This is a genomic window from Nisaea nitritireducens (assembly GCF_014904795.1).
GTDB lineage: Bacteria > Pseudomonadota > Alphaproteobacteria > Thalassobaculales > Thalassobaculaceae > Nisaea > Nisaea nitritireducens.
This window is the reverse complement of sequence record NZ_JACZFS010000038.1, coordinates 57,672-114,627: the sequence shown is the minus strand read 5'-3', so window position 1 is coordinate 114,627 and position 56,956 is coordinate 57,672. Positions and strand designations below refer to the sequence as shown.

Sequence of the window (56,956 nt, the reverse complement as noted above, 5' to 3'; positions counted from 1 at the left end):
TGTCGTGGTTGCTGGCTTGACCGGCAACCTCTGGAACGACCTGGTCTAGTTCAGCGTGTGCGGCCGACAGCACCTGTCGGCCGCAGCACCCTTCTCCATCATCCGCCTGGATTATCGCTGAGCCGCATGCCGCGGCGTTCAGGGCGCCACATAATGGCTGATGAGAGCCACGCTGCCGCTCAGCAGCAGCACACTCAAAACCAGCCTTGCCGCGTCCCGGATCGACAGAACGCGGCTACGCCTGAGCAGCACCGACTGGCCGCCCAGCATGACAAATGAGGCAAGGATAACCCCGATACCGACCCCCTCAAGGCCGGCCTCGCGGTATCCAATGACGGTTCCGCCCCAGAGCGTGCCGATGGCCAGGAAATAAACCGCGACGATTTCCCGGATTGGCCGGGTTCGTGCCGACATGGCGATCGGCATCAGCCACGAGGCGCTGATCATCGGAATCCCAGCGACCAGAAAGATCTTCAAGGCTGGAATGGCGGCCGCGTAGGCCACGTAAACGAGGGGCACCACCAGCTTCACCAGCATCACGCCAATGGTGGAGAGCACCGAAATAACCGCAGCCAGCTTCAGGGCATCGCCAACCACCCGGCGCGACAGGGCAAATGGCTCGGCCGCATAGGCTTCAGCCGAAAGCTTCGGATAATAAGCCTGCGCGATGGTACCGAAGGTCCCGGCATAGAGGCCAAGCACCGCCGCCGCGAAGGAGAACTGCCCGTAGGTCTCGGGGTCGGCGAGATCGGCGACGAACCAGCGGTTCGCCATCATGAAAACGCTCCAGAGCGAGACTGACACGAACAACGGGAAAGCGGCAGAAACGGTCCGGCGCATGCGGTTCAGACTGGGATGATACCGGATGCTCGGCGGGTCCCGGCGCAGCATGTTGACGGCAACACCGCCAAACCAGAGGATAAGCACCGAGAAACAACCGGAAAGCCCGCCGAAATAAAGGCCGAGCACGCGCGGCGCCGTCAACCCGACCTGCACGATCGAATTGTTCGCAGTAAACAGCCCGAAAGTCGAAAGCCCGCGATAAAGGGCGAGATGCCCCATCAGAATAAACTGCATGCCGCCAGCCAGAATTGCGAGCAGAGTCGCCGGCATTGGCAGCGGTACCTTGAAGGAATCCCGAAACGCAAAGGCAAGCGCGAGAGCCGTCACGGTGGCAATGACCGCAAGGTAGAAACGGGTCCAGAGAATGCCTTGCACCCGGACACCTGCCGGGCTGCTGAGGCCGGCCTGCTTCATCCGCGCCGATGTCCGGGTGATGAGCTGCGATGTCCCAAGGTCGAGCAGCCAGAGATACTGCACAAACGTAGAAATCAGAATGAACTGGCCGAACGAAACCGGCTCCATGAACCATGGAATGAACAGTCCCGTGGCGGCGACGCAGGCATTGACCGTCGGCACCACCAGCGCGTAACTGCGCGGGCTCTCCAGAAACCGCTTAAGCGCGCCGGGCGTCTCTTTGCCCGGCGGCGGTTTGGCACTCGGCGGCTCCGCACTTGGCGGTGCGGTTTCGCTCGTCATATGCTGCTCTCCATTGCGGCACCGGCCAAACGGGAATGCGTGTGACGGACTTCATCGAGTGCGACTGGGAATACGGTGTACCGGCCGCGATCCGCTGTGGCGGTATGCACGGGATCGATTTTGGAATTGAAACTGCCGACCGTCACTCTTTCTTCACCCTTGCGCCTGAACGTCATGGTGCCCGCATTATAGAGGATCGCGCACTCCAGAACGGTCCCGAGGCAGGCGAGCGGAACCTGACCGTCGCCATGGCCGAGGGCCGGTGGAGTGCAGTCATCACGTCGAAGCTCCACGAGCGTGGACTTGCTCTCGGCGCCTCGCTTACCACGCTTTCGCCCTCGCTCTTCCAGGATTTTGTTGTCCGGGTAGTTTTTTCGACCGAGTCCTTTACCGCGGCGTCAATCGGTGGCGAGCATTTCGAGCATACCGGCAGCAATATCTATCACCAGCATCCGGTACGCCAGGCCGCGCTTTCCGGTCCGGCCGGCGCGGTTGAAATCCGGGTCAGCGAAACTGTCGCGGGACCGGCGTTCCAGCAGGTTCTTTATGTCCGGGATGCGCCGGAAGGCTGGGTCGTGCATGCAAGGCTGATCCCTAAACCGCCCTATGCGCTTCTCTGGGTCCGCTGGTTCAACCGCTTCGCCCGGATGTCCCTGCCCGATTGGGCAAGCCGCGCCCTGTTATCCGTTCCGGGTCTGAAACCCCGTCTCTGGTACGCGGCTGAGCGCGGCGGACGGGACGCCTTGCAACTACAGGCCAGTGGACTCGCCCACCTGAATTCCGAAGAGCGCATTGCGCTATCGATGGAGATGACTTTTGAGCGTTCCTGAAGGCACCGTCGGTGCGCGGTTTGACCGGATATCTGAACAGATCGCCGGAGCGCTGGCTGCTCAATGCGATCCCGAGAAAGGTTTCGCAGAGACGGAATTCTACGGCACTGCTTTCGCCGCCATGCTCTGGGGACGATGGTCCGAGCGCTTTGGAGACGACATCGCCGCCGCGCTCGAACGCTTGAAGCGGCAAGACAAGCAGGCACGGATCGGTGCCTGGGAAAACCGTTTTCACTGGGAATTCGTGCGGTTCGCCCTTGTCGAGTTGTTCCGGTCGGGCCCTGTCGCCGGCTATCGGGAACCCGGAGATGTGCTCGGCGAACAGTCCTTTATCCGCAACCGTGTCGCCAACTGGACCCTGCTGCGCAGCACCGTCAGGCTTTCCGGCACAGGTCAGTTCGACAGGATTGTCGGCCGGATAGAGCGCTGGCTGGCCCTTGCCGTCTACCAGAAACCGGACGGATTTATCGAGGATCAGCGCGGCGCCCCGACCCAGCAATATCATGCCTTCGCGACCGCGTTGCTGGGCTACCAGATCGCGGTACTTGAAGAGCCTTCCGCCGATCTGCATGAGCGGTTTCGCAAGGCCCTGCACGCTCTTGTCAGGACCGCGCTGCATGATGGCGAGGTGAACGCCATCGGACGCGGGCGGTTTCAGAGCTTCGGGTATGCTGCCGCGGCGCTGGCCCTTGCTATCGGGCTCCGGCTTGGCTGCGCACCGGAAGGCACAATCGCCCTGCTGCGCGCCATCGCCGACAGGCTGGAGGCGGCAGTCGGGTCCGATGGCACCCTGCCCCTGATGATCACCCGGATCGACGAGACGGAGGAGGTCACGCCACCGCCACATCATCCCCATCAACGCCGGATCGGCTGGCATTCCTACAATAACGCACCGGATTATCTTGCCTTCTCCGGCGCGATTCTGAAGCTTGCGGCGGAACAGCTCGCCGCCTCGCCCGAGCCCGGCACTCCCCTGCCGCTTCCGGCGGAAGACAGCCTCGCGGACGGCATCCGGGTCATCCGCAATGCGACCTATTCCGCGATTACCACTCTGCCGCGCCGTACCATCACCGCGGCACAGCCCCTGCCCTACATCGTCACAGCCGACGGCGCGCGGCCCTTGCCGTCCTATGGCGACGAGACCTTGCCGAACAGCATCTATACCGCCCCCTCACTTCCGCTTCCGGTCTTTGAGCAGCATGACGGCACGTTCCGCGCCCTGCTTTCCGGCACTGATTTCCGCTGGTCCGGGCCAGATAAAATCGTCGGCGAGACCGCCACATTCCGTTTCGAGCGGCGATTTCGCTTCGAGGCTGGGTCAATAGATATCGAGGATGCCCTGACACTGACCGAGGCACCTGATGACGCACTTCTGCATCTGCCCTGGCTAACGTTGCCTGCTTCGGTGGTACCGGTGCCCCGGGCAGAAGGAGGCACCGCCTTTGCGCTCGACGGAGCCCGGCTGGAAAGCGATCTTCCGCTGACTGAAGTCACCGCTGCCGAGCCTCAATACGGCGTCAGCGGGCGGCTCCGGGTCTGGTCCAATGCCGCGCCACCGCCACCGCCAGGCGAGATCACGACGGCGCGCTACCGAATCCTGTTCATGGCTTGATACCGTCAACCAGCAGCGAGAGATGCGAGGAGGAAAAGCTCTTGTCCGGCGTGCCGTGCCGCTTGCAGCGGTAGATATTCCCCCGCTCCTCGCTCCAGGGCTCTTCGTGGAACTGCCCGTCGCTATCGAACCACTCCCCGGGCTCAACCCGGAACCCGGCGGCCTCAAGAGCGGCACTCAGGCTCTCTATTGTAAAAAGCTGCTTGTGATCGTCCGCCCCGGGCCCGATCCCACCGGGCTCGACATGGCGGATATAGTCCGGGTTGGGATTATGTCCGTCCGGGACCGCAATCCGGATGGTGCCGCCCGGCTTCAGATAACGGAAAGCATTCTCCAGTACCGCCGGGATCAGATCCGGCGGAATATGCTCGAACACATGCTCCGCAAGCAGCCGGTCGACCGCTTCCTCGCGGCCGACAAGCGCGTCCCAAGCAGCCGCGCGCGTCGCATCGAAAAAGCCGATATCGGAGCCAAACCAGTCCGGCGCCGAAGCCGAGCCGCCGAGCACGATCTTAAGAGGTACACCCGCAGCCACCGCGTGCTTCAACGCGCGTTCCTGATACCAGTCCCGCAGGGGACGCCTGAAATACTGGAAAAATAATCTGCGAAGAGTCATGACGCACACGATCTATTAACCAAACTGCACAAAACTGCGGCACAACCGGTTGCGAAAGCACGAAAACCCGTGGTCCGGCACGATATACGACAGGGTAGCGATCTGATAGGTTAATTGCCCCTGCCCGCGTTTTAACCAGAGGACACATGGTGGCGGCCGACCCCCCTCTCGTCTCCGTTGTCATCACCGCTTTTCAGGCGGAGACGCATGTGGCACGGGCCCTCCGCTCGGCAACCATGCTGGAAGCGGACGGACCGGTGGAAATCATCCTGTTCGACGATGGGTCAACGGACGGTACGCTGGCGGCAGCACGCGCCGAGGCTGCAGCCGATCCACGAATCCATGTTATCGAGGGCGGCCGCCAGGGCCGGGCACGCGCGCTCAATCAGGCGATCTCCGCAGCCGGGGGCCGCTATATCGCTATCCTCGATGCGGACGACATCGCCCTTCCGCACCGCCTGCGGGCCACCCTTCCGATGCTTGAAGCAAACCCCGAACTGGCAATGGCCTGCACGGAAGCGATCATGTTCGAGGGTGCCATACCTGAACGACCAGCCGGAATGGAGCCAGAAGCGCGCATGAGCCGGATCACCCCCGCCTTGCTGTACGCCTCCAACCGAATCACTCATTCCACCGTGCTGTTCCGCCGCGCGGCGTGGGAGCAGGCTGGCGGGTACGATGAGCAGTTCGATATCTGCATCGACTATGCATTCTATTTCCGGCTTCTCCGGGTCGGCGGAATTGGCCATACGGACACCGTGACCTGTCTCCGTGAGCGCCGGGCCGACAGCTATTTCGCAGCCCAGCGCCAGCAAGACTATGCCGATGCCCTGTCCCGGATACGGGCCGAGGCGCGCAGCACCATGGCGATTCCACTGTGGGCGCAGCTCGCCGCTGCCGCCCGGTCCATCCGGCTCGGCATGAAAAACCTGGGTGGCCAACTGCACGCACCATCGGGAACAGCCTGACCATGGCGCGATACCCTCGCATACCCGGAGAGCCGGACGGAGCCAACCCCGACAGAGCCCGCGCCGCCTTTTACCGCAGCGCCAGCGGCACCCGGCAGCTCGGGCATGCGGCGCCGCTCAGCGTGTCGCTGCTGATGGTCATCATCTTCACCCAGGCCCTTGTCACCATTCCGGCCCAGTTCAGGATCATTCCGCAGATCTCGCTCGGCGGCTTTCTCACTCTGTTTTTCGTCGTGCTGCTGATCATGCATTTCCTGATGCGGCCCTACGTCGTGCGCGAGATTCGCTGGCCGATCTTCATGTTCGTCCTGTTCACCGCCTGGATCGCCTACGGGTTCATCTTCTACCGGCTGACGGTACAGGGCATTCAGAACACAGTTGTTATCATCTCAAGCATCCTCGCCTTCATAATTGCGGCACAGGTAGCGAAGAGTATCCGCGCGCCGACCCGCTCCATTGTCCGGGCGATATTGATAGCGATCTGGATTCCGGCGGTGATCTACGTGCTGGCGATCCCGGTGCTCGGTTTTGGCCATCTGGAAATTTTCGCGCCGCGGTCCCTCGCCGGCTTCCTGCTGATCGGTATCGCCATCCATTGCGGCTACTGGCGGCACGGCTCGCGCACCGATCTCTGGCTCGCCCTGTTCCTCTATGCCGTGGTGGTGCTGTCCCTCTCGCGTGCCGCGATGGGCATGGGGCTCGGCGTCTTCATTCTGTCCCAGCTCCGGCTGAACAGTTTTGCCGGCTGGTTCCGGATGATCGCCATTCTCACGGTCGCCGTCGGGGTCGCCGCTTTCATGCTGCTGAATTTCGAACCGCTGAAGCAGCGTTTCTTCACCGGCGATCTGTCGGCGGCGGTCGGCGGCGTGAAGATCAATACGATGGGCCGGATTCTGGCCTGGACCACGGTCATCAACTCCGCCATCGAAGCGCCGTTCGTCGGCAAGGGCCCTGCCTCCAGCTCGGAAGCCCTGTCGGTTCTGCATGCCGGGATCGAACAACCGCATAACGACTATCTGCGGATCTGGCACGATTACGGGATTATTGGCATCATGCTCTGGTTCGGCGCCTTCGGCACCATGATGGCGGCCTGCCGCCGGCAATATACCCGGTTCCGGAAATGGGGCGCCCGTGAAACCTCTATCGGTGCCTCGACGCTGCTGGCGCAGGTCACGCTGCTTGCCCTGATGTTGACCGACAATGTGCTGATCTATTTCTACAACATGGTCCCGATTTTCATCCTCTCCGGCCTCGTATTGGGATCGATCCCGCATGCCCCGCTGCTCCGTCGCCCTGCTTCTTAACATCGTGCCGCCCTACCGCGTCGCGCTGTTACAGGCGCTGGAGCGGGAGGTGCGCCGGCTGACCGTGCTTGTCTCCACCGGCATGGAAGCGGACCGCTCCTGGAAGACGGACTGGCGCGGTCTCGATGTCCGCGTCTCCCGCTCCCTCACCCTGCCCTATCGGCGGCGCCACCCGGACGGGTTCGGTGAAGACCTGTCCACGCATCTGAGCATCGACATGCTCCCGCGCCTCTGCGCGCTGGCCCCGGATATTGTCATCAGCTCCGAGTTCGGTGCCCGCACCCTGCAGGCGTGCCTTTATCGCTGTCTGGCACCGCTTCTTGGCCGGCGCACCAGGCTGCTGGTCTGGGCCACATTGTCCGAGCACAGCGAGCGCGGCCGCGGGTGGGCGCGTTCGGCCCTCCGGCGGGTGATGGCGAAGTTTTCGGACGGGGCCATGACGAATGGCGCCTCCGGTGCCAGCTATCTGGAGAGCATCGGCTTCGCGCCCGAGCGGATTTTCCGCATTCACCAGTCGACCGATCTTGACCGGTTCGCGGATCTCGACACAACCACCCGGCCTGCAGCAGACGACGACGAGCGCCCCTTCCGACTGGTCACGGTCGGCAGTTTGATTCAGCGCAAGGGGCTCCGGCCTTTCCTGTTGCACCTGATTGCCTGGTGCGAGGCCCATCCGGACCGGGCCTTGGACTGGCGCCTGATCGGCGACGGGCCGGAAAGGGCGGCGCTGGAAGCATTGGTGCTGCCGGCCAACCTCAGACTGACCCTGCTAGGCGACGTGGCCTACGAAGATGTCCCCGCCCTGATGGCCGATGCCGACCTGTTGGCTTTCCCCACCCTGGCCGACGAATGGGGTCTGGTCGTCAACGAAGCCATGGCGACGGGCTTGCCGGTGCTGGCGAGCTGCCGGGCCCAGGCGGCCGAGGAAATGGTCACGGACGGGGAAGATGGCTGGCTTTTCGATCCAGCCGACCCGGCAGCGACCGACGCCACGCTCAGCCGCGCGCTCGATACTCCGGCAGATGCCCGGATCGCCATGGGAGAAGCCGCTCGCCTGAAAGCCGCGCGCTTCTCGCACGCAAACACGGTCCGGCGCATAATGCAGGCCATCGAGACGGTATGGGACACATGAAGATCCTATTCGCTCATTGCCGCTACCAACAGACGGGGGGAGAGGACCGGGCCGTCGAGGCCGAGATGGCCGCATTGCGCGAGGCAGGTCACGACGTTTCAATTCTCGAACGAGACAACGCAGTCATCTCGACGATCTGGGACAAGGCGAAAACAGCCTGGTCGCTGCCGGGCACGGACGCGCTCCGGGCGGAGCTTCGCGCGGAGATCGCGGAGCATGCACCCGACATAATCCATGCCCACAACATATTCCCGCTGATCACCGCTTCGCTGTATGACGCCGCGCGCGACCTCGGCGTGCCCGTCGTGCAGACACTGCATAATTACCGGAACATCTGCGCCTCGGCCCTGCTTATGCGCGACGGCCGGATCTGCGAGGATTGTGTCGGCGCCAGCCCTTATCAAGCCGTGCTGCACCGCTGTTATCGCAACTCCGCCCTCGGGTCTTTCGCCCTCGCACGCATGATCGCGCACCACCGTGACAAAGGCACCTGGAGCCGGTCGGTCGACCGCTTCATCGCCCTCTCGGAATTCTCGAAGAGCCGTTTTGTCGCCGCCGGGTTTCCCTCAGGCCGGATCACCGTGAAACCGAACAGCCCGGGCGCGCTCTTTGCCGCAAGACCGGAAGAGCGGGAAAGATCCGGCGCTCTCTATGTCGGACGCCTTTCGCCGGAAAAGGGGATCGCGCCGCTGCTCCGCCTCTGGAAAAAAGACTGGCCGCCCCTGCGCGTGATCGGCGACGGCCCCGACGCACCGGTTCTGGACGAAGCCGTGCGGGATGGCCGCGCTGTCGCGCTTGGGTCCCTCGGATCCGAGGCTATCAACGACGAGATGCGCCGGGCTGCGGTTTGCATCATCCCATCCCGCTGCTACGAGAATTTTCCGATGGTCATCGCGGAAGCCTTTGCCTCCTCCTTGCCGGTGCTGGCCTCCAATATCGGTGCGCTTGGCGAGCTGGTGCAGGAAGACCGGACCGGCGCCCACTTTGATCCGTTCGATCCGGAAAGCATGACCGGCACCATCGACGCCGCCTTCGCCGATCCGCAACGTTTGCGGCGATGGGGTGCAGAGGCGCGGGAACATTACGAGAAGCATCTGACCACGGCAGGGACGACGGCACAGCAAACTGCGATCTACGAGAGCCTGATGACCGGCGACGGAGCGCGCGTGTGATCGAAGATAGTAACGATATCGAAACGGTAACGGTGCTGGGCCGCAGGATCGCCGCGGGACGTTTTGCTCAGATCGGGGAGGCCATCCTTGCACGCGCACGGTCTGCAAAGCCGGCCTATATCTGCGTCTCCGGGGCCCACCCTCTCTCGCTCGCCAAGGCCGACCCGGATTTCGCGTCAGCGCTGGACGGCGCCGCCCTGATCGTGCCGGACGGCATGCCGGTGAAATGGACGCTCGCTCTGAAAGGGCACCGCGACAGCGAGCGGGTGGCCGGGCCGGATCTTGCGGCCTGGCTGATCAGCCGGGCGGAAGGCGAAGGCCTGCCGGTTTATTTCTATGGCGGCATGCCGGATGAGCTCGATGACCTGCGCCGTGCCCTCGCAGTGACCCACCCGAAACTGAACGTCGTGGGCTGGGAGAGCCCGCCCCTGCTGCCTCACCGTCCGGAGTTTGACGCGGAGACGGCCAAACGCATCGATGCCAGCAGCGCCAGACTGGTCTTCATCGGCCTCGGCTGCCCGCGCCAGGAATTCTGGATGTCCCGGCACAGCGCTGCCGTTAACGGCACAATGGTCGGCATCGGCGCCGCCTTCAATTTCCTGTCGGGCCGGTTGGAACGGGCGCCACGCGCGATGCAGTCTCTCGGCCTCGAATGGCTTTACCGCCTGATCCAGGAGCCACGCCGTCTGCTCGGCCGCTACCTCCTGCACAATACCCGCTTCATCTGGTTCGCCCTGCTCGATCTGATCTCCCACTGGTGCAAGCGGAGCAAAGGCTGATGGCCCGCTATCTCATCACCGGCGGGTGCGGCTTTATCGGCCTGCACCTTACCGCCGCCTTGCTGCAGGCCGGACACAGCGCCACCGTGTTGGACGATCTGTCTTCCGGCAATCCGGCGAAATTGCCGGCGGCTGCGCGCCTTGAAGAAGGTTGCGTTACCGATGCGGGCACACTCGCCAGGTTGGCAGAAGGCGTAGACGGCGTGATCCATTTGGCGGCGATAGCATCCATCGCTGCGGCCGAGGCGAACCCGGAGCGGGCTCATGCCGTAAATGCGGGTGGTGCGGCCAATGCCGTTGCCGCCGCAACGCGCAGCCGCATTCCGCTCGTACTCATCTCCTCCGCAGCGGTTTATGGCGACGCGGGACCCGGGGCTGTTTCCGAGGCCTATCCTTGCCGACCGCTGTCCGCCTATGGCGCCGACAAGCTGCAGGGCGAGCAATATGCCCTGAAAGCTGCGGAGAACGGTTTGTCAGCCACCATCGTCCGGCCTTTCAACGTCTATGGCCCGGGGCAGGATGCAAGCTCACCCTATGCCGGTGTGATCTCGCGCTTTATCGCCGCCGCGCTCTCGGGAGACCCGCTTCGGGTGAATGGCGACGGAAGCCAGAGCCGGGATTTCATCTACATCGACGATCTCGTCCGATTGCTGATCGCCGCCATCTCGCAACCTCGACCCGGCGCCGTGATCGTCAATGGATGCACCGGCATCGCCACCAGTGTGAGGGAGCTCGCCCTAAAGATCAGGCACCTTTGCGGCGGCGATATCCGGATCGAGCCCGGTCCCGGCCGGTCCAGTGGCGTGGCCCATTCACTGGGGGATCCCCGGCGAGCGGCCGAGCAATTCGGCTTTCGCGCTGAAGTGGCGCTGGCGGACGGCTTGCAGCGCACCCTCGCCTGGCAGCGCGGCACAGATCTTCAATAGGCCGAGCGACCGGTCCCGACCTCAATCACCGTCAGGGCAAGTATCTTCAGGTCGAAGCCGAGAGACCAGTTTTCGATGTAATGCAGGTCAAGCTCGACCCGGTGGCGCATCTTGTCGAGCGTATCGGTCTCTCCGCGCAAACCGTTCACCTGAGCCCAGCCGGTGATACCGGGCTTGACCCTATGGCGGCCGAGATAGCCGTCAATCAGGCCCGCATAATGCTTGTTGTGGGAGACCGCGTGCGGGCGCGGCCCGACCAGCGACATGCTGCCACCCAGCACATTCAGAAGTTGAGGCAGTTCATCCAGGCTGGTCCGACGCAAAAAACGGCCCAGCGCGGTGATTCGCGGGTCATCCCGCGTCGCTTGCCGAAGACGCAGCCCCGTTTCGGGATCGCTGGCATCGCCCTCGCCATCTTCCCGCCGCATGCTGCGGAATTTCAGCATCATGAATTCGTTATTGTTAAAACCGTATCGCTTCTGCCGGAACAGCACAGGGCGGCCCATCGTGATCAGGATGGCAAGCGCGATGATCAGCATGATCGGCGCCAGCATAACGAGCAGGGTTCCGCCAAGAAACAGATCGACGCAACGCTTCTGCACACCCGCCCAACCGCCGATGGGAAGATCCGCCAGAATCAGACCGGCCTGTCCCGCGACACGGTCTATCCCTAACGCCGGCACGCCATGCAGATAGGACGGCAGCCGCAAGCGGATATTCACCGGCTCGTTCCTCAGGGTGCCAAGCGCGGCGCGAAACGCGACTTCCTCGTCGGGCTCATAACACAGCAGAACATCATCGACCCGTCCGGCGGCGATGATCCGGCGGAGGCTCTCCTCACTACCTAGCAAAGGCACGTTTTGCAGGGTCTCGTTGCCAAGCCCGTCACTGACGAAGCCGCCGACCAGGCGAGGCCCACCGCGAAAGCTCAGTAATGTCTCAACAGCTTCTTTTACCAACCGCGGCGAGCCTAGCACGGCAACCCGGCTCGCGAACCGGCCACTACGGCGCACCTTGGCGACCCAGGCCAGCACAGCGGTCCGCACCACGATAAGGGCAACGCTCCCACCCAGGACCATTTCGAGCAACCAGAGGCGCGAGAAATCTTCAGATATCTTGAAGGCATAGAGCGCGACCACAAAGATGATCATCGTGCCGATCCAGCAGCGCAAAGCCTGCATGACATGGATCCGTCCCGCATCGCTGCGGTGAAAGGCATAGCTGCTCTGGCTGATCCCGCAGACCAGATAAAGCGCACAGATGAATAGCCCGCCGAGCAGATATCCTTCAGGCAGATCGAAGCTTCTGTTGCGGATCGCATAGGCGACGATATTGATCGCGAAGAGCGCCAACGCCTCTAGCACGGCCAACCAGACCGCAAGCCATATAAGTGTTTTGTTACGCATGACTCAATGCGCCCGGCTCAGACACCGCATCATCTCGCGCGGGCCCAATCCGACTCGTCATCCTCATCAAGCGGCGCCGATTCGACCCCGTAATACTGCCCGTCATAGGCCTCCGCCCCGCCGTCGATCGACTGAATCCGGAGATTGTTTTTCGACATCACGATCCCGGCCAGATTTTCGCCGACCTCATAGACCTCGCGAATGGTCTGCTCCGCCGTCTCCCGGCGCGTACGCTCCCACTCAACCACGAAAACGGTCGCATCGACCTGGGGCACCAGTACCAGCGTGTCGGAAACCACCGAGGCTGGGCCGCTGTCCAGTACCGTGAAATCGAAACTCTCTGCACTGTAGCGGAGCAATTCGGCCATGCGCCGGGAGCCGAAAAGGTCGTCCGAGTTCGACAGCACGCCACCGGTTGCGACGTAATGGATACCGGTCGCCATATCGAACTCGATAGCGTCCTCGACCTCCCCGTCGCCATTCAGAAACTGCTTGAGGCCGCGGTTGGTCGCGCCATCGATGTGTTTGGTGACCGTACCGTTCACAGTATCGCAATCGATGATCAGCGTCCGTAGACCGGCCGAAACGGCATTCGCTACCAGAGCAAGGGCGATTGAGGATTTACCTTCACCGGCGATAGACGACGTGATCAGCACAGTGCGAATAGGCCTGCCTTCGCCCAGCAGGTTGAGTGCCGTGCGCAACTTCCGGATACCCTGACCGACCGCCGAACCCGGTCGGCGCCGAACCAATTCAAACAGAGGTGTCCCTGTATCCGTCACCTGTAGCGACAGCGGGATGCTGGCAATCACCGGCAGACCGGTCGCCTGCTCGACCTGCTTCGCGTTCTTGAAGCCGCGGATCAGGAAATCCATCAGCAACGCCAGCAAGGCCGCAATGATCATCGCGGCGATCAGCGAGGCGAGCACTGCCAGTTTTTTCTTCGGCGAGACCGGCACCCGGGGCATCACGGCGCGGGAAATCACCTCGGCACCAACCTGATCCGGCTCGCGGCCCTCAAGATCGACTGCGGCGAGGCGGTTCAGCATGACCTCGTAAAGGTTCTGATTTGCCGCGACCTCGGCCTGAATGGCGCGCAGCTCGATCTCGGCATCCGCCTGGGATTCCATGACCGCTTGCAACTCGCCAACCGCATTCGCGACATTGGCTTCGCGCACCCTGGCAATCTCGGTCTCGTTGCGCATGGACTGCACGATCTTGCGCACCTCGCCGGAGATCGTGGCGCGCACATCCTCCAGCTCCCGGCGGGTCTTGATGACGTCCGGATGGCCATTGCGCAGAGTTGTGAGCTGCTCGGCAAGACGTTGCTGGATCTGGGCTTCCTGAAGACGCAGGTTATTGATCAGCTGAGAGGCGAGAACGGGAGCCAGGCTGGCCGTCCCGTCCGGCTGGTCGATCAGCAGTTGCACCTGGCGCAACCGCGCCTCACGCTCGGCCCGCTCGGTGCTGACCTGGATCAGCTGGTCGTTCATCTTGATAAGCTGCTGCTGCATCAGCTCGGTGCCGCGGATATCGAGCAGACCTTCCTCGCGGCGGAACCGTTCGAACTTCTGTTCGGAATCGAGGACCCGCTCCTGCAACGTCGCAACCTGATCTGTCAGCCACTGGCTGGATTGGCGGATCGCACGGTCCCGCTGGTTTCGCTTCTGCTCCAGAAAGAGCTCCGCGATGGTATTCGGGACGCGGGCGGCCAGGGCTGGATCGTTACTCCGGAACTCAATGGTTATGACCCGCGAGAGCTGCTCGCCATCGACCGTCAGCCGTTCGAGGAAATTGTCGGTGACATCTGCACGCAGCGCTTCCGGAGTGAGGTGTTCAGGTTTGTCATCGCCTGCCAGAAAAGCATCGGCATCAAAACCGAAATTCTCCTGCAGCCAGTGATCCCCGGTCTCGATCCAGCCGGATATCCACTCACGGAGATGCAGGATTTCCAGGAGTTCGCTCGCCGTCTGACGCCAGCCCACCTCACCTTCCGTCTTCAGGGACGGATTGAACTCCGGCACGTCATCAAGGCCGAGCCGGTCGATCAGCTTCGTGGCGAAAGCGCGGGATTTCAGATAGGCGGTTTCCGTCGGCAGGTTCGTGCCGGCAGATGAGAGCGCCTGCGGCAAGGTAAAACCCTGAATGGTGGCAGCCCCATTGGCCTCCACCATCTGCAGCTTTGTGTAACCCGAATAGACCGGTTTCATCGCGTAGACGATCAGCCCGGTCACAAAGGGTATCAGCAGCATCACGAACAGGATCAGGAAGAAGCGCCGGCGCATGACCGACACGAGCCGCCAGAGATCGAATGTCTCACCCGTATCCAGCGGATCGGAGAACAGGGCGGAGGGCGGCTCGGCGGAGCGCCTGGATCTCGGAAATGCGGTAACGTTCGCCATGCCCGTCCCCTAGAACCAGCGCCGTTTGATCTCGATCACGTCGCCCGGATAGATCGATGTATCCAGACTGACATCGCGGACGGTCTGGCCGTGCTCGGTGCGCCGTGTCAGCAAGGCCTGGGACTTTGCCGCCCGTCGCGTGAAGCCGCCGGCTTCAGCCACTGCCTTGCGCAGGTTGAGTCCGAGGACGAAGTCGAAACTGCCCGGCGTGTTCACCTCGCCCAGGACGTAGAAGGGCTGATAGCGGGCAATGACGATATCGACCTTCGGGTCGATCACATAATTGAGGTCAACGATTCCGGTCACCAAGGCGCGCAGTTCCAGCGCGGTCTTGCCCCGCGCATCGATCTTCCCGACCAGCGGCAGTTCCATCTGTCCGTCGTCGGAGATATCGACAATCGCGGACAGCTCCGGATGGCCAAAGACCGTCACCGCGACGCGATCACCGGCAACCAGCCTGTATTCCGCGATGGTCGGGGTCGATGGCGGCGGCAACTCGTCAATATCGTTTGTGCCGCACGCGGAGAGCCCTAGGCAGAGAACGAGTCCCAGCACGGTGACGACGGCAAGACGGGCCGATGAGAGATTGAAGACCGATCGCATCTATCTCTCCTAAAACCGGCCGAGATTGAAAGGATTGACGGTACCGTCATCTGCCTGGCAGCAGAATTTCGCGCCGATCCTGAACATCACCGTTGTGGCGTCAAAGTCCCGCGCCGGATCGGTCGAATCCGAAATCTCGTGTTCAAAGCTCAGTCCGGCGAACAGATGCTCATTGATCAGATAGGTCGCGTTTGCTCCGACGAGCAAATCATCGTCTTCCCGGTCAATCTGCTGATATTCGTCATTTGCCACGGACAGGTAACCACCGATTATCAACTGTTCGAACGGATCATAGTCGAGGCCCGTACGAAAGGACCGCGAAAGTTTCGTGCCGGCGGTCGGATCGTCCGACTGCTGGTTCTCGATATCCGCGCGGGCGGTAAGGGTCATGACCGGCGTCAGGTTCCAGAGCATGCCGCCGGACAATACGAAATCCGTCTGTGCCGAACGATCGCTCTCGTCGAACACCCGGTGCGAGACGCCGACCCGCCCGTTGAAAGAGCTCACTCCAGTAATGTCGCGCACGGCCCCGACAGAAAGCGTGAGACGCGTCGAGTTCTGAACCTCAGAAACCTCTTCGGTATAGACGTCACGCAACAGGCTGGGAGAAATGAAGATATCGTATTCACCGCCTGGGGAATATCCGACAAAGCCGCGCAAATTGAACGTCGTGCGGTCCAGCGAATCACGATTTACGCTGTCCGTCGGATTATAGTCCCGGTGCACGGCTTCCCCGACGACACGCGTAAACACCCGGTCGTCCCGCCGGTCATCGTGAACACCACCGATGAGATACTGACTGAAGGTCAGCGGCTCGAACCCGGCTCCGGGATCCGCATCGTCCCCGCGCCGGATATGACCGCGCTTCGCTTCGGCAAAGCCGCGCGCAAAGATACCGTCATCGATATCGACCCGCACCGCCCCAGCCAGCCGGGCATCTGTCGTATTCTCGCGGCTCAACTCCGCAACCCGCCGGTGGGACAGGTCGACAATCAGCAATGTTTCGTGATTCGACCAGTTTGAGCGCAGCGCCGCTTCCACCTTCGCATCGGTAACAGCTGAGGAAATGGCGCCGCTCTTCACCCGGGTGGCATTACTGTCATGCCCGGCTTCAACAGTGGCCCGGGTGAAGAGATCGAAGCTTCCGGCAAGCCGTCCGGCATCCGAACGGTCGTCGGGCCGGCTGAGCAAATCCAGCGACAAACCATAGCTTTCGAAATCGAGACGCGGGCGGCCACGCACTGATTCCTTGTATGCCTCCTGCGAGAGCGCAGTTTCGGCATAAATCCCTATTAAAATAGAGGATAAAGCGAGACCTAAGGTCACGGACACCAAATCGATCCGGCATTTACGCCACCAAATACAAAGGTCCATGCGAGAGGCCAGTTGATTCAAATCCCGAGCTAGATCTGCGATTCGCTTATGCAGGGCTTTAAAATAGGCTAATTATCCATTGAAATAAAACATTTTTATGAGCATAATTTTTGAAAGCGCGGCTAGATTCGGTCCAATGCGCAAAATTTTGGTGGCCTTTTATGCAAATTTCAGCATTTTCGGGCATGATTACCAATTGGTCATTCTTCCGCTTCTACGCTGTCCGGTCCGTGCAGAGAGTGGCACCCGGGTAAATATCGGGTGCCTGCGTCGCGGGCCACATGGTATGAAGAAGGTCAGGAAACGGCCCTCAGGAGTTTAGACGGAGGACCACATGGCGCTCAGCCAAGTCCAGAGCCGAAATCGGGGCCCGAGCCAGGAATACCTGCTGCTCGACTATCTTCAGCGCCTTGGGCGCAACGTGGAAGGCCGCATGGCCGTCCATATCCATCTTTCCCGGCTGCGCCCGCAGAACCGTCAGGACCACCATATCCGGATCGCGGCGGCCACCTTCGAAGGTATGGTCCAGAACTACGAGGGCCAGATCTTCATCCTGAGCAACTCGGATCTGTTCTTCGTCTGCAAGGATGCCACCGTCGAGGATATCGACGCGGCCATCATGAAGGTCCGCTATCTGTTCTCCGAAGACCCGCTGTCGCAGGGCGATGAGGAAGAGGACCTGGCCCGTTTCTGCTCCTGGTTCAACGTCGCGACCCAGTACGAGGACCTTCTGGAGCTAGTCAAGCAGATGCACCGGGAGCGCGAACGCAAATCGCGCATGTCCGTCAATTCAGAACAGAAAGTCGATCCGCGAGCCAAGGGTTCGCGCAAGCCGCTCGACCCCGAACAGCTTGGCAAACTGGAATCCTTCCTGCAGCGGGCCGACCTTTCGAACCTGATGCGCCGCCAGCCGGTCTGCGCGTTGACCCCGAACAACCCGAACCCGCAGCCGGTGTTCCGGGAGCTGTTCATCTCGATCCACGATCTGCAGCAGACCGTGCTACCGGAATTCGATCTGGCCTCCAATCTCTGGCTGTTCCAGCATCTGACGCAGACGCTGGACGCACGGATGCTGTCCCTGCTGATCCGGAATGATGACACCTCGATCGCCAGCTCCTTCAGCGTCAATCTGAACGTACAGACGATCCTGTCTCCGCCCTTCCTGAACTTCGATGCCAGCCTGAAGGCCGTTGCCCGCGGCACGGTCGTGATCGAATTGCAGAAGATCGATATTTTCGGCGATATGGGTGCCTACATGTTCGCCCGCGATTTCATGCGCGAACGCGGCTACCGGATCTGCCTCGACGGGCTGAACCACCTGACGCTTCAATTCATCGACCGCGAACGGCTCGGCCTTGATCTGTTGAAACTGATCTGGACCCCGGACATGGCGGACGACATGTCCGGTAACCGGACCGCCGAGTTGAAAGAGCATGTGGATCGGTGCGGCCGCGCCCGGATTATCCTGACCCGCTGCGATTCGGACGAAGCCGTCCGGTTCGGTCAGTCCCTGGGCATCACCATGTTCCAGGGCCGCTATATCGACAAGCAGCTGAGCGCGGACGCCCGCATCGTTTAGCGACTGAAAACTCTCCAGGCAGCGCCATCCTTCACGTGACAAGACCGCCGGTCCTGCTGGTGATCTCGTGAGCGGATTCGCCAAGGTGCCTTTCGATTGAGTCGATCGAACGGCGTTGAGCCAAATCGATCCGCTCTGCAAAGGGGACTGTCAGCGCCGCGATTGCATGACCGCTTGTATCGCCGATCGGAAATGCCACCGCATAGAGGCCGCGCACCTGAACGCTCGGGGAAGATTCGAAACCACGTTCCCGAATGGTATCGAGAACAATTTCGATCTGCGGGTCGGCCTGTTCCGGCTGGCGCGCCTCAGATTCAGCGATACGCTGACGCTGCGTGACCTGATCCTGAAAGGCCAGCAGCACGCGGCCGGACGCCGACACCAGTACATCAAGCTCGGCACCGACACGGACGCTGAACCCCATACCGCTCGGACTGTCGACCTTGGCGACAACCATCTGTCGGCCCGTGGCATAAACGCTGAGATGGCATGACTGATCGAGTTCCGCCGACAGCTTCTGCATGACCGGCATTGCCTCTGTGAGCAGCCGATGCGTCGGCGGGTTGATGTGCGCCAGCTCGAACAGCTTGGTCGAGAGATGATATTTGTCATCCACATTGACCAGATACCCTCGCTCGACGAGGCAGCTGACCATTCTGTACAACTCTCCCACGCTGCGTCCGAGAACCTGTGCAATCGTCTTGATCGAAAGCGCGGACTCCGAACGGCAGAGCAACTCAAGCACATCCAGTCCCTTCTCGAGCGCCGGCGCCGCATAGGCCGGACCCTCGGAAGCTTCCCGTTTCCTGGTCAGTTTCGAAACGTCATTCATCGCACGCGTCCATTCGGGGTCTCTCACTTTCCAGTCTGATGGACTTCAATAATATTGCCGTCCGGATCGTGGAAGAAAATCTGATACCAACCGGCCATCGCCCAGGTTCCATAGTCCGAATAAGGTATCTTCTTCTCTTCAAGACGGCGCTTGAACGCCTCGATATCGTTGGTCCGGAAGCAGAAATGCCCGCGGTCGAGCGGATTGATCACATGGTTCATCCGGAACCCGAGATCAATGTCGCGGCGGGCCAGATGAAACTCGACGGCTCCGTCGGTCACAAAGTCCACATTACCGCCATAACCGGCATCGTCACTGGCATTGACCCGCTGGTAGTTCACCGAATCGAGTCCGAAGACCGACCGGTAGAATTCCGACGACCGCTGCACGTTCTCGGTGCACAGATTCATGTGATGGAACTGGATCTTCATCGCGCATCTCCTGCCCTAGAGATTTTGAGCGGCCTGCAAAACATGCCGCCTGTGACCACCGATATATCGGCTTACATAAATCTCATTTGTGAATTTTAGTTTCCGTATTTGAAACATCCACGGAGACTTTAGCCCAAAATGGCGGAAATTCGCAATTCAACTAAATCATATTTGCAGCAATACAATTAAATATGATTTATTAAGCTTCCCATCATGACGGAAGGCTCCCATGTCCGGTACGGAAGAATTTCAGCCTATCCGGCGCACGGAGGTCTGCGCTCTGGGCACGGCGCGCCGGATTGCGGCGATGCTGGATCTCGACCCGGACCGGTTCAGAGAAGGTGATACCCTGCCCCGCGGATGGCATTTCCCCATGCTGGCGGGAGAGACGCGGAGATCCGAATTGCGGGGCGACGGTTTCCCCGGCCTCGGTGTGGCCATCCCGGACATGGGTCTGAGCCGACTGGTTCTCGGCGGGCGGCGCGTCACGTTTCTCGCGGACATTCCGATCGGCGCGGCTCTGCAGCGGACGAGCAAGGTCGCATCCCTGACGCGGAAGGAAGCCGCCTCAGGCCCGATGGCATTCGTCACCGTCGAGCATAGTTTGGCCGTCGCGCCGCATGGCACTCCGTCCATCGTTGAGGAAGCGACCTATATCCTGATGGAAGCGGCCCCGACCGGCAGAGCAAAGACGGTCGCGGCTGAGGTCACCGATGCCGATATCCCCGGCGGCGACCGAAACACAATCGTCATCCCGGACGAGACCCTTCTGTTCCAGTACTCCGCCCTCGGCTTCAATTCGCACAAGATCCACATCGACAAGGCCTACGCCCGTGATGTGGAGGGATATCCGGATCTCGTCGTCAACGGTGGGCTTACGACCCTGTTGCTCAGCGAATTCATCAGAAACGATCTGAAACTGATTCCCCGAAAACTGTCCATGAAACACACCGCGCCTTTGTTCTGCGGGAACCCGGTCACACTCACGGCGAACCACGAAACCGATGGCTGGCACCTGGGCGCTTTTGCCGCCAATGGTCTCAGAGCCGCCGAAATGAAGCTGGAATGCCAATGACATTCGCTCCTCTCGAAGGCGTTCGGATCCTCGACCTGACGACCGTCGTCGTCGGTCCGGTGACAACCTGGCGGCTCGCTCAATACGGCGCTGAAATCATAAAGGTGGAAAGCCCCGGAGGCGACCTGATGCGCGGGCTCGGCGGGCCATCGCCGACCGGTCAGCATTCGGGGGCCTACCTTCACCTGAACCGGGGCAAGCGCAACATCTGCCTCGATCTCAAGAACCCGGACAGCCGGGAGATCATGAATCGGTTGGTCCAGGCGTCCGACGTGATCATCGCCAATATCCGTCCGGACGCCCTTGAGCGGCTCGGCCTCGACGCCGCGACCGTCCGGGACATGTATCCCGACAAGATCCACTGCATTATCTCCGGATACGGAACCGACGGCCCGTATGCGGGCCTGCCGACCTATGACAGTGTCGTCCAGGGAGCGACCGGCATGGCCGGACTGGCCTATGCCCGTGATGGTGCACCTGCCTACGTCCCGATGCTGATCTGCGATCATGTTGTTGGAGAAATCGCCGCCGGCACCATCATGGCCGCCCTTATCGAGCGCCGTGCAAGCGGAGCAGGCCGCAGTATCGAAATCCCGATGTTCGAGACGATGGCGTCATTCGTCCTGCAGGAGCATCTGGCACAAGCGAGTTTCGATCCACCTGTCGGGCCGCCGGGCGACCTCCGCCTGCTGAGCCCGCACAACAAGCCCGTTCAGACTGCGGACGGCTGGATCTCGTTCACCATCAACACCGATCCTCAGGTGCGTGCATTCCTCGCGGCCGTCGGACGAGAGGACTTGCTCGACGACCCCAGATTCTCGTCCGTGGCTGCACGCGCCACACATGTTGCCGAGTGGTTTGAAGTGCGCGGCGCGCCGTTGACGCACAAGACAACCGACGAATGGCTCAGGATATTCCGCAAAGCCGATATCGCAGTCATGCCCTGTCACACGCTCGAAAGCCTGCAGGCCGACCCGCACCTGAACGCTGTCGGTCTCGTCAAGTGGGAGCAGCATCCGGCTGAAGGAAAATCCGCTGCCCTGCGCTCCACGATACGGGTCGACGGCACCTATCCGTCCAACCGTTCATCTGCCCAGCCGCGCGGCTACGAGACCCGCGCAATCCTTGATGACCTCGGTTTCAAGGATGAGGAGACAGAAACCCTGATTGCGTCAGGCGCCGCACATGCCGCGCCCGGAGCACAATCGAAGTGAATATCCACGACCGGCCGTGCCGATACCGGGAGGAAGAACCATGCTGCTGAAAGACAAGGTCTGCGTGATTACCGGCGCCGCATCACCGAGAAGCATCGGCTACGCAACCGCGGAGCTGTTCGCCGCTCATGGCGCCAGGCTGGCCGTTCCCGACATCGCCATGAACGACGATGCGCTGGCCGAAATCAGTGCGCGTATCTCCGCGCGCATCGGATCTCCCGCACGCATCTGGGGCGCCCGATGCGACATCCGCAGCGCCGAAGAATGCAAGCAGGCCGTCGAAAGCATCGTGACGCATTTCGGAACCATCGATTGCCTGGTGAATTGCGCCGGTATCGTGAAATCCCAGTCTATGAAATCGATCACCGAGGCTGACTATGATGACATTCTGAACGTCAACCTGAAGGGCACCTTCAACATCTGCAGCAGTGTTCTGGAGGTTCTGGCGGATCGGGGAAGCGGATCGATCGTCAACCTAGCCTCAGTGGCGGCGCAGCGTGGCGGCGGGCTGGTTGGGGGTGCGCACTATGCCGCGTCCAAGGGAGGCGTGATCAGTCTGACAAAATCCATCGCCCGGGAATTCGGCCCCTCGGGCATCCGGGCCAATGTTGTCTGTCCGTCCATGGTCGAAACCGGAATGCTCGACGGGAACGTCACACCGGAGATGTTCAAAGAGATCGTCTCGGCAATCCCCCTGAAGCGCGCCGGGCAGCCATCCGACATAGCCGGCGCCTGCCTATACCTGGCGTCCGATCTGTCAGCCTATGTGACCGGCGCCACCCTCGACGTTAACGGCGGCAGCCACATTCACTGACGTCACATTACCCGGCGCCTAACCGCGCGGCGCGTGCTTGTTCAGAATGCGCTGCAGGGTCCGTCGGTGCATGCGCAGGCGGCGCGCGGTTTCCGAGACATTCCGGCCGCATTGCTCGAAGACCCGCTGGATATGCTCCCAGCGCACCCGGTCGGCCGACATCGGATTGTCCGGCGGCGGCGGCAGGGCCTCTTCGTGATCCAGCAGCGCGGCGGCGATGGCATCGGCATCGGCCGGTTTCGGCAGATAATCCACCGCGCCCGCTTTCACGGCGGCGACGGCGGTGGCGATATTGCCATAGCCGGTCAGCATGATGATGCGGGCATCCGGATTGGCGTCTCGGAGAGCAGCGACCACATCGAGCCCACTGCCATCCGTCAGCCGCATGTCGAGCACAGCGTGGGACGGTACGTCATCGCGGACCGCTTGCAGGCCTTCGGCCACCGAACTTGCACTGGTCACCGCAAAGCCGCGCTTTTCCATCGCCCGGACAAGCCGGTTGCGGAACGGCTCGTCGTCGTCGAGCACCAGCAGCTTAGGGGTCTCGTCGCCTGAAATCTGATCGTCTGTCACCAAGTACCTCCACCTTCCGGGGCCGGTCTGTAGCCAGCTGGCTTATGCTGGGAAATCTGCTTTCGGTCAAGTTGCGGTCATACAGCTTCCAGGTCGCTGCGCCGCCATTCCACCGTGACCCGCGCGCCCCCTTCGGCACGATTGGAGAAAGAGAGCGATGCCCCGCCCCGCTCCAGCAAGGTCTTCGCGATGAAGATGCCGAGGCCCATATGACCGTCCTTGCCGGCCCGGCTTGAGACATAGGGCTCGCCCAGCCGGTCCAGCACCAGAGAGGCAAATCCGGGCCCATCATCCTCAATGATGACCGAGGCTGTCTGCTCATCCCAATAGACCGTGATTTCCACGGTTTCCGCGGCAAACTGGACCGCGTTCTGGACCAGCGTGCCGATGCCCTGATTCATCTCCGGTGTCAGCACGACCCGCGGCTGATCCACCACGAAGGCGCCCTCATCAGCCGCCAGATCGAACGCACCCTCCGGTCCGTGCTGCTCGATGATAACCACGACCTCGTCCCGCTGATGCGGCGCGGCCGCGGCTTCGACCATGGCGCTGAAGGGCATGGACTTGAACGGTCCGGCAGCTTCCTGGTCCGGCTGGCGTGAAAGCTGGGTCAGGATGTCGCGGCACCGCGCGGTCTCGCTCAGCAGAAGGTCGACATCCTCGCCCCACTCGCTGCCGTCCGGCAGATCCTTGCGCAATTCGCGCGCCACAACGGCGATGGTACTGAGCGGCGTGCCGAGCTCGTGGGCCGCCGCCGCCGCCAGACCGCCAAGCGCCGAGAGCTGCTGTTCGCGCGACAGGGCCAGCCGCGTCGCCCCCAGCGCGTCCGACATGCGCCGCGCATCCCGACTGACCCGGTAGGTATATCCGGCGATAAACAAGGTGGTGATGACAATCGCCATCCACAGTCCGAACACGTAGATGTTCGGCAATTCGAGTCCGTCCCGAGGCCAGGGAAGCGGCTGATGCACTACGGCCAGCACCGAAGCGGATACAAGTGCGAGGAAACTCAGCCAGATCGTCGCCGCGCCGGAGAGAATGGTGGCGGAGACGGTGACCGGAGCGATCAGCATCAGTGCGAACGGATTTTCAAGACCGCCGGTCCAGTACAGCAGATAGGCGAGCTGGGCGATGTCGAAGGCAAGTCCGAAGGCCGCCGCGCGGGTCGTTTGCGCCCGGCCAGCCTGCCGTATCGCCTCAATGACAAGGTTGTAGAGCGCTCCCGACGCCACGATCCCGAGGGTGATTTCCAGCGGCAGCGGAAAGCCGAGACCGTAATGCACGACGAGCAGACTGATGAGCTGCCCCATCAGTGCTACCCAACGGATCGTCGTCAGGGTCCGCGCGCCGGCCGGACCGAGCCCGAAGCGATCGGCGAAATCTCCGGCGCTGTTTCGCTGTTCAGCCACCTGATGCCACCTTCGTCGTTTCCTGTACCACGCCCTCTGGGGCCCAAACTCTTGATTGCATCATTGTCCAGTAGCACGGCTCGGGCTAAGGTCGCGACGCCGATTTAGGCACATCCGACCAGCCCCCACGAGTACGGTTCCATGAGCAAGACGGTCATCGAGGTCCACGACCTGGAGAAACGCTACGGCGACGTTCACGCCGTGCGCGGGGTCAGCTTTTCGGTCCCTGCCGGGATCACGGTCGGCCTGCTCGGCGGCAACGGGGCCGGGAAGACGACCACGATCACGATGATGCTTGGGCTACTTGAGCCGAGCGGCGGCAGCGTCTCGATCCTCGGCTGCGACATGGCGACGGACCGCTACCGGGCCCTGCCCTACATGAATTTCTCGTCGCCCTATGTCGACCTGCCGCACCGGCTGAGCGTGCGCGAGAATTTGCGGATCTATGCCGGGCTCTATTCGGTTCCGAACCCAAAGGCCCGCATCGCCGAGCTGGCCGAACAACTCCATATGACGGAGTTCATGACCCGGCCCTCGGGCAAACTCTCGGCCGGTCAGAAGACCCGCGTGGCTCTCGCCAAGGCACTGATCAACAAGCCGCGCGTTTTGCTGCTGGACGAGCCGACCGCCTCGCTCGACCCGGATACCGCGGACTGGATACGGGGATATCTGGAAAAGTATCAGCGCGACACAGGCGCCACCGTCCTGCTCGCCTCCCACAACATGCAGGAGGTGGAGCGGCTCTGCAGCGATGTGCTGATGATGCGCCAAGGCACCATTGTCGACCGGGGCAGCCCGTCGGATCTGCTCTCGAAATACGGACGCCGGACCATGGATGAGGTCTTCCTCGACGTCGCGCGCCAGACCGGCGCGGCAGCGAATGGCGGTGACGCGGGCAGGGGAGCGGCATGAGCGCGGACCTCGACTTCACTCCACCGCCCGCGTCCCTGTTCAACGCCGGCCGCATCTGGGCCATGGTGCTGCGCTATTTCTACCTGATGCGCGGATCCTGGCCGCGCCTGCTGGAAATGGCCTATTGGCCGACCATGCAGATGATCCAGTGGGGCTTCGTCACGAAATTCTTCCTCGACCAGTCGAGCTGGGTCGCCAGCGCCGCCGGCGTTCTGCTTGCCGGGGTGCTGCTCTGGGACATCCTGTTCCGCGGCCAGATGGGTTTCTCGCTCTGCTTCCTGGAAGAGATGTGGTCGCGCAATCTCGGCCATCTGTTCGTCAGCCCGCTCCGGCCGCATGAATTCGTCATCACGCTGATGGTGATGAGCCTGGTACGCACACTGATTGGTGCCCTCCCGCCGGCGCTGCTGGCCATCGTTTTCTACGATTTCTCGATTTTCTCGATCGGCCCGGCGCTGTTTGCCTTCATGGCCTGCCTGTTCTTCATGGCGTGGGGCATCGCACTGGCGGTGATCGGCATCATCCTGCGTTTCGGGCTCGGTGCCGAAAGCCTTGCCTGGGTCCTGGTCTTCGCCTTCGCCCCGATCTCGGCCGTCTATTATCCGGTCTCGGTGATGCCCGAATGGCTGCAGATGGTCGCCTGGGCGACACCGTCCGCCTATGTCTTCGAAGGCATGCGCGCGGTGCTGTTCGACGGCACGTTCCGGCTTGACCTGCTGGCCGGCGCCATGATGCTGAATGTGGTCTATTTCATCATCGGGGCCGGGGTTTTCTGGCTGGCCTACCGCAGTGCCCGCAAGGAAGGCCGCCTGCTTCAGGTTGGCGAGTAGAGCGGCACCAGCTTCTCGCGCAGGCCCGCCACCAGCGGATCGCCCGAGGTCAGGATGTAGAGCCCGGATTCGTGCAGGTTGACCAGATGCATTGCCGTCATGGTCAACTCGCGGGCCAGCAGCCGTCGATAGAGGTCCTCGATCGGCACCGGAACGGTCTCGATATCCTCGGCATCATCGAAGCTGGTCTCACCGGTCACTCGGGCACCAACTGCAAGGAAGCTGAAACAGGTATTGGTCATCACGGCCGCGTTCGGATACATCCGGCCCGTTCGCACCCAGTGCGGCGCCTCGGCACCGGTCTCCTCGCGCAGCTCCCGCTGCGCCGTCACCATCGGTTCTGTTTCGCCCGGATCGACGGTCCCGCTCGGCAGGCCGAACACCACCTCACCGATACCGTGCCGGTATTCCCGCACCATCAGCACCTGATGATCATCGGTCACGGCAACCATGTTCACCCAGTTGGGCAGCTCGATCACATGGTAGGGATCGACGATCTGACCGTGCGGCGTCTCGCATTTGTCCATGCGATGGGCCAGGAACCGGTCGCTATATTCGATCCGGCTGTCGAGCACGCGCCAGGGTTTCGGCATGGGAGCTCCGGGAATGTCAGGCCGGGCCGCTGACGCCGGCGTCGGCGAAGGTCGCCATGCCGGTGTGGCAGGCCACTGCCGATTTCAGAATACCGATGGCCAGCGCCGCGCCGGAGCCTTCGCCCAGCCGCATGCCGAGATCGAGGATCGGCTCCTTGCCGATCTTCTCCAGCAACAACCGGTGACCCGGCTCGGCGGAACAATGGGCGACCTGGCAATGCTCGATACTGCGCGGATCGGCGGCATACAGAACGGCAGCAGCGGCCGTGCAGGCATAACCGTCCAGCAGAACCGGCACCCGCGCCATGCGGGCGGCGAGAACCGCGCCCGCAATTGCCGCAAGCTCAAGCCCGCCAACAGCGGCGAAGAGCTCCAGCGGGTCCTCGGTCCGCGCCCGGTGCAGAGCGACGCCATCGGCCACCGCGTTCACCTTGGCGCTGAACGCGTCACCGGTCACCCCGGTGCCGGGACCGGTCCAGTCTTCAGCAGTGCCGCCATAGAGCGCGTGGCAGATCGCGGCGGCAGAGGTCGAGTTACCGATCCCCATCTCGCCGAGGCAGAGCAGGTCGATGCCCGGCTCCACACCCATCATGCCGTAGGCCATGGCCCTGGCGCAGTCGCCATTTTCCATCGCCGCTTCTTCGGTGAAATCCGCCGTCGGCTGATCGAGCGCCATCTCATAGACCCGGAGATCGGCATCAAAAAGCTGGGCCAGCTGGTTTACCGCGGCGCCGCCGGAAATGAAGTTCTGCACCATCTGCGCGGTGACATCGGCCGGATAGGCGGAAACGCCCTTGGCCGTCACGCCGTGATTGGCGGCGAAGACACAGACCCGCGGATGCTCGACGGTCGGCGGGTACTTGCCCTGCCAGGCCGCCATCCAGCGGGTCAGGTCCTCAAGCCGGCCGAGGGAGCCGGACGGTTTGGTCAGTTGCGCCTCGCGACTGACCGCTGCGGTGCCCGCCTCGAGGTCTGCCGGGGGCAGAGCGCGGAACAGGCCACGGATCTCGTCGAAGGTCGCAGTCTCGGGCGAAAAACGTTCGTCGCTCATGGATCATCACAGGGAACTGTTCTTTGGAATGCCGCCCCCTATACAGGCGATCCGAGCCTGTGCATAGTCCGGGAGCGACGCTTGGAGACGCCGCGCAACAGATCGGCACAACGGGGTTCTGGCAGTCATGGCGAGCAAAAAACCGGCTTCGGTCTGGCACCCCTGGTGGGTGGACGATCTGCTCCATGCCTTGATGTTCCTGACCCGGCTACCGGTGCCGGCGCCCGCGCGTACCGACCGGCCGCTGATGCATACCGGTTGGGCCTTCCCGCTGGTCGGACTGCTGGTCGGAGCGCTTGGCGGCGGGGCGCTCTGGCTCGGCGCCCATGCCGGAATTCCGCTGCTCGCGGCCGCCCTGATCGCCCTTGTCCTCACCGCCTTCCTGACAGGTGCGTTGCATGAAGACGGGCTCGCCGATCTGGCCGACGGGTTCGGCGGCGGCGGCACGAAGGAGCGGAAGATCGAGATCATGCGGGACAGCCGGGTCGGCTCCTATGGCGTGCTGGCCCTTGTCATCGCCACCGGCATAAAGGCCGCCTGTCTCGCCAACCTCGCCATTGCCGCGCCGTGGCTTGCCGCCTTCGGTCTCGCGGCTGCGCATGTTCTGGGGCGGACGGCAATCCTGCCGATCGCCTATTGCCTCGCGCCCGCCACCGCGACCGGCCTCGGCAGCGGCGCAGGCCGGGCAAAACCGGTGACCACCGGCCTCTGCCTCGCGCTCGGCACCTTGCTGTCCTTCTCCCTGCTGCCCGGCACCGGCTTCATTGCCGCCCTTGCCGCCACGGCGCTTGCCGGAGGCGCAACAGCATTGCTCGCGAAGCGGCAGATCGGCGGCTATACCGGCGATGTTCTCGGCGCCAGCGAGCAGATTGTCGAATGCTTCGTCCTGCTTGCGCTCACCATGCTCCCGGCCGGCGCGGCCGGTTTCGGCTGGCCCGCGTGACCAGCGTGAGAGTACCGACGCGCTGGCATCTGCTCCGCCATGCCCCGGCAGCGGTCGAGAAAGGCACTGTCTACGGGCGCACGGACGTGCCCGCTATCCCTCAGGACCCGGCGCTTCTGAAGCGGATCGCCGCACAACTTCCGCCAGACAGTCTGCTGGTCACGACACCGCTGCGCCGAACGACCGAAACGGCTGAGATGCTGGAAGCGGCCGGCTGGGCTCCCCGGAACCGGATCGTGGAAGCCGCTTTCGCCGAACAGGATTTCGGAGCCTGGGAGGGTAATACCCATGATGCGCTGGGCCGCGAGGGCTCGGCGGACTATGCGGCCTTCTGGGACAACCCGGCCCGCAACCGGCCTCCCGGCGGGGAGAGTTTCACCGATCTGACCGCGCGGGTGTCCGCCGCCTTTGCCATTCTGACGGATACCCATCCGGCACGGGACATCGTGCTGATCGGCCATGGCGGCTCGATCAGAGCCATTATCGCGACGATCCTCGGGATGACGCCGGAGAATGCGCTGGCGCTGGAAATCTCCCCACTATCTCTCAGCCTCGCCGATCATGCGGGAACCGAAGAGGCCACTGGCGCGTTATCCCCATGGAGATTGCGCTGTCTCAATATGAGAGACGGCTTTTGAGCTAACAAAGCGGGGATTAATCCCCATCTACCAGCACACAATCACGGCCACGCCATGAGGAGATCAGGCATGCGGTACGGTTTTCTTGCGGCAATCCTTTTCGCGACGGCCTTTTTCGGAACCACGGCACGAGCCGAAGACGCCTCGATGACGGTCGAACGGGCCCGGACAACGCTGCGCGATCTGACCAGCGATCCGAACGTCGTCGGCCCGGTTGGCGACTATCTGAAACGGGCAACGGGCGTGCTCATCATTCCCCAGCTGGTGAAAGCCGGCTTCGTGGTCGGCGGCGAATACGGCGAGGGCGTTCTGCTCGCCCGCAAGGGTGCCGGCGACTGGAGCGATCCCGCGTTCTACTCGCTGGCGGCCGGCAGTATCGGCCTGCAGATCGGTGTCGAGGCCAAACAGGTTCTTCTGGTGGTGATGACGGAAAAAGGCCTGAACTCGCTGATGAGCGACCAGGTGAAGTTCGGCGCCGATGCCAGCATCGCCGTCGGCACCATCGGCGGCGGTGTCGGCGCATCCAGTTCCGGCTCCCTCGGCGCGGACTTCATTGCCTTTGCCAAATCCAAGGGCCTTTTCGGCGGCGGCGCCTTCGATGGGGCGGTGATTCAGACCCAGCCGGAGAAGAATGAGACGTTTTACCGCACCGCTGCTAGTCCCAAGCAAATCCTGATCGAACGCCGCTTCACCTCGGACGAGGCGGCACAATTGCGCGAGACGCTCTCGCAATTCTGAGGCGGCGGCCTATAGTCCCAATCAACCGACTGATCGGCACCCCGTCCTCCTCCGAGTGACGGGCGAACTGGAACCGGACCTGACATGTCGAAACGGACTTTCTTCTTCCTCGTCGGCTTTCTCGGCCTCGCCCTCGCAGGCTCCATCGCCGCCGGCTACTGGATTGTCAGCGGCGGCCGGATCGCCGGGCAGGAAAGCGCGGCGGATCTTGTCGGCGGCCCCTTCAGCCTGACCGACGAAACCGGCGCGGCGCTGTCGAACGAGGATCTGAAGGGCCGCTACATGCTGGTCTTCTTCGGCTACACCTATTGCCCGGATGTCTGCCCGACGACGCTGACGGTGATGACCCAGGCCCTCGACATGCTGGACCCGAAGGTGGCGGACCAGGTCGAGCCGGTCTTCATCACCATCGACCCCACGCGGGACACAGCCGCGGCGCTGGGTGATTACAGCCAGCATTTCCACGACAAGATCCATTATCTGACCGGCACGCCGGAGCAGATCGCGGATGTCGCCAAGGCTTATCGGGTGTTCTACCAGAAGGTCGAGAGCGAGGATTTCAGCGACTATCTGATGGACCATTCCACCATCACCTACGTGATGGGACCGGACGGACGCTATGTCAGCCATTTCGGCTTCGACACCGCACCGGAAGACATCGCCAAGGATCTGACCAAGCGCATCGCCGGTTAACGCCGGTTTCGCACGGCAGATCTTCCGCATCGTGGTGCGACCCTCGCTTGAATGGAATCCCGCGCGGGACTAAGCTCCGGCTTCTTTTTGCCCTTCCATACCTAAGGAGAGCGCGCATGAGCACGAGCCCGCGCATCAAGGGTGTCATGGCCGCCGGCCTGACAGCCTTCAACGACGATCTTTCGGTCGATATCGACCTCACCCTCGACCATACCCGCTGGCTTCTGGATAGCGGCTGCGACGGTGTGCTGCTGTTCGGCACCACCGGCGAAGCGAACTCGCTGTCCGTCGCCGAGCGACTGGCCTTCCTCGACAAGCTCGGCGCGTCCGATCTGCCGAAGGACAAGCTGATGATCGGCACCGGCTGCTGCGCGCTGCCGGACACGGTCGCGCTGACGAAGGCGTCCCTTGATATCGGTATCGAGCATGTCCTGATGCTGCCGCCGTTCTATTACAAGAACCCGAGCGACGAAGGCCTGTTCACCCACTTCTCGCGCACCTTCGAAGCCATCGGCAGCGATGCGATGAAGGTCTATCTCTATCACTTCCCGCAGATGTCCGCGGTGCCGTTCAGCCACGAGCTGATCGCCCGTCTGCTGAAGGAATTCCCGAACACCGTCTGCGGTGTGAAGGACAGCTCCGGCGATTTCGAGAACATGAAGGCGATGGCCGAAAAGTTCCCGGGCTTCGACGTCTTCGCAGGCACCGAGCGCTATCTGCTCGACGTTCTGAAAGCCGGCGGTGTCGGCACCATCACCGCGACGGGCAACGTCACGGTCGGCGGTTGCGCCAAGGTCTATGCCGCCTGGAAAGCCGGCTCGGCCGCCGATGCCGAAGCGCTGCAGGACCAGCTCACCCTTGAGCGCCTGACCCTGCAGAACTATCCGGCAGCCGCCGCGCTGAAGGAACTGCTGGCGAAGAACAGCGGCAAGGCAAGCTGGCGCAATGTCCGCGCCCCGTTCATGCCGCTCCCGGCCGAAAAAGCCGCGTCGCTGGTCTCCGAGCTGGATGCAGTCAACTTCGCGCTTCCGGCGAAAGCCGCCTGAGCCACATAACGATCTGATCAAGAAAGCGCTCCGGGTTCCGCCCGGGGCGTTTTTCTTTTCAGCGCGCACGTCGCCCGATATTCACCATGATCAACGAGGTGAAAACGCAGCCGACGGCGGCCCAGATCCAGGCTGAATGGATCTCTCCGAAAACCACCCAGCCCCAGAACAGACCGAACAGGGTCACGATGTAGGACACCAGGCTGAGGAAAACCGGCCCGGCGCGTTTCAGGATTTCGAAATAGAGAATGTAGGCGACGGACGAGATGCAGATCTGTCCGAGCATGGCGTAGTCGGTCGGGCCGGGGTTGGCCATCAGCGGGTAGAAGCCGTCCACCGCCAGCATTAGCGGCAGCGTCGCGAGAGACGCCACGATCAGCATGCCGCGCGCCGCCGCAAGTGAATGCGTGCCTTCGGGCCGCATCCGGTCGCTGAAAATCCCGCTGCAGGCGTACAGAGCCGGGGTCAGGAAGGCCAGCAGCACCCAGGGCACCATGTCCGGCGACGGCAGACTGGTCTTCGGCAGAACCATCAGCAGGGCGCCAACCAGACCGAGGCCAATACCAATCGCACTGTTCCAGCGAAAGCCCTCGATCCTGAGGCCGACGGCCAGCACATAGCCAAGCACCGGCACGGTCGAGACCACCGTACTCATCACGCCTGCCGGAATATATTTCGCTGTCGTAATAATATTGATGTTCGGCAGCACAAGGCCGATCACCGCCGCGCCCAGGAAGAACACCAGATGGCCCCGGCTGAGATCGAACGGGATGCCCTTGCGGTAGCAGACCAGAGAGAGAAACAGAGCCGCGCCGGTCGATTGCATCCAGGCATAGGCAAAGGGATGCACGCCGCCTATCGCCGCCACTTTCGAGAGCGAAAAGGACAGCCCCCAGAGGCCGCCGAGACCGACCAGCATGATGGTCGGCACAATCAGGCCCGGATCGATCAGACCGGTTCCTGTCTTTTGATCAGACATGTTGTACCTCGGGTGAGCCGCTCGGGTTGAGCTGCTTGGGCTGAGCTGCTTGGGGTTGAACCGCTTCCGGGCTCAGAACGGCCAGACCACGGGCAATAGCGGAACCGCCACTGCCATGATCAGAAAGTCGAGCGGCAGGCCGACCCGCCAGTAATCCCCGAACTTGTACCCCGCGGGGCCCATCACCAGCAGATTGTTCTGGTGCCCGATCGGGGTCAGGAACGCACTGGAGGATCCGATTGCAACCGCCATCAGAAGAGGATCGGCATTGACCGAGAGCTGCTCGGAGATACCGAGTGCGACCGGCGCCATAACCAGCGCCGTTGCCGCATTGTTCATCATATCCGTCAGGAACATGGTCACCAGCAGCAAAAGCGCCAGCACCAGATAGAGCGAGACATCCGCCACGGCACCCGCCATCGTTCCCGCGATCAGCCCCGCCGCCCCGGTTTCATGCATCGCCGTGCCGACGGGTATCATCGCTCCCAGCAAGACCACGATCTGCCAGTCGATGGCGTCATAGACCTCGGCCATGGAGATATTGTCGGACACCACCATGGCCGCGAGACCGCCCGCAAGCGTCACCGCCGCCGGCAGAATGCCGAGACTGGCAGCGACGATGGCGGCCAGAAACAGCAGTGCCGGGATCAGGATTTTCGGCCGTTCCAGGCTCATTTGGCGTTGCGCCAGGGGCAGGCAGCCGAGGGAGGAAATTGTGCCGTAGATCTGGTCGCTGTCGCCCTGCAGCATCAGCACGTCGCCTGCCCGGAACCGCACGTCGCGCAGCCGGGTGTTGATCGGCGCCCCGCCGCGGGCCACCCCGAGCAGGTTCAGCCCGTAACGCGAGCGCAGGCGCAGCATGGCAGCGCTACGGCCCTCGATCCAGGCACGCGGCGGCATCACCGCCTCAACCACGGCGAGTTCCCCGTTTTCCGGCATATCGGACTTGATGGCATCGAGCTCCTTGGCATCGACCAGCTCAAGGCCCTTCTGCACCGCTGCCTCGATCTGTTCGGCGGAGCCGTGGGCCAGCAGAAGATCGCCTTCGGCCAGTGGCTCGCGGGTCAGCCTGCGGACCACCCGTTCATTATCGCGCAAGATGGCAAGTACGGTCGGCCGCCCGCTATCTTCGTTGCGGTCGCCGAGCGCCCGGATGGTCTGTCCGATCAGGCGCGAATCGGCGGGAACCCTGAACTCCGTGACATAACTGGAAAGCTCGAAAAGGCGCTTTCCCTCGTCATTGGCGCGCCGGTTCGGCACCAGCCTGATACCGATGAAAACCAGATAGATAATGCCGACGACGGCGACCGCGAGGCCGACCGGCAGGAAATCGAACATCTGGAAGGCCTCGCCCGTTACCTTGTGGCGATAGTCGGCGATGATGATGTTCGGCGGCGTGCCGATCAGGGTGATCATGCCCCCCAGCAACGAGGCGAAGGACAGCGGCATCAACAGCCGGGACGGCGAAAGCCCGGCCTTGCGCGCGACCGACAGGGTGATCGGCATCAACAGAGCCAGCGCGCCGACATTGTTCATGACGCTGGACATCACCCCGGCCAGCCCGATCAGCGAGAAGGTCTTCGCCCGGTCCGACTTGGTGCGCTGGGCGATGCGTTCCGCGATCACACCGACCGCACCGGACCGGGTCAGCGCCGCCGACATACCGAGCACGGCCACCACCGTTATGACGGCCGGATGACCGAAACCGGCAAAGGCCGTCAGCGGATCGACAACGCCGGCCGCCACCGACAGCAGCAGCGCCAGCATGGCAACGAGATCGATCCGGTACCGCCCCCAGATGAAGGCTGTAAGGGCGCCAACGATGATGGCGAGGATGGCAATCTGATCAAATGTCATTGCCGAGCTATAGCGTCCCCACGCGCTGTGCGGAAGCGGATTCAGGGGGCAAGCCGGGCGCGCCGGCTCAATGAGTAATCAGGTGCGCCGCTGTGCCATCACCGTCAGAGCGATGCCCACGGCAATGACCAGAGCACCGGCCCAGGTCGCGAGGCTGTAGCGCTCGTCGAGCAAAAATGTCGCGATGACCAGACCGACGCTGGCGGCGACATAGCCGATCTGACTCAAGAGAACCGGTCCGCCAAGATGCTGAAGCCGAAAGAAAAGCGGGAAGGTCGCCGCCGCCGCCACCGCCTGCAACAGAGCGGAGCCGGGAACGGCTGCGAGAGAAGCAAGCGGCACCGTCCCTTCCACCAGAAACAGCAACGCGACAAAAGCGATGATCGCCGCCCCATGGCTCCAGAAGGCGAGGGCGTCGGGCGAGGTGTTCTCCGGCCAGGCTATGGTGCGGTAGACATTGCCGACAGCAAGCGCGACCGGCACGGCGAAGCCCGCCACGATCCAGAACAGATCCGGCGCATCCGGAGCCGCACCCCTGGTCAGACTGACAATGGCCGCCCCGGTCAATCCAACCGCGATCCCGGCAAGACCAAGCCGGTTCGGTGTCTTGAGGCCGAGAAGGGCCGAGAAGGCCAGCGTGAAGACTGGCGACTGGGCGAACATCAGCCCCATATAGCCGGCACCCGCATGTGGAATAACGGCAAAGAGAATGACATTCGGGATCACGTAGGAGACCAGCCCCGCAATCACGGAAAAGCGGGCCAGCGTCCGGTCAGGACGCTGGAGACCGCGCCGCATGACGAGTACCGGGAGCATCAGCGCAGCGACCCCGAGCGACGGGATCATGGCCCAGAGAATGGGCGAAATACCAGCGTCGCCAGCGATTTTCCCGAGCGGGAAATTCACCCCTATCAGGGCGCCGGTCATGAGCAACAACAGAGACGGGTTCGCAAACATCGATCTTGGTTGCGCGCCTTCTTCGGGATGGTCAAGCGATTGCGTCATCTTGGTTCTCCTCCCGCTCTAGCGCACTGTCCCCGCCGGGAAGGGTCCCGGCGAGGCAATCCGTGACAACGGCTTGCGGTCACTTGGCGCCTCCCGCTCGGCCAGCGCACTTGGCAACCGCTCCGGCGCACCCCTGCGGCCCACCGCAATGGCGATTTCGATTCTGAAACGCGATGGAATGGCGAGCGCGGCGCGTGCCTGTTCCCGATCAATCCCGGCCATTGCATGGGCGTGGTAGCCGCGCGCCGTGGCCTGGAGCGCGAGATGGGCCCAGGCCGCCCCCGCATCGAAACTGTTTACCGAGGACACACGGTCGGGCCGGGTGGCGTCCCCCGGCATGAGCGTATCGGAGAGCAGGACAAAGAGAACGGAGGCGTCGCGCGCCCAGGCTTTGTTGAAATCGTCCAGCACACCGACGAACCGGTCCCAATGGGCACCGTTCCGGGTCGCATAAAGGAAATGCCACGGTTGAATATTGAAGGCGGAGGGAGCCCACCGGGCCGCTTCAAGAATTGTCAGCAAGTCTTCGTCCGGCATGATTTCCGGCTCGAAACTGCGGGGCGACCATCTGTCCAGAAACAGCGGTTCAATCGGATGGTCCGTTGTACGGAGATAACTCATGGGGCAAGTCCTTCACATTCCGGGGCGGGTGTCTTAAGCTGTCATCATTCGATGCACGATTATACGATATAAGATAATTTGATATCGAACTATTTGATGGCGGACGATCCATGAGTCAAGACTCGCGTGCAAAATCGCCTGCGGAATCCGCACAGGGCGCCGCTCTGGAGACGATTCTTCAGCAGTGGAAACGGGAACGGCCCGACCTCGATCCGTCCCCCATGGCGGTCTGCGGCGCGCTGCGGCGGGCAAATGACAGGGTCCGGACCGCTGTTGAAGGCAATGCCGCGAAAGGCGGGCTCGATGGCGCCGGATTCGACGTGTTGCTGACCCTGCGCCGTCAGGGCAGAGGCCAAACCCTGACGCCTTCGGAGCTGGCAGGCGAGATGATGCTTTCAACCTCGGCCATGACCAACCGGCTCGACCGTCTGGAAAAACGCGGCCTGATCGAGCGCCGGTCGGACCCGAAAGACAGGCGCAGCCTCAAGATCGCCCTGACCGAAGACGGCTTCACGCTGGCGGACAGGCTCGTCACCTCCCATCTGGCCGCCGAGGAACAGATGCTGGCGCCGCTCGACACTGCCGAGCGGGAAGACCTGAAACGCCTTTTGGCGAAGGTCGGCGCCTAGCTCAGAGCCGCTTGCCGCTCTCCGTATCGAACAGATGCACCTGATCCGGCGCGACGCTGACCCGGATGCTGTCACCGCCCGAAAGCGTCTGGTGACCGGCAAGCCGGACCGTGGTCAGATCACCATTGCCAGGTGCCGTGCCATGCATCAGCGTTTCCGCGCCGAGATGCTCGACCAGATCGATATGGACCTGAAGCCCCTCGCCTTCGCCGCACGGCTGGAAGTGCTCCGGCCGGATGCCGACCGTCACCGGCTGACCTTCGGCGAGGTTTTTCGCCTGCCCGTTCAGCCCGATCCGCTGGCCGGAGCCGAGCACGGCCGCGCCGCTTTCGACCTTGCCTGTCATGAAGTTCATCGAGGGTGAGCCGATAAAGGCGGCGACGAACATGCTGGCCGGACGGTCATAGACCTCAATCGGGGTGCCGATCTGCTCGGCGATGCCCGCATTCATCACCACCAGCCGGTCCGCCATGGTCATGGCCTCTACCTGATCGTGGGTGACATAGAGGCTGGTAGTGCCGAGCTGGCGTTGCAGTTTCTTCACCTCAACCCGCATCTGTACACGGAGCTTGGCATCCAGGTTCGAAAGCGGCTCGTCGAACAGGAAGACGGCGGGCTCGCGGACGATGGCCCTACCCATGGCGACACGCTGGCGCTGACCACCGGAAAGCTGCTGCGGGCGCCGGTCGAGAAGCGGAGAAAGTTCCAGAATCTCGGCGGCCTTCTGCACCCGCTGGGCGATCTCTTCTTTCGCCATGCCGCGGTTTTTCAGGCCGTAGGCCATGTTTCCCTGGACGGTCATGTGCGGGTAGAGCGCATAGTTCTGGAACACCATGGCGATGTCCCGGTTCGCCGGCTCCAGCTTGTTGACCTGACGGCCCGAGATGGAGACGTCCCCGCCGGAAATGCTTTCCAGCCCGGCCACCATGCGCAGCAGAGTCGATTTCCCGCAGCCGGACGGGCCAACGAGAGCGATGAACTCGCCGTCCTGAATGTCGATATCGATCCCGTGAATGGCCTTGAAGCCGTTCGGGTAGGTTTTCTCGACGTTGGTGAGTGCGACCTCGGCCATCCTCAGTTCCTCATTTCTCGGACTCGACGAGGCCCTTCACGAACCACCGCTGGAAGATCAGCACCACCATCACAGGGGGCAGCATCGCCAGGAAGGAAAGCGCAAGGGCCTTGTTGTATTGCGGGATACGGTTGCCTTCGAGATCGTTCAGGATCTGCTTGATCCCCATGACAACGGTGAAATAGCTCTCGTCCGTGGTCATCAGGATGGGCCAGAGATACTGGTTCCAGCCGACCACGAACATGATGATGAAGATCGCCGCGATCATCGTTTTCGACAGCGGCAGCAGGATATCGACGAAGAAGCGGAACGGCCCGGCGCCGTCGATCCTTGCCGCTTCCAGGATCTCTTCCGGCACCGACTTGTAGAACTGGCGGAAGAAGAAGGTCGCGGTAGCGGACGCGATCAGCGGCAGGATCAGGCCGGTATAGGAATTCAGCATGCCGAGCTTCGAGACCACCTCGTAGGACGGGATGATCCGTACCTCCAGCGGCAGCAGCAGGGAGGAGAAGATGATCCAGAAGAAGAAGCTGCCCGCCGGAAAGCGGAAATAGACGATGGCATAGGCCGCGATGGTCGAGATCAGGATCTTGCCGACCGAGAAGCCGAGGCCGAGGATCAGGGAGTTCTTCAGCATCAGCACGGCGTTCACGGTCTGGGTGAAGCCCGTATTTTCGAACAGGACCGCGCTGTAGGTTTCCCAGAAATAATCCCCGAACCCGAATTGCAGGCCATCGGCCAACAAGGTCTCCGGCCGGTGCGTCGAGGAAGCGAAGACCACCCAGATCGGCAGCAGCAGAAACAGCACGCCGAGAATAAGGATCAGGTGGTCGGTGAGTTTGATGCGGTGCATGGCGTCGATCCCCGGCTCAGTAATGGATGCGCTTCTCGAGCACACGGAACTGCACGATGGTCAGCCCGAGCACGAGGATCATGAGAATGACGGACTGGGCGGAGCTGCCGCCGATATCCGCGCCGAGGAAGCCGTCCTGATAGACCTTGTAGACCAGCGTCGCCGTGCCGCCGCCGGGGGCGCCGCGGGTCATTGTGTCGATCACGCCGAAGGTCTCGAAGAAGGCATAGGTGATGTTGATCACCAGAACGAAGAAGCCGGTCGGTGCCAAGAGCGGCAGGGTCACAGTCCAGAACCGGCGGAAGCCGTTGCGGCAGTCGATCAGGGCCGCCTCGCGCACGGCGCGCGGGATGGACTGCAGACCGGCAAGGAAATAGATGAAGTTCACGCTGATCTGCTTCCAGACCGAGACCAGGATCACCGTCACCGAGGCGTCGAACACGTCGAGCTGCGGATTGAACGGCCAGCCGGTGGCGTTGAACAGGTGATTGAGCGGGCCGATGGAACGATCGAACAGGAAGACTCCCATCATGCCGGCAACGGCCGGCGCCACGGCATAGACCCAGGTCAGCATAATCTTGTAGGCCGACTGACCATGCAGGATGCCGTCCGCCTTGACCGCGAGCAGCAGGGCGATGGCCATGGAGAGAAAGGCCACCAGCCCGGAGAAGATCGCGGTGAAGAGCGCCGAGCGGGCGTAATGCTCGTTCGAAACCACTTCGGTGAAATTGTCGAACCCGACGAACTGGCTGGCCAGACCGAACGGATCTTCCAGCATGAAGGACTGGTAGACCGCCTGGGCCGCGGGCCAGACAAAGAAAATAAAGATGATCGCGAGCTGAGGCGCGATCAGCAGATACGGCAGGGTGAGACTGTCGAATTGCTGCCGTTTCATCGGCGACTTCCCTTGACGAGCCGGAACAGGAAAGCGGCGGACGGTTGATACCGCCCGCCGCTCTTACGAGAAATGCTGGTTACTGAACCGTCTTGGCGAAGCGGGCCAGCAGCTTGTTGGCGCCGTCCTCGATAGCCGCGAAAGCGTCGTCGACGGACTTGGTGCCGGCGAAGACCTGGTCATATTCGCGGGTCATGACTTCACGGATCTGAACGTAGTAGCCGAGGCGATAGCCTTTGTTGTTCGCGGCCGCCTTCTGGTTCAGCTGCTGGATGCCGACTTCGGCGTCCGGCTCGTCATTGTAGTAACCGGTTTCCTGAGCGAGCTTGTAGGCCGCGTTGGTGATCGGCACGTAACCGGTTTCCTTGTGCCAGAAAAACTGGGTCTCCGGCTTGGTCAGGAACTGGAAGAACTTGGCAACGCCTTCGTTCTGGGCCTTTTCCTTGCCGCTGAAGGCAAAGAGCGCGGCGCCACCGATGAAGGTCGTATATTCCTCACCCTTGGTGATGCTGTTCCAGTACGGCAGGTTGGTGGTGCCGAAGGAGAATTTGGCACTCTTCTTCAGGCCGCCGAAGGAACCCGAGGAGCCGAGCCACATGGCGACTTCCTGGTCGATGAAGGGCTTCTGGTTGTCGCCCCACTTGCTGCCGTAATACCCGAACAGGCCGGCCTGCTGCCATTCGCGTGCCTTGGAGAAGTGCATGCGCATGTGTTCGTTGTTGTAGTTGATCTTGGTAGCAACGCCGTCGAAGCCGTTATTGTCGTTCGCCAGCGGGATGTTGTGCCGTGAATGGAAGTTCTCGGAGAAGATCCACGGGGTATGGGACTGGGAAAGGGCGATGTAACCGGCTTTCTTCAGCTTCGGCGCGATTTCCTCGAACTCTTCCCAGGTCTTCGGCGGCTGCACGCCGGCTTTGGCGAGCGCGTCCTTGTTGTAATAGAGCACCGGGGTGGAGCTGTTGAACGGCATGCCGATCATGTCGCCCTTGCTGTCCGCATAGAAGTTACGGACGCCGGAGATGTAATCCTCGGCGTGGAACGGCACACCGTTCTCGTTCAGCAGGCTGGCGACCGGATAAACGGCGCCCTTGGCATTGATGATGGTGGCGGAGCCGGCATCGAAGATCTGGATGATGTTCGGCGCTTCGCCGGCGCGGAATGCTGCGATCCCGGCGGTCATGGTCTCTTCGTAGCCGCCCTTGTAGATCGGGGTCAGCTTGTATTCGCTCTGGGACGCGTTGAAGTCCTTGGCGATGGTGTTGACCGTCTCACCGAGACCGCCACCCATGGCATGCCAGAAGGTGATTTCAGTGGCCGCGTTTGCGGCGCCGGCGCCGAGCATGGCAAGGCCGGCCGCAGCGGCGAAGATCGTCTTGGTCGCTTTCATAAGAGGCTCCGTTGGAAGAAATACGAGCGCCGACCCTATTCCCGGCACACGTCCGAACGGTGAAAGAACCGTGACATTTTCGTTGCAATAATGACGGCTAAGTTTCTCTTTTCATTTGAAAATATGAAATGTTCGTTTGTTCTGTTCCGATCAGCCAGCCGCTGCGGAAATACCCGGTTTGCCGCGCAAGCTGCGGATAGTCGGAAGCCGCGCCGAAAAGGTATAAAATGGGCGAAGTCACCGAGGAGGCCGGGCCCATGCCGGATAGCAGTTCAATCGGAAAGCCGGAATCGAACCGTTTCAACGACGATGCGCAGCGCTGGACGGCGGTGCAGACCCGCGACGCCAAAGCGGATGGCGTGTTTTTCTATGCGGTCACAAGCACAGGCATCTATTGCCGCCCGAGTTGCTCCTCGCGCAGACCGAAACGCGAGAATGTCTGGTTCTACGACAGCGCCGCCGCCGCGGAGGCCGCTGGCTACCGGGCCTGCCGGAAATGCCTTGGCGCGGATGCGGCCGAAACCCGGCGGCTCGGTGCCGTGCAGGCAGCCTGCACATTGCTGGAGGCGGCGGACGAGGCCTCACCAACCCTGGAAGAACTGGCGGAGGCTACCGGCCTCTCGCCCTACCACCTGCAACGCACCTTCAAGGCCGCAACCGGCGTCACCCCACGGCAATATTGGGACGCGCGGCGGCTCGAACGGCTGCGCAGCAACCTGAAGTCCGGCGAAGCCGTGGCCCCGGCGCTCTACGGTGCCGGATACGGCTCCTCCAGCCGATTGTATGAAAAGGCACGCGGTCAGCTCGGCATGACACCGGCGACCTATGGCAAGGGCGGGCGCGGCGCGGTCATCGCCTTTACCCTCGCACCGAGCCCACTCGGCCAGATCCTCATCGCCGCAACGGAGAACGGGATCTGCTTTCTCGCCCTCGGTGAAGACACCGCCAGGCTTGAGCAGGAACTGCGCGAGGAATTCCCGAAAGCGGAGATCGTGCGGGACGACGATACCCTTGGCCGGATCACCGAAGCCGTGATTGCCCATCTCGAAGGACGGCTGCCGGATATCAAACTGCCGCTCGACATTCAGGCGACCGCCTTCCAACGGCAGGTCTGGGAAGCCCTGATGGACGTGCCCTATGGCGAGACCCGAACCTATGGAGAGCTGGCGCACGCCATCGGCAAGCCGGGGGCGCCCCGTGCCGTTGGCCGGGCCTGCGGCAGCAACCGCGTCGCCCTTGTCATTCCCTGCCACCGCGCGGTCGGGGCCGGCGGCAGCCTGACAGGCTATCGCTGGGGCGTGCCCCGCAAGCGTCGATTACTCGAAGAAGAGCATCAGCGGCGTGAAGAGATGAGCCTCGCCGAGGCCGGGTAAACTAACCAGTTTTACCGCAGTGCAAAATTGCGCTATGAAAGAGAGGTCGCCTGCAGTGGCGGCCTTCCTCCATGTCGAAGATCACCCATGCAAAAAACCGATTTCCGGGTCGATTCGGCCAGCGGCATCGCGACTCTCACGCTAATGGTCGCCCTCGGCCAGATGGCCGTTGGCATGTTCGTCCCGTCACTGCCGTCGCTCGTCGAGTACTTTCAGACCGACATGGGTACCGTTCAGCTTACCCTGACAGTGCATTTCACCGCTTTCGCGTTCTTCCAGCTACTAGCCGGGCCGCTTTCGGACCGGTTCGGACGCCGGCCGGTGATCCTGACGGGCCTCGCCCTCTATGTCTTGGGAGCCATCGCCTGCGCCCTGGCAACGAGTATCTGGGCGTTGATCTGCGCCCGCGTGCTACTCGCCATCGGTGCCTGCTCCGGCCACGCCATCAGCCGGGCGGTCATCCGCGACAAGTCCGAAGGCACCGATTCCGCCCGGATCATGTCCTATATCGGCATGGCAATGGCGCTTTCCCCGGCGCTGACACCGACCATCGGCGGCCAGCTTCAGGGCCATTTCGGCTGGCAGGCCTCCTTCATTTTCATGGCGGTGGTCGGCTGCCTGCTGTTCGTCTTCAGTCTTTTCCGCCTGCCGGAGACCAACGCGCACAAGAATATCGACGCGATGAAACTCGGCGGCATGCTGAGAACCTACGGCACGCTGATCATCGACCGCCGGTTCTTCGGCTATGCGGCGCTGAACGGCTGTATCTTCGGCATGCTGTTCGCCTATCAGACCGGCTCTCCCTATGTCCTGATGGTGGAACTCGGCTACTCGCCCCAGGCCTACGGGCTGCTGATCCTGTTCAATGTCGCGGGGTTTCTGACCGGCAACATCATCACCAACCGGTTCGGCCGCCGGATCGGGATCTACAACATGGTCCGGATCGGCAGTGTCGTCGGCCTGATCGCGGGCTTCGCAATGTTCATCCCGGCCCAGCTCGGCCATGTCTCCGCCGTCGCGATCATCGGCCCGAGCATGCTGCTGCTCGTCGCCCTCGGTATCACCGTGCCGAGTTCCATGGCCGGCGCACTCCAGCATTTTCCGCATATCGCCGGGGTCGCCTCGGCCCTGCTCGGCTTCCTGCAGATGGGCACCGGGGCGGTCGGCTCTTTCATCATCAGCAGCCTGCAGAACCTTCATCCGCTGGTAATGCCGGACCTGTTCGCGGTGGCCGGTGTGCTCGGCGTGGTCTCGGTCATGTTGATCCCGCGCCCCGGTGCTTCGAAAGATTGAGGAGCCGCGATTGACCGGCAGGTTCCTTGACGGCACTAATATCTGGTAGTTTGTATTTTCCGACCCACTAGACCTTGGTAATAACGCGCTCATGAACGCTTCCGGCCCGATGATCGTGAGAGCCCCTCTGATCGTGAGAGGACGTGACGGTGCTGATATCGAGGTGCCCGTACGGGTCTCGGCCCGCGCCCGTCGCCTGTCGCTGAAAGTCGACCCTGCCCGCGGGGCGCCGGAGCTTGTTCTGCCGCCCGGTGTTTCCCTGTCACAGGCGGAAAGCTTCGTCGCCCGGAACGTCGTCTGGCTGGAAAACCGGCTGGCCCGTCTGCCGGAAGCCATCCCCTTTGCCGACGGCACCACCATTCCCCTGCTCGGTGTCGACCACCGGATCCGCCATGCACCGGAGCTGCGGGGCGCGGTCCGGCGCACGGAAAGTCACGACGATGGCTTGCCACATCTCGAGGTCTCCGGCGGTGCCGACCATCTCGCCCGGCGGCTGACAGACTGGTTGAAACGGGAAGCCCGGCGCGAGCTCTCCGACCGTGCCCGCTTCCATGCCGAGCAACTAGGACGCAAGCCGACACGGATTTCCGTGCGCGACACACGTAGCCGCTGGGGAAGCTGCTCCTCCACCGGCGCGCTTTCCTTCTCCTGGCGCCTGATCCTGGCGCCGGAACATGTGCTGGATTATGTCAGCGCTCACGAAGCCGCCCACCTGATCGAAATGAACCATTCCGGCCGGTTCTGGGCGCTTTGCGACGGACTTGTCGAAGACATGGACATGTCCCGCGCCTGGCTGAAACGGCACGGCGCCACGTTGCATCGCTACGGCTGACCTCCTCCCATCACTCGACCATGATCCGGTCAAATTTCCCCACGAAAGTCCCGCGCATTCGTTAACGACCGTCAAGCGGGCACACCTCATATGAATTCTCTCCGGCGCTTCTCGCTGCTTTGTTCCCTTGCCATCGCCGCCGCTCTCATCGCCGGTCAGTTCGGTGCCTTTCATCCGTTGGCGGACAGTTTTTCCCATCTGCGCCTGCACCTGCTGGTGCTGGCCATTCCCTTCCTGCTTGCGCTGCTGGTCACGCGTGCCTGGATCAGCGCCCTGTTTCTCACCACCGTGATCGTGGTCAGTGCCGGCTCGCTCGGCCAGCTTTTCGGCGGCAGCATGCTCTCGGAAGACCGGCCGCAGGGCGCGGGCCATCTCCGGGTCCTGTCCCTCAACATGAATCACAACCACGCCAAAATTGAGCAGGTAGCGGCCTATATCGCGGAGATAAAACCCGATGTGATCACCCTGCAGGAAGCCGCAGTCGAACAACCGGGACTGACGAAGCGCCTCAAGGAAACATACCCGCACCAGGTCATCTGTCCCTATCGGGGTGCGGTCGGTATTGCCGTGCTGTCACGGACTGCATTCACCGGGACCGGATGCCTGGAGGATCACCGGCTTGCCTGGGCTACCGTTTCAGGCGGCGGGCGGGACACCACTGTTGCCTCGCTTCATTTGCGCTGGCCGTTCCCACTGCCCCAGGCCGCGCAGATCGAAGCATTGGCAGCGATCTGGGACCAGCTCGACACGCCGCTGATCATCACCGGTGACTTCAACGCCGCCCCCTGGAGCCACGCCGTACAGAAGATCGCCGCTGATTCAGGCACCCGGGTGGTACCGGGCCTGCGCCGCTCTTTCACATGGGGGGATAACTGGCTTGGCGACCTGATGGCCCTGCCGATCGACCATGCCCTGATCTCGCCCACTCTGAAGGTCGGCGGTGCGGCCCTCGGCCCGCATGTCAGCTCGGATCATCTGCCATTGATCGTGGATATCGAAACAGGCGCGCTTTGATTGGCGTCAGGGCTAATTCGCCTTCAGGGCCAGCGACCGGGGCGGTCCGTCTTCCGCTTTCGACATGAAATCAGCCCAGATTTCGGCAGGCAGGCTGCCGCCTGTCACGCCGTCCATGGCCGAGGCATCGTCGCGGCCGATCCAGATCCCGGCGACCAGATCCGCCGTATAACCGATGAACCAGGCATCGCGGAAATCCTGGGAGGTGCCGGTTTTCCCGGCAGCGGGCCGCCCGATACGGGCCCGGCGACCTGTGCCGCTTTCCACCACCAACTGCAGCATGGAGTTCAAATCGGCGACCGTGCGCTCCTCCACGATCTGTGGGGCGGGTCGGTCGTCATGGGCATAGATCGCCCCTTCGGCGGATGTCTGAATGCGCTCGACCGCATAGGGCGAGACGAACCGGCCCTGATTGGCGAATGCCGCATAGGCCGCCGTCATTTCCAGCAACGTCACCTCACCTGCGCCGAGGGCGAGGCTTGGCCCTTCCGGCAGAGTGGCCGTCACGCCGAGCCGGCGCGCAACCGAAAGCGCCCGGCGCCGACCGATCGCTTCAGAGAGATTCACCGTCGCCGCGTTCAAAGAATGCGCCAGCGCGTCTTCAAGCGTGACCTCCCCCCGATACCGGCCGTCGAAATTGCGCGGCGTCCAGCCGTTCAGCGCAACCGGTGCATCGGGCAGCCGCGTCTTGGGCGTGTACCCTGCCTCAAGCGCTGCCAGAAAGACGAAAGGCTTGAAGGCGGAACCCGGCTGGCGCAGCGCCTGGGTGGCACGGTTGAACTGGGAGCTGGCATAGTCGCGCCCGCCGATCATCGCCCGGACAGCGCCGTCCGGCGACATCACCACCATGGCGACCTGCCGGGCGCCCTTCTTGGCACCGCGCTTCATGCCCTCGCTGACGGCCAACTCCGCGATCCGCTGCAGCCGCCTGTCGAGGGTCGTGCGGACCGTGCGGTCCCCGCCGCCGGGGCCGGCATAGCCGTTCGCCCGCTCCCGCGCCCAGTCGGCGAAATAGCGATGGTTCCGGCTCACCCCTGCCGCGCCCTGGATGGCGGACGGACGGGCGGCGATCCGCTCTGCCGCGTCCTCGGTGAGGTAGCCCGCATCGGCCATGTTCAGCAGAACCTGCCGCGTGCGGCCCTGTGAGCGCTCCTGGTCGACCGCCGGATTGTAGCGTGACGGTGCCTTCAGCAAACCGACCAGCATAGCGGACTGGTATGCTGTCAGGTCCTCCACCGGTCGGCGGAAATACTTCCGGGCCGCCGCATCCACCCCATAAGCGCCGGCACCGAAATAGACCCGGTTGAGATAGAGCGCGAGGATCTCCTGCTTGCTGAAACGGTGCTCCAGCCAGAACGCCAGCAGCAGTTCCTGGATCTTCCGGGAATAGGACCGGTCCGCGCTGAGAAAGACATTCTTGGCGAGCTGCTGGGTCAGGGTACTGCCGCCCTGCACCGTCCGCCCCGCCTTGAGATTGACCGCGGCCGCCCGCAGGATCGAGATCGGATCGATACCGAAATGAGAGAAGAACCGTCGATCCTCGGTTGCGACCAGGGCATCTATCAGGGGATCGGGAAGATTGGCCGCTGTGACCGGGCGACCATGCAATGCACCGTAGGAAACGAACATGGCGCCATCGTGGTCGAGCAGCCGGGTTGCGCCCGCCCGCTCATACCGGTCGAGATCGGTGATGTCCGGCAACTGGTAGGCATGATAGGCGAGCACGCCGCCCACCAGCACGAAGGCCCAGATCGCCGCGACGAAACCATATTTGATGAGCCCCGCAACAATGCCTGTGCGCTTGCGCACCACGGTCGATTTACGGCGGCGGGATGTCGCCGGCTTGCGGGACGTGGCAGGTTTGCGCGTTCCGGCGGCGGAATTTTTGCCCGCCGGCTTTTTTGCAGTCGCGGGTTTCGGTTGTGATTTGGCGGTGGGTTTGCGCGCAGCCTCGTTCTTCGCGGCAGTCTTGCGCGTGCCGGAGGATGAGCGGCGGGTTGCCGCTGCAGATTTTTTTGTCGGAGTCCGTGCCATCTGGAATCACGCCCAAAATTCAACATTAGAATTAACTCATAAGCATTTGATTTAGGCAAATATTTTTAACCCACTTAATGCATAACATTAAGTGTGAAATTAGCGTTAATTTCGAAGGCGATATAATAAAAATCCTTTAATAACATATAATTATCATATTTTCTTAAATGTATTTCTAATTTTCAATACTAATTTAACGAATATAATCAAATAATCGGCCTTAAACACTTGTTTTTATTATGCCTCTCGCTCCGATCACGCGCTCTCGCATTGTCCGTGATCGTGCGGGCGCGTAGCTAATCGACAGTGACCAATTCACCGGCTGGAGATCCGCCATGACCATCACGGACTGCAGGGACCTCGCAGTCTCGAATGCCGACAGCGCCCTCGTCGCGGCATTGGAAAACGCCCACGAAATGTTCCTCACCTATTCGGGCGACCCGCTCGGCGAGATCACCGAGGTGCTCGATGCCGAGCCGGATTTCGTCATGGGTCAGATCTTCAAGGCGGCGCTGCTGACGCAAGCGATGGAAACCCGGATCTATCCGGAGCTTGTCAGCACGCTGAAGACCGCCGAAGCGCTGGCGCCCCGGGCCAACGAACGGGAACGCCGGCATATCGAGGCCATCAGGGCCTGGGCCGACGGCGATTTCCACGGCGCCGTCGACCGCTGGGACGCGTTGCTGGTGCAGTTCCCGCGCGACCTGCTGGCCCTGCAACTCGCCCATCTCTCAGACGTGCTGCTCGGCGACACAGACAATCAGCGGGACCGTGTGGCCCGCATTCTCCATGCCTGGGATGAAAGTGTCCCCGGATACGGCTATGTGCTGGGTCTCTATGCCTTCGGGCTTGAGGAAAATCGGGATTTCTCGATTGCCGAAGAGTGCGGCCGGCGGGCCGTGGCCATGAACCCGAAGGACGCCTATGCCATTCACGCAGTCGGCCATGTGATGGAAAGCCAGGGGCGTCAGTCCGGCGGCATCAACTGGATGCGCTCACGCCAGCAGGACTGGACTTATGGCAATTTCGCCAATCATCTCTGGTGGCATCTCTCGCTTTACCATCTCGACCTTGCCCAGAACGATCAGGTGCTCGACATCTATGACCGCTGTCTGCGCAGCACCGATTCCAGTGGCGACAGGTACGAGGAACTGGACGCGGCCGCCCTGCTCTGGCGCCTTGAGCTGCTTGGTGTCGATGTCGGCGATCGCTGGAAGACGCTGGCGGACAAGTGGGAGCCGAGCGCGACGGACACGCTCTATGCCTTCAACGATGTGCACGCGATGATGACCTTTGTCGCCGACGGCCGTTGGGAGGTGGCGGAGCGGGTGCTGAACGCGCATGAGCGCTACACCACCGCCGCCAACGATGCCAATGCGGCCATGACCCGGACGGTCGGCCAGCCTTTTTGCAAGGCCCTGAAAGCCTTTGCCGAGGAGAAGTACGGAGATGCCGTCGATATCCTGCTGCCGATCCGCTACCGCACCCGCTATCTCGGCGGCAGCCACGCCCAGCGCGACATTATCGGCATGACCCTGCTTGAATCGGCTCTCCGGGGCGGCCGGAACGATCTCGCCCTGGCGCTGGCTTCAGAGCGCACCGCCCTGAAGCCGACAAGCCCGCTGAACTGGCGGTTTGCCGCCCGGGCCCACCGTGGTCTCGGCGACCATACGCGGGCCACGGAAGCAGAAGCCCGGGCGATTGCCATGCATGGTTAGATGTCAGGCCGGCGCCTGTTTGTTCCAGGGCATGTGTCGCAGCATCCGCGCCATACCGCACCAGCCGGTCACGCCCGCCATCAGCAGGCCGGCACCGACAAAGGCCGGGATCAGGGCATAGATCGGATCGGCCAGATAGCCCGCGAGCCCGCCGGCAAAGGCGAAAGACCCGGCGATGATCTGCACTTGGCGCATGATCTCCAGCGGCGCCTTCTTGTTCCGTGTGACTGGCAGGCCCGCATCCTTCCAGCCCTCGATGCCACCTTCAAGGAAAGCGGCGGAGGCAAATCCGGCTTCTACAAAAAGCGGGGCATTGATCATCGTTCTGTTGCCGGAACGACAATGCACCACTACGCCTTTATCGAGATAGGGGGCGAGATCTGCGGATTTCCATGCCGAGAGCGGAATGGCGACCGACCCGGGGATCCATTCCCGTGCCCGCTCGTCCGGCTCGCGGATATCGATCAGGACGAGCTTTCCGCCTTCGATCTGCGGCGCGGCGCTCTGGGCATCGATGCCCGGAAGCTGCTGATGATTTGTCTCCATGGTCTTTTCCTTTCTCGAGCCGGCCTTATTCGGCTGCAATGTCCGCTTCTTCGGGCGGACAGAAATGTTTCTGCAAAACGGCAAGCAGATCGCTGACCGGCCCCGGTGTCAGGGCGTAATACCGGCTGCGCCCTTCGGCGCGCGCAGCGACCAGTTTCTCCTCCGCCATGCGCGCCAGATGCTGCGACAGGGCTGGCTGCGAAAGATCCAGCCGGGCCGCGAGATCGTTCACGGTGAGCTCGCCCGCATCTGCGAGATGGCACAGCACCATGAGCCGGTTCTTGTTCGCGGCGGCCATCAGAAAATCCGCAACACCGGACGCCTTCTGCTCCATGATCTCAAGGGATAGTCCCGTCATTCGTAAAATCCTGAGCGATCCGGTTTACATATATAAGTTATTGCTTATATATTGAATCGACGAAGCGGAGACAAGCCTTTTCCGGGAGAAGTGCTGTGAACAACCTGACAAAGCCACTGGTCGAAGGTTTTTTCGACGAGCGAACATCGACCATCACCTATGTTGTGAGCTGCCCGGACACCAAACAGGCGGTCATCATCGATTCAGTGCTCGATTTCGACTCCGCCTCGGGCCGGACCTTCACCGAGAGCACGGACAAGGTGCTCGGTTATATTCGGGACAAGGGCCTGCAGGTGAGCTGGCTGCTCGAGACCCATGCCCATGCAGATCATCTGTCGGGCGCGCCCTATATGCGCCGCGAGCTCGGGGTCGGCATCGCCATCGGCTCGCACATCAAGGATGTGCGCGACGTCTTCAAACCGGTCTTCAACCTGGAGAATCTGAGCGAGGAGCCGAACGAGTTCCAGCATCTCTGGCAGGATGGCGACAGCTTCAAGATCGGTAATCTGGACTGCGAGGTGATGCACACGCCGGGTCATACGCCGGCCTGCCTGACCTATCGGATCGGCGATGCACTGTTTGTCGGCGACACGATCTTCATGCCGGATTTCGGCAGTGCTCGCTGCGACTTCCCGGGCGGCGATGCCCGCACACTCTATCAGTCGGTCCAACGCATCCTGTCACTTCCGGACGACTACCGGATTTTCGTCGGACACGATTACCAGCCGGGCGGCCGCGAGATTGCCTTCGAGACAAGTGTCGCCGAGGAAAAGGCGCGGAGCATCCATTTCAAGGACGGTGCGGACGAGGAAAGCTTCGTTGCCATGCGCGAGGCCCGGGACAAGACCCTCGATATGCCGAAGCTGATCCTGCCATCGATCCAGGTGAACATCCGAGCCGGGCAGTTGCCGGAGCCGGAAGAAAACGGTGTGCGGTATCTGAAACTGCCGCTCAACCAGTTCTGAGGGTCGAGTCAGAGCCCTAGGGCGATCCGGCGCTGTTCGTATTCCGTCTGGTCTATGTCGCCGCGCAGGAACGAGTCCATCAAGCCCTTCAACTCGCCGCGTGCAACGGGATTGGCGGCTGGCCGGGGTTGGGATGTTGCGGTCGTACCAAGGGGCGCGGCTGGGGTGTCCGCAGGTGAGGTCCAGCTATTGTTGACGGCTGTTGACTCGACCGGATTGCCTTCACTATCGAACTTTGCCTCATACTCGGCCTTGACGGCCGGGATATCGAGCGCGGTCTGCACCCTGCATGCCCTTTGATCGGCATAGCGAACCAATGCCTTGTTGCGGGTTTCCAGAGCCGCAAGCTCCTTGCCGGGTGCGTCTTTCAGGTCCAGCGCGGCCAGTGCCGGCCAGAACAGCAGGATTCCAACCGCCCCGACCATGATGTTTCGGCCCTGACGGTCATGCCCTTCGACAACACGCGAACGCATTGCATCGTTGTTCCGTCCGATTTCCCGATCAAGCTCGGGACAGGTCAACTGTTGGTCCTGTCGGGTAAATTCGGCAACAGTGACGGCTTCCCGGCCGGCACAAGCCGAAAGCGACAGCGCGAGGCAAAAGGCCGCGGCACGGCGATACAACATCGATTTCCCCCAACGCCCCCGAACGCAATTCTGCCACAACCCTAGCCGCGACAAGTGTCACGGGCAACAGCCGGGAAAATCTCGCGCGCTAGAGTTTATCCAGGGCAGCCGATCAGATATCCAGGTTCGCCACCTTCAGCGCGTTTTCCTGGATAAACAACCGGCGCGGCTCGACCACGTCGCCCATCAAGGTCGAGAAGATTTCCTGCGCCTCGTCCAGATGGTCGACCCGGACCTGCAACAGGGTGCGCTGGTTGACGTCCAGCGTGGTTTCCCAGAGCTGATCCGGGTTCATCTCGCCGAGACCTTTGTAGCGGTTCACGGTGAGACCCTTGCGGCCGCTTTCCTGGATCGCCTCGATCAGCGCAATCGGGCCATGGATCGGCCGTTCCGCATCTTTCATCAGAAGCGAGGCGCCCTTGCCGAACGTCCCGGCCAACTCGTCGGCCAGGCCGGTGAGACGGCGGGCTTCCGGCGTCCGGACCTGGATCTGGTCGATCCTGTACCGCTCGGTCACGCCGCGCAGGGTACGCTCGAACACCAGTTCGATATTGTCCGCATCGAAATGACCGGTCCAGCCGCGTTCGATATCCTCGGAAAGCGCATCGAGCCGTTCTGCAATGCTCGCGGCCGTTTTGGTGGCACGCTCGGGATCGGCCAGCAATTCCGGGTTCAACGCACCGGCAATCGCGCACTGTTCGACCACGAAGGCGGAGCCGATACGGCGCACCAGCGGCTCGATCAGCGTCTTCGCGTCCCGAGCCTGTTCGGCCATCCGCTCAAGATCCGGGCCGAGAATCTGGGCCCCGTCGGCGAGCTTCAGGGTAACCCCGTCAATACCGTTGTTGATCAGGTAGGCTTCCAGCTCCCGGTCGTCCTTCAGATAAGTCTCGGAGCTACCCTTCTTGGCCCGGTACAGCGGCGGCTGGGCGATATAGAGATGGCCGCGTTCCACCAGCTCCGGCATCTGCCGGAAGAAGAAGGTAAGCAAAAGTGTCCGGATGTGACTGCCGTCCACGTCGGCGTCAGTCATGATGATGATCTTGTGATAACGCAGCTTGTCGGCGTTGAATTCCTCCGAGCCGATGCTGGTGCCAAGGGCGGCGATGATCGTGCCGATTTCCTGGCTGGACAGCATCTTGTCGAAGCGGGCCCGCTCCACGTTCAGGATCTTGCCGCGCAACGGCAGAATGGCCTGGGTCTTCCGGTCCCGCGCCTGTTTGGCGGAACCGCCGGCGCTGTCGCCCTCAACCAGGAAGACTTCGCAGAGCGACGGATCGCGCTCCTGGCAATCGGCCAGCTTGCCCGGCAGGTTCGCGATATCGAGCGCGCCCTTGCGACGGGTCAGCTCACGCGCCTTGCGGGCGGCTTCCCGCGCCGCAGCGGCTTCATAGGCCTTCGAGACGATCTTCTTGCCGTCCTGCGGATGCTCCTCGAACCATTGCTGCAGCCGCTCGCCAAGGATCGATTCGACCACCGGCCGGACCTCGGAAGAGACCAGCTTGTCCTTGGTCTGGGAGGAGAACTTCGGATCCGGAACCTTCACGGACAGCACGCAGGTCAGACCTTCGCGGGCGTCGTCGCCGCTGAGCTGGGTCTTTTCCTTCTTCGCAATCCCGCTTTCCTGCGCATAGGCATTGATCGTCCGGGTCATCGCACCGCGGAAGCCGGCAAGGTGCGTGCCGCCATCGCGCTGCGGGATGTTGTTGGTAAAGCAGAGCGTGTTCTCGTGGTAGCTGTCGGTCCATTGCATGGCGACTTCGACTGTTATCCCGTCGCGCTCGCCGGAGACCACGATCGATTCATGCAGGGGCTGGTGATTGCGGTCGAGATAGTCGACGAACGCCTTCAGGCCGCCCTCGTAGAACAGGTCGACGGAGACTTCCTCCGCCTCACGCTTGTCGGACAGCAGAACGTGCACGCCGGAATTCAGGAAGGCGAGTTCGCGCAGCCGGTGTTCCAGCGTCTTGAAGTCGAACACGGTCTTGGTGAAGGTCTCGGTCGAAGGCAGGAACGTGATCTCCGTGCCCTTCTTGCCGTTTGCCGGGCCGACCACGGCCAGCGGCGCCTCGACTTCGCCATGGCGGAAGCGGACCACATATTCCGTGTCGTTCCGCCAGATCCGGAGCTCGAGGCTTTCAGACAGGGCATTTACGACCGAGACACCGACCCCGTGCAGACCGCCGGAGACCTTGTAGGAATTCTGGTCGAACTTACCGCCGGCATGGAGCTGGGTCATGATGACCTCGGCGGCGGAGACCCCTTCCTCGGAATGGATATCGACTGGAATACCACGCCCGTTATCGGTGACCGTGGCCGATCCATCCGCGTTCAAGGTGACCGTCACCAGATCGCAATGCCCGGCCAGCGCCTCGTCGATGGCGTTGTCGACCACTTCGTAGACCATATGGTGCAGACCCGAGCCATCGTCGGTATCACCGATATACATGCCCGGCCGCTTCCGGACCGCATCAAGACCGCGCAGGACCTTGATCGACTCGGCGCCATATTCAGCGTCTTCGCCTGTCACGCCGTTCTGTTCCGGAAGATCATCTTGTGCCATGTCGGCTCCTAGTCCTTCAGGTGATCAATCGACCCGTACTTCACCGTCTTCAACGGCAAAGAACTGGCCAGCGCCCTCAAGGGACGCGAACAGCGCCCGGTCGGTGCCGGTCATCCAGACCTGCCCGCCAAGCGCGAGGAGAATATCATAAAGCGCGGCCCGCCGGCCGCTGTCGAGATGGGCAGCAACCTCGTCCAGCAGCAGCACCGGAACCGCGCCGGTTTCATCGGCGCCCAGCTTTGCATGGCCAAGCACGATGGCAATCAGCAACGCTTTCTGCTCACCCGTCGAGCAGTGCGGCGCCATCATGCCCTTGGTCATGTGCCGGACTTCCAGATCGCTGCGATGCGGGCCGGGAACAGGGGCAGGCTCGCTGCCGTCGAGACGCCGGGCCTTCTCCAGCCGCGCCTTCAGTTCATCTTCAACGGCCAGCGCCGGACGGCTGACAATCTCCGTCTCGACATATCCGTCAAGCGAGAGTTCCGCCCCCGGAAACGGGCCGTACCCGGCCATCGTCTCCGCATTCAGCCGGGCCACAAGCCCGGTCCGGGCCGCTGCGATGGCAACCGCCTTTTCAGCAATCGATTCTTCTAGTGCCGCGAACCAGGCACGATCCCGCGTGCCGTTCCGCAGCAGCCGCGCCCGTTCGCGCAGCGCGTGGGTATAGGCATTCACCCGGGTCGCATGGTCAGGATCGAAGGCATAGACCAGCCGGTCCAGAAAGCGCCGCCGGTTCGAGGAACCCTCGATGAACAATCGGTCCATCTGTGGCGTCAGCCAGGAGACAGCCAGATGTTCGGCCAGCACAGTCTGGCTCTTCGCCGGCACGCCGTCGATCCGCACCAGGCGCTTCTCGCCACCATCTCGGCCACTTCCCTCGGGGCCCGGATCCCGGCCGGTGCCGATCTGCACGGACCCCGCCATACCGCCAACTTCGGCGGAAACGGCCCAGGCAGCGTTGCTTCCATCGGCGGCGACCCGGCCGACTTCCGAAATCTTGGCCCGGCGCAAACCGCGTCCCGGAGTCAAAAAAGAGACCGCTTCAAGCAGGTTCGTCTTGCCCGCACCGTTCGGTCCGGTCAGCACGATTGCCGAGGCGGAAACATCCATCCGGGCCGAAGCGTAGTTGCGGAATGCGGTTACGGACAGTCGGTTGACGCGCGGCGAAACCCGTCCGGTGCTGGATAGCACCGGTTCGGGCGTCGTGCAGGACATGTCCGTGTTTCGCAATGCGTTTAACATTTCCGTTCGTGCTGGCCTCGGAACCCTGGAGCGGGCCGTCCTCAGACGCGCATCGGCATCAGCACGTAAAGGGCGCTTTCGTCATCCTGGTCGAGAATGATCGTCGGCGACGCCTGATCGGCAAGCTGAAACACTGCCCGCTCGCCCTCGATCTGCCCGGTGATATCCAGGAGATATTTGGAATTGAAACCGATCTCGATATCGCTCGCGCTGTAATCGACCTCGACTTCTTCCTGGGCGGTACCGTTATCAGGGCTGCTGGCGGAGAGGGTCAGCTGGCCGCTTGTGACGGCAAGCTTCACCGACCGGGATTTTTCGGTCGAGATCGTTGCTACGCGATCAACCGCTTCGGAGAAGCGCTGCCGGTCGACATGAAGCATCTTGTCGTTACCGCTCGGGATCACCCGCTCATAATCCGGGAAGGTGCCGTCGATCAGCTTGGTGGTGACCACCGTGTCTTCGAAGGAAACCCGCAGCTTGGTGTCGGAAAGCGAGATCGTGACGTCGCCGTCGGCGCCGTCGATCAGCTTGCGAACCTCGTTCACGGCCTTCCGCGGCACGATGACGCCGGGCATTTCCGCCGCGCCTTCGGGCAGAGGCATCTGCACCCGGGCGAGGCGGTGACCGTCGGTCGCCACCGCGCGCAGCACCTTGACGCCATCGGCGTCCGCCGCGTGCAGGAAGATACCGTTCAGGTAATAGCGGGTCTCCTCGGTGGAGATCGCGAACCGGGTCCGGTCGATCAGCATGCAGGCATCGGCCGCGCTGATGACGAAACTGTGGGGAAGCGCATCGCCGCTCAGAGCCGGGAATTCCTCCGGCATCAGGGCGGGAAGCGAGAAATTCGAGCGGCCGGCGCGGATCGTCACCCGGCTGACATCGCCGGATGCTGCAAGCTCCACATCCGATCCGTCAGGAAGTTTGCGGACGATATCGTAGAGAGTATGAGCCGGCACTGTCACGATGCCGGCTTCCGACACGTCGCACGCTACGGATTCGACGATGTCCATATCCATATCGGTGGTGCTCAGACTAAGCCGTCCGTCAGCTGCCTTTAACA

Annotated in this window: 54 protein-coding genes and 1 pseudogene (2 of these 55 only partly in view); 28 read left to right on the top strand and 27 right to left on the bottom strand. The window is 62.3% G+C overall.

Features of this window, described 5'->3' with window-relative positions:
* Positions 1-49, top strand: a pseudogene (locus IG629_RS22880) (hypothetical protein) (its annotated part extends 6,564 nt beyond the left edge of the window); the annotation flags it as partial.
* Between the two features lie 89 nt (positions 50-138).
* On the opposite strand, the gene IG629_RS13775 reads toward IG629_RS22880, so the two are convergent.
* Positions 139-1,539, bottom strand: coding sequence for an oligosaccharide flippase family protein (locus IG629_RS13775; protein ID WP_193172514.1), 1,401 nt, complete (start codon positions 1,537-1,539; stop codon positions 139-141).
* Between the two features lie 35 nt (positions 1,540-1,574).
* Here IG629_RS13775 and IG629_RS13770 point away from each other — a divergent pair, with 35 nt between their 5' ends.
* Together IG629_RS13770 and IG629_RS13765 are read left to right on the top strand one after the other, a co-directional pair.
* The gene (locus IG629_RS13770; protein ID WP_193172513.1) at positions 1,575-2,369 is read left to right on the top strand and encodes a hypothetical protein; all 795 of its coding nucleotides are present in this window, start codon (positions 1,575-1,577) and stop codon (positions 2,367-2,369) included.
* Positions 2,356-3,981, top strand: coding sequence for a hypothetical protein (locus IG629_RS13765; RefSeq protein WP_193172512.1), 1,626 nt, complete (start codon positions 2,356-2,358; stop codon positions 3,979-3,981). Before IG629_RS13770 ends, IG629_RS13765 begins: the two co-directional genes overlap by 14 nt.
* Here the strand turns inward: IG629_RS13765 and IG629_RS13760 are convergent.
* On the bottom strand, positions 3,971-4,597 hold the full coding sequence (locus IG629_RS13760; RefSeq protein WP_193172511.1) for a methyltransferase domain-containing protein: 627 nt from the start codon (positions 4,595-4,597) through the stop codon (positions 3,971-3,973). The genes IG629_RS13765 and IG629_RS13760 overlap by 11 nt on opposite strands.
* A 146-nt stretch (positions 4,598-4,743) precedes the next feature.
* Here IG629_RS13760 and IG629_RS13755 point away from each other — a divergent pair, with 146 nt between their 5' ends.
* The 6 genes from IG629_RS13755 to IG629_RS13730 are packed head-to-tail and all read left to right on the top strand — an operon-like array spanning position 4,744 to position 10,878.
* Positions 4,744-5,565 carry a glycosyltransferase family 2 protein gene (locus IG629_RS13755; RefSeq protein ID WP_193172510.1) on the top strand — a complete coding sequence of 274 codons (822 nt, stop codon included), beginning with the start codon at positions 4,744-4,746 and terminating at the stop codon, positions 5,563-5,565.
* A gap of 2 nt (positions 5,566-5,567) precedes the next feature.
* On the top strand, positions 5,568-6,869 hold the full coding sequence (locus IG629_RS13750) for an O-antigen ligase family protein (RefSeq protein WP_193172509.1): 1,302 nt from the start codon (positions 5,568-5,570) through the stop codon (positions 6,867-6,869).
* Positions 6,838-8,001, top strand: coding sequence for a glycosyltransferase family 4 protein (locus IG629_RS13745; RefSeq protein ID WP_193172508.1), 1,164 nt, complete (start codon positions 6,838-6,840; stop codon positions 7,999-8,001). Before IG629_RS13750 ends, IG629_RS13745 begins: the two co-directional genes overlap by 32 nt.
* Positions 7,998-9,173, top strand: coding sequence for a glycosyltransferase (locus tag IG629_RS13740; RefSeq protein ID WP_193172507.1), 1,176 nt, complete (start codon positions 7,998-8,000; stop codon positions 9,171-9,173). The genes IG629_RS13745 and IG629_RS13740 overlap by 4 nt, the downstream gene beginning before the upstream one ends.
* Positions 9,170-9,952, top strand: coding sequence for a WecB/TagA/CpsF family glycosyltransferase (locus IG629_RS13735; RefSeq protein WP_193172506.1), 783 nt, complete (start codon positions 9,170-9,172; stop codon positions 9,950-9,952). The genes IG629_RS13740 and IG629_RS13735 overlap by 4 nt, the downstream gene beginning before the upstream one ends.
* Positions 9,952-10,878, top strand: a complete 927-nt coding sequence (locus tag IG629_RS13730; RefSeq protein WP_193172505.1) for an NAD-dependent epimerase/dehydratase family protein — start codon at positions 9,952-9,954, stop codon at positions 10,876-10,878. Before IG629_RS13735 ends, IG629_RS13730 begins: the two co-directional genes overlap by 1 nt.
* Here IG629_RS13730 and IG629_RS13725 read toward each other — a convergent pair.
* From IG629_RS13725 to IG629_RS13710, 4 genes are read right to left on the bottom strand one after another with little or no spacing between them, the layout of a single operon-like run.
* Positions 10,872-12,284, bottom strand: coding sequence for an undecaprenyl-phosphate glucose phosphotransferase (locus IG629_RS13725; protein WP_193172504.1), 1,413 nt, complete (start codon positions 12,282-12,284; stop codon positions 10,872-10,874). The two genes, IG629_RS13730 and IG629_RS13725, sit on opposite strands and share 7 nt — an antisense overlap.
* Positions 12,285-12,313: 29 nt before the next feature.
* Positions 12,314-14,686: a GumC family protein gene (locus tag IG629_RS13720; protein ID WP_193172503.1), complete on the bottom strand. Its 2,373-nt coding sequence runs from the start codon at positions 14,684-14,686 to the stop codon at positions 12,314-12,316.
* A 9-nt stretch (positions 14,687-14,695) separates the two neighbouring features.
* The gene (locus IG629_RS13715; protein ID WP_193172502.1) at positions 14,696-15,289 is read right to left on the bottom strand and encodes a polysaccharide biosynthesis/export family protein; all 594 of its coding nucleotides are present in this window, start codon (positions 15,287-15,289) and stop codon (positions 14,696-14,698) included.
* Positions 15,290-15,298: 9 nt separating this feature from the next.
* Positions 15,299-16,531: an outer membrane beta-barrel protein gene (locus IG629_RS13710; protein ID WP_193172501.1), complete on the bottom strand. Its 1,233-nt coding sequence runs from the start codon at positions 16,529-16,531 to the stop codon at positions 15,299-15,301.
* 466 nt (positions 16,532-16,997) lie between these two features.
* Between IG629_RS13710 and IG629_RS13705 the strand changes: the two genes are divergently transcribed.
* Entirely contained in the window at positions 16,998-18,242 is a 1,245-nt protein-coding gene (locus IG629_RS13705) for an EAL domain-containing protein (protein WP_193172500.1), read from the top strand.
* Between the two features lie 31 nt (positions 18,243-18,273).
* Here the strand turns inward: IG629_RS13705 and IG629_RS13700 are convergent, their stop codons facing one another.
* Together IG629_RS13700 and IG629_RS13695 are read right to left on the bottom strand one after the other, a co-directional pair.
* The gene (locus IG629_RS13700; protein ID WP_193172499.1) at positions 18,274-19,074 is read right to left on the bottom strand and encodes an IclR family transcriptional regulator; all 801 of its coding nucleotides are present in this window, start codon (positions 19,072-19,074) and stop codon (positions 18,274-18,276) included.
* A 23-nt stretch (positions 19,075-19,097) separates the two neighbouring features.
* Positions 19,098-19,505, bottom strand: a complete 408-nt coding sequence (locus tag IG629_RS13695; RefSeq protein WP_193172498.1) for a VOC family protein — start codon at positions 19,503-19,505, stop codon at positions 19,098-19,100.
* A gap of 229 nt (positions 19,506-19,734) precedes the next feature.
* On the opposite strand from IG629_RS13695, the gene IG629_RS13690 reads away from it, so the two are divergent.
* From IG629_RS13690 to IG629_RS13680, 3 genes are read left to right on the top strand one after another with little or no spacing between them, the layout of a single operon-like run.
* Complete coding sequence (locus tag IG629_RS13690; protein WP_226886696.1) at positions 19,735-20,580, top strand: hypothetical protein; 846 nt, start codon at positions 19,735-19,737, stop codon at positions 20,578-20,580.
* Entirely contained in the window at positions 20,577-21,794 is a 1,218-nt protein-coding gene (locus IG629_RS13685) for a CaiB/BaiF CoA transferase family protein (RefSeq protein WP_193172497.1), read from the top strand. Before IG629_RS13690 ends, IG629_RS13685 begins: the two co-directional genes overlap by 4 nt.
* A gap of 40 nt (positions 21,795-21,834) precedes the next feature.
* Positions 21,835-22,608 carry an SDR family NAD(P)-dependent oxidoreductase gene (locus IG629_RS13680; RefSeq protein WP_193172496.1) on the top strand — a complete coding sequence of 258 codons (774 nt, stop codon included), beginning with the start codon at positions 21,835-21,837 and terminating at the stop codon, positions 22,606-22,608.
* 18 nt (positions 22,609-22,626) lie between these two features.
* Here IG629_RS13680 and IG629_RS13675 read toward each other — a convergent pair whose 3' ends face one another.
* Positions 22,627-23,181 (bottom strand): ActR/PrrA/RegA family redox response regulator transcription factor, encoded by a 555-nt coding sequence (locus IG629_RS13675; RefSeq protein WP_319025088.1) that lies wholly within the window; start codon positions 23,179-23,181, stop codon positions 22,627-22,629.
* Between the two features lie 77 nt (positions 23,182-23,258).
* Positions 23,259-24,590, bottom strand: a complete 1,332-nt coding sequence (locus IG629_RS13670; protein ID WP_319025087.1) for an ActS/PrrB/RegB family redox-sensitive histidine kinase — start codon at positions 24,588-24,590, stop codon at positions 23,259-23,261.
* A 141-nt stretch (positions 24,591-24,731) separates the two neighbouring features.
* Between IG629_RS13670 and IG629_RS13665 the strand changes: the two genes are divergently transcribed.
* A complete protein-coding gene (locus tag IG629_RS13665; protein WP_193172494.1) occupies positions 24,732-25,502 on the top strand; it encodes an ABC transporter ATP-binding protein in 771 nt (256 codons plus the stop codon).
* Positions 25,499-26,332, top strand: a complete 834-nt coding sequence (locus IG629_RS13660; RefSeq protein ID WP_193172493.1) for an ABC transporter permease — start codon at positions 25,499-25,501, stop codon at positions 26,330-26,332. The genes IG629_RS13665 and IG629_RS13660 overlap by 4 nt, the downstream gene beginning before the upstream one ends.
* Here the strand turns inward: IG629_RS13660 and IG629_RS13655 are convergent.
* Both IG629_RS13655 and cobT read right to left on the bottom strand, forming a co-directional pair.
* Positions 26,317-26,925 carry an NUDIX hydrolase gene (locus IG629_RS13655; protein ID WP_193172492.1) on the bottom strand — a complete coding sequence of 203 codons (609 nt, stop codon included), beginning with the start codon at positions 26,923-26,925 and terminating at the stop codon, positions 26,317-26,319. The two genes, IG629_RS13660 and IG629_RS13655, sit on opposite strands and share 16 nt — an antisense overlap.
* Positions 26,926-26,941: 16 nt before the next feature.
* Entirely contained in the window at positions 26,942-27,976 is a 1,035-nt protein-coding gene (gene cobT, locus IG629_RS13650; RefSeq protein ID WP_193172491.1) for a nicotinate-nucleotide--dimethylbenzimidazole phosphoribosyltransferase, read from the bottom strand.
* 127 nt (positions 27,977-28,103) lie between these two features.
* Here cobT and cobS point away from each other — a divergent pair, with 127 nt between their 5' ends.
* From cobS to IG629_RS13625, 5 genes are all read left to right on the top strand, one after another.
* A complete protein-coding gene (cobS, locus tag IG629_RS13645) occupies positions 28,104-28,919 on the top strand; it encodes an adenosylcobinamide-GDP ribazoletransferase (protein WP_193172490.1) in 816 nt (271 codons plus the stop codon).
* Positions 28,916-29,557: a histidine phosphatase family protein gene (locus tag IG629_RS13640; RefSeq protein ID WP_193172489.1), complete on the top strand. Its 642-nt coding sequence runs from the start codon at positions 28,916-28,918 to the stop codon at positions 29,555-29,557. The genes cobS and IG629_RS13640 overlap by 4 nt, the downstream gene beginning before the upstream one ends.
* A 69-nt stretch (positions 29,558-29,626) precedes the next feature.
* Positions 29,627-30,295 carry a lipid-binding SYLF domain-containing protein gene (locus IG629_RS13635; protein ID WP_226886694.1) on the top strand — a complete coding sequence of 223 codons (669 nt, stop codon included), beginning with the start codon at positions 29,627-29,629 and terminating at the stop codon, positions 30,293-30,295.
* A gap of 84 nt (positions 30,296-30,379) precedes the next feature.
* Positions 30,380-30,988, top strand: a complete 609-nt coding sequence (locus IG629_RS13630; RefSeq protein ID WP_193172488.1) for an SCO family protein — start codon at positions 30,380-30,382, stop codon at positions 30,986-30,988.
* Between the two features lie 116 nt (positions 30,989-31,104).
* The gene (locus tag IG629_RS13625; protein WP_193172487.1) at positions 31,105-32,034 is read left to right on the top strand and encodes a dihydrodipicolinate synthase family protein; all 930 of its coding nucleotides are present in this window, start codon (positions 31,105-31,107) and stop codon (positions 32,032-32,034) included.
* A 58-nt stretch (positions 32,035-32,092) separates the two neighbouring features.
* Here IG629_RS13625 and IG629_RS13620 read toward each other — a convergent pair whose 3' ends face one another.
* The 4 genes from IG629_RS13620 to IG629_RS13605 all read right to left on the bottom strand — a co-directional run bounded on the left by IG629_RS13620 (position 32,093) and on the right by IG629_RS13605 (position 36,496).
* Complete coding sequence (locus tag IG629_RS13620; RefSeq protein ID WP_193172486.1) at positions 32,093-33,013, bottom strand: DMT family transporter; 921 nt, start codon at positions 33,011-33,013, stop codon at positions 32,093-32,095.
* A 72-nt stretch (positions 33,014-33,085) separates the two neighbouring features.
* Positions 33,086-34,870 carry an SLC13 family permease gene (locus IG629_RS13615; RefSeq protein WP_193172485.1) on the bottom strand — a complete coding sequence of 595 codons (1,785 nt, stop codon included), beginning with the start codon at positions 34,868-34,870 and terminating at the stop codon, positions 33,086-33,088.
* Between the two features lie 78 nt (positions 34,871-34,948).
* On the bottom strand, positions 34,949-35,875 hold the full coding sequence (locus IG629_RS13610; RefSeq protein ID WP_226886693.1) for a DMT family transporter: 927 nt from the start codon (positions 35,873-35,875) through the stop codon (positions 34,949-34,951).
* Between the two features lie 18 nt (positions 35,876-35,893).
* Positions 35,894-36,496, bottom strand: coding sequence for a nitroreductase family protein (locus tag IG629_RS13605; protein ID WP_193172484.1), 603 nt, complete (start codon positions 36,494-36,496; stop codon positions 35,894-35,896).
* A gap of 110 nt (positions 36,497-36,606) precedes the next feature.
* On the opposite strand from IG629_RS13605, the gene IG629_RS13600 reads away from it, so the two are divergent.
* Complete coding sequence (locus IG629_RS13600) at positions 36,607-37,125, top strand: MarR family winged helix-turn-helix transcriptional regulator (protein WP_193172483.1); 519 nt, start codon at positions 36,607-36,609, stop codon at positions 37,123-37,125.
* Between the two features lies 1 nt (position 37,126).
* On the opposite strand, the gene IG629_RS13595 is transcribed toward IG629_RS13600, so the two are convergent.
* The 4 genes from IG629_RS13595 to ugpB all read right to left on the bottom strand — a co-directional run bounded on the left by IG629_RS13595 (position 37,127) and on the right by ugpB (position 41,332).
* A complete protein-coding gene (locus IG629_RS13595) occupies positions 37,127-38,197 on the bottom strand; it encodes a sn-glycerol-3-phosphate import ATP-binding protein UgpC (protein WP_193172482.1) in 1,071 nt (356 codons plus the stop codon).
* Positions 38,198-38,207: 10 nt separating this feature from the next.
* A complete protein-coding gene (gene ugpE, locus IG629_RS13590; protein WP_193172481.1) occupies positions 38,208-39,050 on the bottom strand; it encodes a sn-glycerol-3-phosphate ABC transporter permease UgpE in 843 nt (280 codons plus the stop codon).
* A 16-nt stretch (positions 39,051-39,066) separates the two neighbouring features.
* Positions 39,067-39,945: an ABC transporter permease gene (locus tag IG629_RS13585; protein ID WP_193172480.1), complete on the bottom strand. Its 879-nt coding sequence runs from the start codon at positions 39,943-39,945 to the stop codon at positions 39,067-39,069.
* A gap of 79 nt (positions 39,946-40,024) precedes the next feature.
* Positions 40,025-41,332, bottom strand: a complete 1,308-nt coding sequence (gene ugpB / locus IG629_RS13580) for a sn-glycerol-3-phosphate ABC transporter substrate-binding protein UgpB (protein WP_193172479.1) — start codon at positions 41,330-41,332, stop codon at positions 40,025-40,027.
* A 257-nt stretch (positions 41,333-41,589) separates the two neighbouring features.
* On the opposite strand from ugpB, the gene ada reads away from it, so the two are divergent.
* The 4 genes from ada to IG629_RS13560 all read left to right on the top strand — a co-directional run bounded on the left by ada (position 41,590) and on the right by IG629_RS13560 (position 45,844).
* Positions 41,590-42,705 carry a bifunctional DNA-binding transcriptional regulator/O6-methylguanine-DNA methyltransferase Ada gene (gene ada, locus IG629_RS13575; protein WP_193172478.1) on the top strand — a complete coding sequence of 372 codons (1,116 nt, stop codon included), beginning with the start codon at positions 41,590-41,592 and terminating at the stop codon, positions 42,703-42,705.
* An 87-nt stretch (positions 42,706-42,792) separates the two neighbouring features.
* Positions 42,793-43,998 (top strand): multidrug effflux MFS transporter, encoded by a 1,206-nt coding sequence (locus tag IG629_RS13570; RefSeq protein WP_193172477.1) that lies wholly within the window; start codon positions 42,793-42,795, stop codon positions 43,996-43,998.
* 133 nt (positions 43,999-44,131) lie between these two features.
* Positions 44,132-44,830: a M48 family metallopeptidase gene (locus tag IG629_RS13565; RefSeq protein WP_319025086.1), complete on the top strand. Its 699-nt coding sequence runs from the start codon at positions 44,132-44,134 to the stop codon at positions 44,828-44,830.
* Positions 44,831-44,920: 90 nt separating this feature from the next.
* Positions 44,921-45,844 carry an endonuclease/exonuclease/phosphatase family protein gene (locus tag IG629_RS13560; RefSeq protein WP_193172476.1) on the top strand — a complete coding sequence of 308 codons (924 nt, stop codon included), beginning with the start codon at positions 44,921-44,923 and terminating at the stop codon, positions 45,842-45,844.
* Positions 45,845-45,856: 12 nt separating this feature from the next.
* Here IG629_RS13560 and IG629_RS13555 read toward each other — a convergent pair whose 3' ends face one another.
* Positions 45,857-47,653 carry a transglycosylase domain-containing protein gene (locus IG629_RS13555; RefSeq protein WP_193172475.1) on the bottom strand — a complete coding sequence of 599 codons (1,797 nt, stop codon included), beginning with the start codon at positions 47,651-47,653 and terminating at the stop codon, positions 45,857-45,859.
* Between IG629_RS13555 and IG629_RS13550 the strand changes: the two genes are divergently transcribed.
* Together IG629_RS13550 and IG629_RS13545 are read left to right on the top strand one after the other, a co-directional pair.
* Positions 47,634-47,933, top strand: a complete 300-nt coding sequence (locus tag IG629_RS13550) for a hypothetical protein (RefSeq protein ID WP_193172474.1) — start codon at positions 47,634-47,636, stop codon at positions 47,931-47,933. The genes IG629_RS13555 and IG629_RS13550 overlap by 20 nt on opposite strands.
* 280 nt (positions 47,934-48,213) lie before the next feature.
* A complete protein-coding gene (locus IG629_RS13545; protein WP_193172473.1) occupies positions 48,214-49,596 on the top strand; it encodes a tetratricopeptide repeat protein in 1,383 nt (460 codons plus the stop codon).
* Positions 49,597-49,599: 3 nt separating this feature from the next.
* Here IG629_RS13545 and IG629_RS13540 read toward each other — a convergent pair whose 3' ends face one another.
* A complete protein-coding gene (locus tag IG629_RS13540) occupies positions 49,600-50,142 on the bottom strand; it encodes a rhodanese-like domain-containing protein (RefSeq protein WP_193172472.1) in 543 nt (180 codons plus the stop codon).
* 25 nt (positions 50,143-50,167) lie between these two features.
* Positions 50,168-50,500 carry an ArsR/SmtB family transcription factor gene (locus IG629_RS13535; protein ID WP_193172471.1) on the bottom strand — a complete coding sequence of 111 codons (333 nt, stop codon included), beginning with the start codon at positions 50,498-50,500 and terminating at the stop codon, positions 50,168-50,170.
* Between the two features lie 95 nt (positions 50,501-50,595).
* Between IG629_RS13535 and IG629_RS13530 the strand changes: the two genes are divergently transcribed.
* Positions 50,596-51,465, top strand: coding sequence for an MBL fold metallo-hydrolase (locus IG629_RS13530; RefSeq protein WP_319025085.1), 870 nt, complete (start codon positions 50,596-50,598; stop codon positions 51,463-51,465).
* Between the two features lie 8 nt (positions 51,466-51,473).
* Here IG629_RS13530 and IG629_RS13525 read toward each other — a convergent pair whose 3' ends face one another.
* The 4 genes from IG629_RS13525 to dnaN form a co-directional block, all read right to left on the bottom strand.
* On the bottom strand, positions 51,474-52,091 hold the full coding sequence (locus tag IG629_RS13525) for a hypothetical protein (RefSeq protein WP_193172470.1): 618 nt from the start codon (positions 52,089-52,091) through the stop codon (positions 51,474-51,476).
* A 112-nt stretch (positions 52,092-52,203) separates the two neighbouring features.
* The gene (gene gyrB, locus IG629_RS13520) at positions 52,204-54,654 is read right to left on the bottom strand and encodes a DNA topoisomerase (ATP-hydrolyzing) subunit B (protein WP_193172469.1); all 2,451 of its coding nucleotides are present in this window, start codon (positions 54,652-54,654) and stop codon (positions 52,204-52,206) included.
* Positions 54,655-54,678: 24 nt separating this feature from the next.
* Positions 54,679-55,869, bottom strand: coding sequence for a DNA replication/repair protein RecF (gene recF / locus IG629_RS13515; protein WP_193172468.1), 1,191 nt, complete (start codon positions 55,867-55,869; stop codon positions 54,679-54,681).
* Between the two features lie 68 nt (positions 55,870-55,937).
* Positions 55,938-56,956, bottom strand: the 3' portion of a protein-coding gene (gene dnaN, locus IG629_RS13510; RefSeq protein WP_193172467.1) for a DNA polymerase III subunit beta. 100 nt of this gene lie beyond the right edge of the window; only the last 1,019 of its 1,119 coding nucleotides appear in the window; its start codon lies beyond the right edge, outside the window; the stop codon is at positions 55,938-55,940.

Coding starts and splice junctions, on each gene's coding strand:
- IG629_RS13775 (WP_193172514.1), bottom strand. CDS start 1,539: ATGACGAGCGAAACCGCACCGCCAAGTGCGGAGCCGCCGAGTGCCAAA.
- IG629_RS13770 (WP_193172513.1), top strand. CDS start 1,575: ATGCGTGTGACGGACTTCATCGAGTGCGACTGGGAATACGGTGTACCG.
- IG629_RS13760 (WP_193172511.1), bottom strand. CDS start 4,597: ATGACTCTTCGCAGATTATTTTTCCAGTATTTCAGGCGTCCCCTGCGG.
- IG629_RS13755 (WP_193172510.1), top strand. CDS start 4,744: ATGGTGGCGGCCGACCCCCCTCTCGTCTCCGTTGTCATCACCGCTTTT.
- IG629_RS13750 (WP_193172509.1), top strand. CDS start 5,568: ATGGCGCGATACCCTCGCATACCCGGAGAGCCGGACGGAGCCAACCCC.
- IG629_RS13745 (WP_193172508.1), top strand. CDS start 6,838: ATGCCCCGCTGCTCCGTCGCCCTGCTTCTTAACATCGTGCCGCCCTAC.
- IG629_RS13740 (WP_193172507.1), top strand. CDS start 7,998: ATGAAGATCCTATTCGCTCATTGCCGCTACCAACAGACGGGGGGAGAG.
- IG629_RS13730 (WP_193172505.1), top strand. CDS start 9,952: ATGGCCCGCTATCTCATCACCGGCGGGTGCGGCTTTATCGGCCTGCAC.
- IG629_RS13725 (WP_193172504.1), bottom strand. CDS start 12,284: ATGCGTAACAAAACACTTATATGGCTTGCGGTCTGGTTGGCCGTGCTA.
- IG629_RS13720 (WP_193172503.1), bottom strand. CDS start 14,686: ATGGCGAACGTTACCGCATTTCCGAGATCCAGGCGCTCCGCCGAGCCG.
- IG629_RS13715 (WP_193172502.1), bottom strand. CDS start 15,289: ATGCGATCGGTCTTCAATCTCTCATCGGCCCGTCTTGCCGTCGTCACC.
- IG629_RS13705 (WP_193172500.1), top strand. CDS start 16,998: ATGGCGCTCAGCCAAGTCCAGAGCCGAAATCGGGGCCCGAGCCAGGAA.
- IG629_RS13700 (WP_193172499.1), bottom strand. CDS start 19,074: ATGAATGACGTTTCGAAACTGACCAGGAAACGGGAAGCTTCCGAGGGT.
- IG629_RS13695 (WP_193172498.1), bottom strand. CDS start 19,505: ATGAAGATCCAGTTCCATCACATGAATCTGTGCACCGAGAACGTGCAG.
- IG629_RS13690 (WP_226886696.1), top strand. CDS start 19,735: ATGTCCGGTACGGAAGAATTTCAGCCTATCCGGCGCACGGAGGTCTGC.
- IG629_RS13685 (WP_193172497.1), top strand. CDS start 20,577: ATGACATTCGCTCCTCTCGAAGGCGTTCGGATCCTCGACCTGACGACC.
- IG629_RS13680 (WP_193172496.1), top strand. CDS start 21,835: ATGCTGCTGAAAGACAAGGTCTGCGTGATTACCGGCGCCGCATCACCG.
- IG629_RS13665 (WP_193172494.1), top strand. CDS start 24,732: ATGAGCAAGACGGTCATCGAGGTCCACGACCTGGAGAAACGCTACGGC.
- IG629_RS13660 (WP_193172493.1), top strand. CDS start 25,499: ATGAGCGCGGACCTCGACTTCACTCCACCGCCCGCGTCCCTGTTCAAC.
- IG629_RS13655 (WP_193172492.1), bottom strand. CDS start 26,925: ATGCCGAAACCCTGGCGCGTGCTCGACAGCCGGATCGAATATAGCGAC.
- cobT (WP_193172491.1), bottom strand. CDS start 27,976: ATGAGCGACGAACGTTTTTCGCCCGAGACTGCGACCTTCGACGAGATC.
- cobS (WP_193172490.1), top strand. CDS start 28,104: ATGGCGAGCAAAAAACCGGCTTCGGTCTGGCACCCCTGGTGGGTGGAC.
- IG629_RS13635 (WP_226886694.1), top strand. CDS start 29,627: ATGCGGTACGGTTTTCTTGCGGCAATCCTTTTCGCGACGGCCTTTTTC.
- IG629_RS13630 (WP_193172488.1), top strand. CDS start 30,380: ATGTCGAAACGGACTTTCTTCTTCCTCGTCGGCTTTCTCGGCCTCGCC.
- IG629_RS13625 (WP_193172487.1), top strand. CDS start 31,105: ATGAGCACGAGCCCGCGCATCAAGGGTGTCATGGCCGCCGGCCTGACA.
- IG629_RS13620 (WP_193172486.1), bottom strand. CDS start 33,013: ATGTCTGATCAAAAGACAGGAACCGGTCTGATCGATCCGGGCCTGATT.
- IG629_RS13615 (WP_193172485.1), bottom strand. CDS start 34,870: ATGACATTTGATCAGATTGCCATCCTCGCCATCATCGTTGGCGCCCTT.
- IG629_RS13610 (WP_226886693.1), bottom strand. CDS start 35,875: ATGACGCAATCGCTTGACCATCCCGAAGAAGGCGCGCAACCAAGATCG.
- IG629_RS13605 (WP_193172484.1), bottom strand. CDS start 36,496: ATGAGTTATCTCCGTACAACGGACCATCCGATTGAACCGCTGTTTCTG.
- IG629_RS13600 (WP_193172483.1), top strand. CDS start 36,607: ATGAGTCAAGACTCGCGTGCAAAATCGCCTGCGGAATCCGCACAGGGC.
- IG629_RS13595 (WP_193172482.1), bottom strand. CDS start 38,197: ATGGCCGAGGTCGCACTCACCAACGTCGAGAAAACCTACCCGAACGGC.
- ugpE (WP_193172481.1), bottom strand. CDS start 39,050: ATGCACCGCATCAAACTCACCGACCACCTGATCCTTATTCTCGGCGTG.
- IG629_RS13585 (WP_193172480.1), bottom strand. CDS start 39,945: ATGAAACGGCAGCAATTCGACAGTCTCACCCTGCCGTATCTGCTGATC.
- ugpB (WP_193172479.1), bottom strand. CDS start 41,332: ATGAAAGCGACCAAGACGATCTTCGCCGCTGCGGCCGGCCTTGCCATG.
- ada (WP_193172478.1), top strand. CDS start 41,590: ATGCCGGATAGCAGTTCAATCGGAAAGCCGGAATCGAACCGTTTCAAC.
- IG629_RS13570 (WP_193172477.1), top strand. CDS start 42,793: ATGCAAAAAACCGATTTCCGGGTCGATTCGGCCAGCGGCATCGCGACT.
- IG629_RS13560 (WP_193172476.1), top strand. CDS start 44,921: ATGAATTCTCTCCGGCGCTTCTCGCTGCTTTGTTCCCTTGCCATCGCC.
- IG629_RS13550 (WP_193172474.1), top strand. CDS start 47,634: ATGCCTGTGCGCTTGCGCACCACGGTCGATTTACGGCGGCGGGATGTC.
- IG629_RS13545 (WP_193172473.1), top strand. CDS start 48,214: ATGACCATCACGGACTGCAGGGACCTCGCAGTCTCGAATGCCGACAGC.
- IG629_RS13540 (WP_193172472.1), bottom strand. CDS start 50,142: ATGGAGACAAATCATCAGCAGCTTCCGGGCATCGATGCCCAGAGCGCC.
- IG629_RS13535 (WP_193172471.1), bottom strand. CDS start 50,500: ATGACGGGACTATCCCTTGAGATCATGGAGCAGAAGGCGTCCGGTGTT.
- IG629_RS13525 (WP_193172470.1), bottom strand. CDS start 52,091: ATGTTGTATCGCCGTGCCGCGGCCTTTTGCCTCGCGCTGTCGCTTTCG.
- gyrB (WP_193172469.1), bottom strand. CDS start 54,654: ATGGCACAAGATGATCTTCCGGAACAGAACGGCGTGACAGGCGAAGAC.
- recF (WP_193172468.1), bottom strand. CDS start 55,869: ATGTCCTGCACGACGCCCGAACCGGTGCTATCCAGCACCGGACGGGTT.